This window comes from Enterobacter sp. AC1, from assembly GCF_050434705.1.
GTDB classification, from domain to species: Bacteria; Pseudomonadota; Gammaproteobacteria; order Enterobacterales; family Enterobacteriaceae; genus Enterobacter; species Enterobacter cloacae_L.
In genome coordinates this window covers 113,656-171,326 of sequence record NZ_JBNDIZ010000004.1, presented here as the reverse complement: position 1 = coordinate 171,326, position 57,671 = coordinate 113,656, and the positions used below count along the sequence as shown (strand labels likewise).

Here is a 57,671-nt window from a genome sequence, read left to right as displayed (position 1 = left end):
TAGCGAATGGACATACACGCTTGAAGATAATGGATGATAAATCTCAGTAACTCAATGCGTTGCAAAAATAGTGTATATCCGCCCCACCTCTTGATTAGGTGGTATTTTGCGAGCATCATCGCAATTATTTCCCTAACTATGAAATCTATGGATTCCAGCAAAAATCTGCAACAGGCAATTGCCAGCATCACGATCTGGCGCAAGGGTGAACAACGTGCACCACATAAGCCATTGCTACTGCTGTATGTACTGGCATGTTACCAGCAAGGCCACAGCCGCCTGTTCGATTACGGTTCAGAAATTCGGGATAACCTGCATAGCCTGCTGGAACGATTTGGGCCTCAACGCGCTCAGTATCGCCCTGATATGCCCTTCTGGCGTTTGCAGGGCGATGGATTCTGGGAGCTGAAAAATGCGGAACGCTGTTCCACAGCAGGTAGCAGTAAACAGCCTCCGGCAGGAGAGCTACTTGAATATAACGTTGCTGGTGGCTTCGACGAGCAGCATTATGCCATGCTGATAAAAAGCAGAAACCTGATTAATGTGCTGGCACAGCAAATCCTCGAAGCGAACTTTACCGAAAGCATTCAGGAGGAACTTGCTGACGAATTAGGTTTTGATATCCGACAAATTCGTAAACAACGCGACCCTCTTTTTCGCCAGCAGGTTCTACGCGCTTACAATTACGAATGCGCTATATGCGGATTCAACATGAGGCATGACAACACGTCTGTAGCCCTGGAAGCCGCGCATATCAAATGGAAACAATACGGTGGTCCTTGCGAGATCCCTAATGGGCTGGCGCTCTGTGCAATCCACCACAAAGCCTTTGATAAAGGCTCGATTGGGTTAGATGAAAATATGCGGGTTCAGATCTCTGAAGCTGTTAACGGGAGCGGTATCGTCGGCAGACTATTCTGGGATTTTCAGGGAAAGGTGATTTCATTGCCGCAGGTGAAAGCACACTATCCACAGGAGGGATTTGTAGATTGGCATCGGCGCGAAGTTTTTAAGGAATAGTTGCCTCTGCCATAGCTTCCCATCACTAGACGGAAGCCAAGGAGCTGCTCGTTGCTAGCCAGGATACCGTTTCTAATAGAGCTATGTACCCGGATCGGACGTAAGAACTAAAACGTACCGCGAGGTATCTATGCCAGAGCGAGTAGCGCTGAGGTCGTCCCCGTGAAGAAGGCGTTGCTGACACATACCAGCTCTGAACGGCCTCATCACCTAGCCAGAAAGTGATGTCGCTACGGTTAATCAGGGCTCTGTTGTTGATACGCCATTTGGCGATTTTTGAAAATTCTGCTTTGCTGATGCAAGTTACCAAATTGATAGCTGTACGGTCGATAGTCTACGGCAGTTCAAACAAATTGTTGAATCATGTGGAGGAAAAATCCAAGTTCATGTTGAACTACCAGACGGCTCAAGCCACGGTTTCAAGCTGTGACATTCCTACTTTCACATGTGAAAGCTCATCCTCGACCAGTTCCTGTCTAAAAATCATCCTTAACAATAAAAATTCAAGGTTAAATTGAATTTTTATTGTTAATAAGGCTAAAATTAGTTTAAACAGGGCCAACCCAGAGCATAGAAATGATACGTTGCCATCTCGCCCGCCTAATGGGGGAGCGGAAAATGAAGATCTCAGACGTTTTACGAGAAACAGGGCTTAGCCGCAATACAGTGACCCTAATGTACAGGGAAACAGCTCAAAAAATAGACATTGAGGCATTGGATAAGCTCTGTCAGCTCTTTGCTTGCGAAGTGGCGGATATACTTGAATTCACGGATAAATAGCGTAACACGTGTAGAGACACCCTATGCCAGCGACGTGTCAAAATCATTAGGCGTAACCCATGACTAAAGAACAACAAATTGAGCAAGATTTAATCGCCAGACTACAAGACCTCAAATACACCCACCGCAGCGACCTTCGCGACAAGGCCAGCCTGGAGCAGAACTTCCGTAAGAAGTTCGAAGCTTTGAACCGAGTCAACCTATCCGATGCAGAATTTAACCGCCTCCGTGAAGAGATCATCACAGCGGATGTCTTTTTGGCAGCTCAAGCGCTGCGTGAAAAGGGGAAATTTACCCGTGAAGATGGCACTCCGTTGGAATACATGCTGGTTAATCTTAAAGACTGGTGTAAAAACGACTTTGAAGTAATTAGCCAACTTCGTATCAACACAGATAACAGTCACCATCGCTATGACGTAATTCTATTACTCAATGGCCTACCATTGGTACAGATTGAGCTGAAGTCCTTAAAGATCAGTCCTCGCAGAGCGATGGAGCAAATTGTTGAGTATAAAAACGACATTGGCAACGGGTATACCAATACTCTACTCTGCTTTATGCAGTTATTTATCGTCAGTAATGGTAACGATACGCGCTATTTCGCCAATAATCGCAAAGAGCACTTCAGCTTTAATGCCGATGAGCGTTTTCTGCCGATTTATCAGCACGCAGATAAGAGCAACAAGAAAATTGCTCATTTGCATGAGTTTGCTGATGACTTCTTGTCAAAGTGTACCTTGGGTCAATTGATCAGCCGCTATATGGTACTAGTGCAGAGTGAGCAAAAAATGCTCATCATGCGCCCGTATCAAATCTATGCCGTTAAAGCTATTGTGGATGCTATTCACCAGAACCGTGGTAATGGCTATATCTGGCATACCACAGGCTCTGGTAAAACACTCACATCATTCAAAGCTTCTACGCTATTGAAAGATAACCCCGATATTGAAAAATGTTTATTTGTGGTCGATCGCAAAGATCTCGATCGCCAAACGCGGGAGGAATTCAACAAATTCCAAGAAGGATGTGTAGAACAAAACACCAACACCGAAACGCTTGTACGCCGCATGTTATCGGAAGACTATGCCGATAAAGTGATTGTCACTACCATTCAAAAGCTTGGTCTAGCCTTGGATGAAAATAGCAAACGCAACAAGGCTCAGCAGAAAAATGGCAAACAGACCTATAAAGAGCGTTTGGAGCCGCTGCGTGATAAGCGCGTGGTATTTATCTTCGACGAATGTCACCGCTCTCAATTTGGTGAGAACCATAAAGCCATTAAAGAATTTTTCCCCAAAGCTCAGTTATTTGGCTTTACCGGCACACCTATCTTTGACGAAAATTCAAGCTATCAGCAAGTAGATGGCAACTTGGCCTCTTTCAAAACCACGGAAGATATTTTCGAAAAAGAGCTACACGCCTATACCATCACCCACGCCATTGAGGACAAAAACGTACTGAGTTTCCACATTGACTATTACGGGAAAGACGATGGTAAAGATGGTCAAACCAAGCCTAAGAAAAAAGAACTACCACCACCTGAAGCGGTAATAAAAGCCATTCTCGATAAACACGATAGCGCCACAAATCAGCGCCGCTTTAATGCCGTGTTAGCAACAGCATCGATCAATCACGCCATCGAGTACTTTGAGCAATTTAAAACGCTTCAAGCACAAAAGCAGTCTGAAGACGAAAATTTCGAGCCATTAAATATCGCCTGTGTATTCTCACCACCGGCCCAGATCGCTAAAGAGAACGATGGTAACGGCAATGGTAGTGTAAACAGCAACAAGAATGCTGCAGACATTAAGCAGCTTCAGGAAGACCTGCCCCAAGAAAGTGCCGACAACCAGGTAGAGCCCGAAAAGAAAAAGGCAGCCCTGAAGGCGATTATTGCCGACTATAACGCGCAATACGGCACCAATCACACCATTAACGAATTTGACCTTTACTATCAGGATGTGCAGCAGCGCATTAAAGACCAAAAGTACAGCAATACTGATTACCCTCGTAAAAACAAAATCGACATCACCATTGTGGTGGACATGCTGTTAACCGGTTTTGACTCAAAATACCTCAATACTCTTTATGTGGATAAAAACCTGAAGCATCACGGCCTTATCCAGGCATTCTCGCGTACCAATCGTGTGCTCAACGACACAAAACCGTGGGGCAACATTCTGGACTTCCGTTATCAGGGAAACGAAGTCAACGCAGCAATTGAATTATTTTCTGGCGGGGCGAAAGATAAAGCCAGAGAAATCTGGCTGGTCGATCCCGCGCCAAAAGTGATTGAGGCATTCCAGAAAAAAGTGGACGAATTGCAAACCTTTATGGAGTCCAAAGGCTTAACCTGCGAGCCATCGGAGGTGCACAACCTGAAAGGAGATACGGCCAAGGCCGAGTTTATCAACCATTTTAAAGAAGTGCAGAAGCTGAAAACCCAGCTAGAGCAATACACTGATCTTGACGAAGAAAGTAAAGCGATCATCGAACAAAAACTGCCGACGGATACCCTGCGGGGCTTTAAAGCTATTTATCTCGACACAGCTATGGAGCTAAAGCACAAGCAAGGTAAAAGTGATGACAACGAAGAATCAGTTGAGCAGCTTGAGTTTGATCTGGTACTTTTTGCCTCCAGCATTATTGATTATGACTACATCATGGGGCTGATTGCCAAATCCACGCAAAAAACTGGCAAGCAAAAGATGACGCGCCAGGAGCTGATCGACCTGATCAGTGCCAATGCTAACTTGATGGAAGAACGTGAAGATATTATTGCCTACATCAATAGCCTCAAGGTGGGTGAAGCACTTAATGAAAAGCAAATCCGCGAAGGCTATCAAACTTTTAAAGCGCAGAAAGCCGCGCTGGTATTAACACAAATTGCCGAAAAGCATGGCTTGCAAACGCAATCACTTCAGGCGTTTGTGGACAGCATTTTAGATCGCATGATCTTCGATGGCGAACAACTAACAGATCTGCTCGCACCGTTGGAGTTCGGTTGGAAAGCGCGCCGAGTGGCAGAGCTGGCTTTGATGGAAGATTTGGTGCCTTACCTGCAAAAGCAGGCTGAGGGTCGAGAGATTTCGGGGTTAGATGCGTATGAGTAAACAGAGAAAAGGTCTGGTTCCGGAATTACGCTTTTCTGGATTTTCAGAACAATGGGAAGTCAAGGCATTAGCCCCTTACTTAAAACAGCACAGTATAAAGGTTCCTTCATCAACTGAGTTGGATGTCTTCAGCTCAACTCGCGAAGGCTTGAAGTCACAAAATGAATATTTTGATGGCAGTAATCTTACTAATAAAGGTGAGTACGGTGTGGTCCCTGAGGGATACTTTGTATATCGTCATATGAGTGATGACAATATATTTAAGTTTAATATTAATAAGTTAGGGAAGCAGATTGCAGTAAGTAAGGAATACCCGGTGTTCAAGACGCAAAACCTTGATCCCGGCTTTCTTCTAAATGTCTTAAATGAAGGCCGCGCGTTTAAGGCATTTGCTGCTAGCCAAAAAAAAGGGGGGACACGAACAAGACTCTATTTTAAAACGCTAGGCACATTTGAGTTGCCGCTGCCATCACCTAAAGAGCAACAAAAAATCGCCGATTGCCTTGCCTCCATCGACGAGCTAATCACACTACACACCAAAAAGCTCGGTGCTCTCAAAGCCCATACAAAAGGCCTGATGCAACAGCTTTTCCCTACCGCTAGAGAAAACGTGCCCAAGCTTCGGTTTCCTGAGTTTAGAGGTAAGGAAGATTGGATAGACACAGTTCTCGCGGATCTATGTGAAATGCAGGCAGGCAAGTTTGTAAAGGCTTCTGAAATATGCGAACTCAGAACGGAAGGATTGTATCCCTGTTATGGGGGAAATGGGCTGCGAGGATTCACGAAAACTTATACTCATGATGGAACTTATTCATTAATTGGTCGACAGGGAGCTCTATGCGGTAACGTAACTCTTGTTGGAAATAAATTCCATGCAACTGAACATGCTGTCGTCGTAACCCCAAAAGAAGGGGTCAGGACGGATTGGTTGTATTTCCTGCTGATTTATCTTGAATTAAACCGATACGCTACTGGGCAAGCTCAACCTGGGCTATCTGTTGAAAACCTCAATAAGGTTGAGCTTAAATTTACTTCCCTAGAAGAAGAGCAGCGTAAAATTGCATCCTTGCTAAGTACGAGCCAAGAGTTAATTGACAATCAAATTCTGAAGATTGAACAACTTAGGACGCATAAAAAAGGCCTGATGCAGAAACTTTTCCCAGCCATGGATGAGGTAAATTGATGAGTTTTGATGCCGTAGCGCAAGAGCTGAAAGAAATAGATGAGAATATAGTTCTAATATACGCCTTTAATGGTACAGGAAAGACTCAACTATCTGTGGCTTATAAGAACCTTACTAAAGCTGAAAACAATGATGAGCATGCGGGTGTTTATTACAACGCCTACAGTGAAGACTTATTTGTTTGGGATAATGATGAGGAAAATGATGGTGAAAATATCAGACTAAAAATTCTACCGAGTAGTCTGAACCGCTTTCATAGTTTTCTATACGAAGATGGACTATCCGTTGTCAATGCAATGGCTCCGTACAATCCAAAGTTTAGCTTTCGACTTAACCCTTATGATGATCCCGAAGAAGGCTTAGAGTCTGTAACTTTCTATAACGAAGGTGAAGAAGATAAGGCTATTAAAATATCAAGAGGAGAAGAAAGGATTTTTGTCTGGAGCTTCTTTCTTGCATTACTGGAAGTCGATGGCTGGGCAAATGCTCAGAATGCACACATATTTATAGACGATCCAGTCTCTAGCCTAGATGAGCATAATATTTTTATCACAGCTGACACTTTGTTTCGGCAGGTTGAACAACACTATGACAAGAAGCGAATAATTATTACTACGCACCACATCGGATTGTTCTCAATTTTGGCAAATAGGCTTACCAAAGGAGAGAAAAGTGGTCGTTATAAAAATTTAACTGCTATACGAATATTGAAGCGCAGTAACGATCAACGTCATCTGGTGACGCCGAATAAAAACGTATTCTTACATCACCTCCACCTTTTACAGGTGTTGGACGAGGCAATTAAAAGCCAGCTTTATACTTATCATTTTGCATTGCTAAGACGGTTACTTGAGACTATCGCATCATTTTTGGGTTCTGGCAGTGCTGGTTACACCCTCAGTGAAATTGGTATTCAGAATACTGAAGAAGTTATGCATGTAGTGAACACTCAATCGCATAGAAGCATTTATTACGATCAGACAGAAATGATGAGTCAAGCAGATCAAACCCTCTTTATGGACATTTTTATTAAACTGGTTGAAAAATACCATTTTCATTTTTTTGCAGGTAGATCATGACAAAAGAACAACTTAATCAGCTTGGTAAAACCCTCTGGGATATTGCTGATCAATTACGCGGCGCAATGAATGCCGATGACTTCCGTGATTACATGCTGTCTTTTCTTTTCTTGCGTTATCTGTCTGATAACTACGAACAGGCGGCCAAAAAAGAGTTAGGGCATGATTACCCCGAACCGGGCAATGATGATCGTCGCGCACCGCTAGCCATCTGGTATCAGGACAACCAAGCTGATATTGCCGATTTTGAAAAGCAGATGCGTCTTAAAACACATTATGTTATTGAGCCTGCTTTTTTATGGAGCAGTGTGGCAGAAATGGCACGTACTCAGCATACGGATTTGCTGGATACACTATGGAAGGGGTTCAAATATATTGAAGAGAAGTCCTTCAACAGCACGTTTCAGGGCTTGTTCTCGGAAATCAATCTGCACTCTGAAAAGCTAGGCAAAAAGCCTGCTGATCGTAATGCTAAGCTCTGTACTATTATTCAAAAAATCGCCGAAGGTATTTCTGGCTTTAGCAATGCCAGGGACGATCTGGGTGATGCCTATGAATACTTGATTGGCCAGTTTGCAGCAGGTTCAGGAAAAAAAGCTGGTGAGTTTTATACACCTCAACAAGTTTCTACCATCTTGTCAGAAATCGTCACATTAGATAGCCAAGACCCGACGACAGGCCCAAAGAAAAAAATTAAACAGGTGATGGACTTCGCCTGCGGCTCAGGTTCGTTGCTATTGAATGTACGAAACAGGTTAAGTGATGAAGGAGGCTCTATAGGTAAAATATTTGGTCAAGAGAAAAATATCACTACCTATAACCTTGCGCGCATGAATATGCTATTGCATGGGGTAAAAGATACCGAGTTTGAAATTCATCACGGTGATACGTTAGAGAATGACTGGGATATTCTTAATGAGATGAATCCTGCGAAGAAAATGCAGTTCGACGCCATCGTCGCTAACCCACCTTTCAGTTTGCGTTGGGAACCGACCGAGGCATTAGGTGAAGATTTCCGCTTCAAGAACTATGGTCTTGCTCCTAAATCAGCGGCTGATTTTGCCTTCCTTCTGCACGGTTTCCACTTCCTTAGTGATGACGGGGTTATGGCGATTATTCTCCCACACGGTGTTTTATTTCGTGGTGGTGCTGAAGAGCGTATTCGTACCAAGTTATTAAAAGATGGACATATAGATACCATCATTGGCCTTCCTGCAAACCTGTTTTTCTCAACAGGCATACCTGTTTGCATTCTGGTGCTCAAACGCTGTAAGAAGTCAGATGATGTGTTGTTCATCAACGCCGCAGAACACTATGAGAAAGGAAAGCGTCAGAATTACCTTCGAAGAACTAATGAAATGCCTAATGGAGAGTTGGGCGATATAGAAAAAATTATCGACACCTACCAATTCCGAAAGGAAGAAGAGCGATATTCCCGTCGAGTATCTATGGAAGAGATTGAGAAAAACGGCTTCAACCTGAATATCTCACGTTATGTCAGTACAGCACAGACTGAAAAAAGAATAGATCTAAAAGATGTCCAAAGTGAGTTGGTATTATTGGAAGAAAGAATTAAGAGAGCAACGCTCTCTCATAATGCATTCCTCGAAGAACTAGGACTACCACCACTTCCCTTAGCCGAAAAAGGCTAATCTGGAGTGATGTAACTTATAGATGAAATATAGAGCCCCAATAATCAGTAGTCGGGCTCTATATTTATCAATTTAGCCTTCAGTAAGGTCATCTTATTGATCGATACAAGAAGGGCACTGCCAAGATTATGTAAAGAATAGACTGCCCCCCCACGCCCGTAGACAAATTCTGTCCTCACGACGAAGCCTGTTCAAAGGCCTCTGGACTAACGCCATTCGCTAGCAGCTTACGCGCTTCTTCACGACATGCTCTGGCATCCGCCAGTGTGATTTCAGGATAAACCCCAAGTGCCAGCATCTTTTGCTTGCCGTCAAAACGGTACTGCAAACGCCAATACTTAGACCATTAGGATAAACAAGCAGATGCATACCACTGCATTAGTCAGCTTGTATTGCTATCCGTTGGCTTGGCTGTTCTGACTTTGATATCTGTTAGAGCAATGCTTATTTCCTCCCTGTTGGTACAAGCATTATCGAACCTGAAATACCATCATCTGTACCAAGATCTGTCAGTACATGTAGGTTGAAGCCGGTTGACCTTGGGAGAGTTAATATAGCGGGGATGATGGGTACATACAGGATTTCAGACACAAAAAAAGCCGCCCTTAAGCGACTTTGATTTGCATCTTTTGGTGCCGAAGGCCGGACTCGAACCGGCACGTATTTCTACGGTTGATTTTGAATCAACTGCGTCTACCGATTTCGCCACTTCGGCACTGAAGGGGATGCGGAAACGTTGTGGATTATACCTGTCGCGCGCCGCCATGCAAGCGACGACGCGCTAAACCTGCGCTAAGTGCCCAAAAAACCAGCGTCCTTCGTCACTCCAGCTCAGACACCGCCAGACGAATCACCCCCGCCGCCTTCTGCTCCGGCAGCGCCAGCACCTTCGCCCACATCTCCTGCACCATATCGCAGGAGAGCTTTTCTTTGCCCGCTGCCTTCTCCGGCATCTGCAGCAGCTGGATGTCCTCGCCGTACTTATCGGCAAGCGCCTTCATAATCGGCCGCACGTCCTCAACAGCCGCCTCGCGTTCTGCCTGCGTCACGGTGTGGCGGTTTTTGCCGTAGGCCGCGCGCATCATGTCGGCGTCGGCCTGCATGCGCCGCGCCATCAGGTCTTTATCCAGCATGCGCATCGGGTTCACGCCGCCCTTCACCATCGGGTAGAGGAAGCGGAAGCAGGCGTCGTCGCTCACCTTCTGGATGGCGGCGGTCTGCTCCATGTTGATGGTCATGTAGTTCACCACGTCGGCGTCCGGGGCGTTTTGCAGGCGCGTCATCTGCAAATGCAGGATCTGCGGCTGGATGGTGTCGATAATCTGCTGCTCCGGCTCGCCCGCTTTTTGCAGGGCGGCCATCTGGTCGAGGATGCGCTGATGCAGCGCGGGCTCCTGCTCCTTAATCACCTGCCAGGCGGGCATCGCGTTGAGGGCGTTATCCATCTGCCGTTCCGGGTCGCGCTGCCTGTCGAAAAACACCCAGAACGCCACGGCGGCAGCCGCAAAGACGACAATCACAATACGGGTCCACGTTTTATTCATCTCGCATCCTTATCCTTGAGTTATGCCGGTTTACACCGGCACGCCGCTGTGGAAGCGAAACTCGGTGTCCGGTGTCGAGATAAGTGTGGCTTCAATTTCGCCAAAAAGCTGTATGCGCGGTGAGATATCGTCGTCGCTCACCTGCTGGGCCAGCGTCAGGTAGTCCTGATAATGGCGCGCTTCCGAGCGCAGCAGCGAGAGATAGAACTTCTGCAGGTCGTCGTCGAGGAATGGGGCCAGCGCGGCGAAGCGTTCGCAGGAGCGGGCTTCGATGTAGGCACCACAGATGAGCTTGTCGATCAGCGTCAGCGGTTCGTGGGTGCGCACTTCTTTCAGCATCCCTTTGGCGTAGCGGCTGGCGGTGATTTTGACGTAGGGAATGTCGCGGGCCAGCATCGCCTCGCGCACCTGCCAGAAATGGTGCAGCTCCTCTTTAATCAGCAGCACCATGCTGTCGATGAGCGCCTGGCCCCACGGGTCGTCGGTTTTGGGCATCACGCTTTTGCCAATCTGCTTGTGCAGGGCGATGAAGTCCGGCTCCGGGCCGTCGCGGAAGGTGAACTGTTCGTAGGGTTTGAGCCAGTCGAGCAGCGCGTCGGCACCGCTTTCGTCGGCGACGTATTTACGCACCAGCAGCAGCGCGGTCTGGGCGGCCTTGAGCTCGCACACCATGTGGTCGGTGAGCAGCAGCGGCAGGTTTGCCGGGTCGCGGGCTTTATCAATCCATGCTTGCGGGGTCGGGCACTGGAGGAAGTTGAGTACGGGGGCGAGTATCTGCGGGTAATCCATGGTTCTGCCTTGAAAAAGCGGTGGCGTGCGCCACCGCCTGAAACGCTTAGTGACGCACGCCGTCGTCGTCTTCGTCGACGTAATCTTCGTCGTCGCCTTCTTCGCCGTCTTCACCGTTCGGATCTTCGAAGTAGGTTCCCCAGCCGTCGTATTCCACTTCAAACTTCTCGGCCAGATTCATCAGCTGTTCGACCTGCGCGTCGATCAGCTCCGCCTTCAGCGCGCCTTCGCTCAGGATGTCGCAGCAGATGACGGTGTCGCCCTCTTCCACTTCCAGCTCTTCCGGCTCGGTCACTTCGTAACCCAGCTTGAAGGCTTCTACCGCCAGTTTTTCCAGCGCGTCGAAATCATCCGCAGAGAAATGGTGCTCGATGGTGTACAGCGCGTCCGGATCGCTACCGTCTTCCAGCAGTTCTTCAATAATCAGACGCGTCTCTTCGCGTTGCTCTTCCAGGTGTTCCGGGTTTGCCATGGCTCAATCCTCTTTAAAGTGCGGCAGATACTTCTATTTTCACACACGGACGGGTTTGCCTCCACCTTTGTTGGAAAGATTTGTGAAACGGGGTTGCAAATGAATAATTACACATATAAAGTGAATTTTAATTCAATAAGTGGCGTTCGCCATGTGAGGATAAAATGTCTGATCTGTATAAGAAACACTTTCTGAAATTGCTCGACTTTACCCCTGCACAGTTCACTTCTCTGCTGACCCTTGCCGCACAGCTCAAAGCCGATAAAAAAAATGGCAAGGAAGTACAGAAGCTTACCGGCAAAAACATCGCGCTCATCTTCGAAAAAGACTCAACCCGTACACGATGCTCTTTCGAAGTTGCCGCATTTGACCAGGGCGCACGCGTTACCTATTTAGGGCCGAGCGGCAGCCAGATTGGGCATAAAGAGTCAATTAAGGACACCGCGCGCGTGCTCGGGCGGATGTACGACGGCATTCAGTATCGCGGCCACGGCCAGGAAGTGGTCGAGACGCTGGCGCAGTACGCGGGCGTGCCGGTGTGGAACGGGCTGACCAACGAGTTCCACCCGACGCAGCTGCTGGCGGACCTGCTGACCATGCAGGAGCACCTGCCGGGCAAGGCGTTTAACGAAATGACGCTGGTCTACGCGGGTGACGCGCGCAACAACATGGGCAACTCGATGCTGGAAGCGGCGGCGCTGACCGGGCTGGATCTGCGCCTGGTGGCCCCGAAAGCCTGCTGGCCGGAAGAGAGCCTGGTGGCGGAGTGCAGCGCGCTGGCGGAGAAGCACGGCGGGAAAATCACGCTGACGGAAGACGTGGCGGCAGGCGTGAAGGGCGCGGACTTTATCTATACCGACGTGTGGGTGTCGATGGGCGAAGCCAAAGAGAAGTGGGCGGAGCGGATCGCGCTGCTGCGCGGGTATCAGGTGAACGCGCAGATGATGGCACTGACCGGCAACCCGGAAGTCAAGTTCCTGCACTGTCTGCCGGCGTTCCATGACGACCAGACCACGCTTGGGAAGCAGATGGCGAAGGAGTTCGACCTGCACGGCGGGATGGAAGTGACGGACGAGGTGTTTGAGTCAGCGGCGAGCATCGTGTTCGACCAGGCGGAAAACCGGATGCATACGATTAAGGCGGTGATGGTGGCGACGCTTGGGGAGTGATTGACTCCTCTGCGGTCTGGTGCCCTCACCCCGGCCCTCTCCCACAGGGAGAGGGAGAAAACACTAAAAATGACAACAGCGTTATCGTCAGGCAGAAAAATTCATTTTACTGACGCTTTCTCAGATACGCATTAACCATAATAGGTATTTATCTTTTTATTAACCATTATTTACTGAGTAGATAATGGTTAATATCAGGTCATTATCAATTACAAAACACCTTATATTATCGGCGTAATATTTCCTTATTGCTGCATTTCATTAATAAGGATTGTTTATGTCATGGAATAAACATGAAGCTGTGTCATACGCCCGTAGCCACGCACTAACCCATACTGGACACTATTGCGCTCGAGCAATCGCCGCCGCCATTCGAGCCGGAGGGCTTAAAATCGAAGGGGCAAACGCTAAGGATTTCTGGCGTTCTCTTGAAAAAGCAGGGTTCTCAAAAGTCTATGGCACCCCCATAGAGGGGGATATCGCGGTGATTGATGCCTTGCCCGGCCCGAATCAGTACGGGCATGTCTGTATTTACGATGGCGCTGGAACCTGGTATTCAGATTTTAAACAGAGAACACTTTACCCGGGGCCAACCTATCGCCAACTTCAGCCAGCTATAACCTTATACAGGCATTATTAATATGAATAAGCTCATCTTAATTGTGTTATTCAGCACAGCCGCATTGGGGGCCGAAGATTTTCAGATACCGATGCAGCGCGCCCTTGAATTCAATCGCTGGTACGTCAAACAGGTGAACAACGATCGTTATCCCATCCAACAGGGAAATGAAATCGATAAGTTCGTTACGGCCAGCACCATGAAAAAATTACGTCATGCAGACGATCCCCGTTATGCCGACGCTGAATTTTACGAGGCTGATTTTTTTATGAAATCGCAGTATATCGGCGAGGACTGGGCTGAGAATGTGGCTATTGATTCGTATGATTCAGACCCGGTCTGTGTAAACGTGAATATTACGTTTGGCAAAAAGACCCAGCACACAGTCATTGATTGCATGGTTAAAGAAGATGGGGTCTGGAAAATCCAGTCTGTCGCCGCTCGGGATAATAATTGATGTCCCCCGCTAACAATAATGTAGCCGCCTTTGTTGCCGGGTGGCGCTGCGCTTACCCGGCCTACACAACCCGTAGGCCCGTGCAAGCGAAGCGCCGCCGGGCGAATCAGGCGACGATGCGGCCTGATGCCCTCACCCCAGCCCTCTCCCACGGGGAGAGGGAGAACACCGGCTCCATTTCATTGATTTTTCACCCCGAAAAAGGTACGTTTTCGCCTTAATTCCAGCGTGGACATGCCAGCATTATGCCGATTATTCAGTCTGTTGAACGTGCGTTGCAGATCCTCGACCTGTTCAACGAGCAGGCCACCGAGCTTAAGATCACCGACATCAGCAAACTGATGGGGCTGAGCAAGAGTACCCTCCACTCGCTGCTGAAAACCCTGCAGCTTCACGGCTATATCGATCAGAACCCGGAGAACGGTAAGTATCGCCTCGGCATGAAGCTGGTCGAGCGCGGTCATTTCGTCGTGGGCTCCATCGATATTCGTCAAAAGGCGAAAGGCTGGCTGACGGAGCTGTCCCAGCGGACCGGGCAGACCACCCATCTGGGGATCCTGGACGGGCGTGAAGGGGTCTATATCGAGAAGATTGAAGGCAAGCTGGCCGCCATCGCCTATTCGCGCATCGGCCGCCGCCTGCCGGTTCACGCCACCGCCATCGGTAAGGTGTTGATTGCCTGGCTGGGCGAGCCCGAGCTGAACGCCCTGCTGGAGGGCTATCAGTACACCACCTATACCCCTTCCACCCTCGCCTCTCGCGAAGCCTTAATGAGCGCCCTGGCGCAGACCCGCGAGCAGGGTTACGCCCTGGATAGCGAAGAGAACGAGCAGGGCGTGCGCTGCGTGGCGGTACCGGTGTGGAACCACGAGTCCCGCGTCATTGCCGCCCTGAGCCTGTCGACGCTGACCTCCCGCGTGGACGACGCTGAGCTGGCTAATTTCCGCGAGCAGCTTCAGCAGGCCGGGCTCCAGCTTTCACGCGCGCTGGGCTACCCGGCCTGAGCCGTCAGGCCGGCTCGTAGGTGAAGTAGTCGAAGTCCGCGTGGCAACCGTCGCCGCTGATGTCCTCGCAGTGCAGCCCCACAAACGCGCCGGTGAAGAAGCCGCGCCCGCCGATGTAGTCGTCCGACAGTTTCCACGCCTCATACGTTACCGGCACGGCGTGCCACGTCTCGCCGTCGAACGAGTAGCTGTAGCGGTAGACCAGCGTATCCACGTCCACGCGCAGCCAGACGCTCTCCGCACTCTCCGGCACCGGAATGGGCTGCTCGTGCAGCGGCCATGACGGCACGTCGTGGTCGAGCTGAATAACCTTGATGGTTCTCCCCTGCCCCTCCTCGTAGTCTACAAAGCAGTAGCTCCAGTTTTTGCTGTTGTAGTAGCAGGTCAGCCCCGCGCTCTGCTGGAAGTGGACCGGCGAGAACTGCATCCGCGTTTCTGAGCGGAAAGCGAAGTGCTGCCAGCGGCGCGCTACGGTCGACTGGGTAAAGGTCGAATTGAGCGAGTCGTTGCCGTAGAGCCGTAAGTAGCCCGGGCGCGCGGTGAGCGAGCCGAGGGTGTCGTCGAACGGAATGCGCAGGGTCTGCAGCTCCGGGTCAAGCGAACTGGCGTCGAAATCGTCCCGCCAGATGCCCGGAACGGTAGCGGGCTGCTCGGCCACCTGCGGGCCTTTCACGGTCAGCTGCGCGTGCTTGCCGCCTTCCACGTACGGCCAGCCGTCGCGCCACTCAATGCGGGCGATGCCGGTCTCGCGCCCCAGCGGGCAGTAGCCGCGTCCGCCGGAGGCCAGCAGTGGCACGCCAGGCAGGCGCAGCGGGCGGCTGGTGAGGTAGGCCATATACCATTCCCCGGTGTGGGTCTGCAGCAGCGAGCCGTGCCCGCTCTTCTGCAGCGGGTTCTCCGGCAGGTGCCAGCTGGTCATTATCGTCACGTCCGGGTGCAGCTCGTACGGCCCGTCGATATTTTTGGAACGCAGCACCACAACCGCGTGCTCGTAGCTGGTGCCGCCCTCGGCCACCATCAGGTAGTACCATCCCGCGTGGCGATACAGGTGAGCGCCCTCGGTGTAGCAGAGCGGCGTGCCGGTAAACAGGGTTTTGCGCTCGCGCGCGAGGGTGCCGGTCTGCGGGTCAAACTCCTGCAACACGATGGTGTTGTGCGGGTTGCTGTGGTGGCGCGGCCCCCACGGGCGGTAGATATAGTATTTGCGGCCATCGTCGTCGTGGAACAGGGACGGGTCAAACCCGCCGTTGCCCATCGGGATCGGCTCGCTCCACGGGCCCTCGATGGATGGCGCGGTGACGAGAAAGTTGCGGCCGTTTTTCCACGGCGAATCAACAATCTTCACGTCGGTATAGAGCAGCCAGAATGTGCCGTCGGCGTAGCTCAGGCACGGCGCCCAGATGCCGCCGGAGTCCGGGTTGCCCTTCATGTCCAGCATCGACACGCGGTCCAGCGGGGTGCTGACCAGCGACCAGTTTTTCAGGTCACGGGAGTGGTAGATGCGCACGCCCGGGAACCACTCGAAGGTCGAAGTGGCGATGTAGTAGTCCTCGCCCTGACGGCACAGGGACGGGTCCGGGTTGAAGCCGGTGAGTATCGGGTTAGTGATTTGCATAGTGCCTCCGGTTAATGGGATGCGGCTGTCGCAGCGTCGGGAACGACCTCGCCCTGCGCCGCGCGGTGCTTAATCAGCTGCTGGCTGATGGCCTCCACGCGGGCGTCGGTGAGCTTGTAGAACGACAGCATGATGAACATGCCCGCGTAGAGCACGACCGGCACCACGCAGAACAGAATTTTGATGGTGGTCAGCACCTCTACCGGCTGCACGCTGCTGCTGGCGGAGTAGTTCACGTACGCCAGGATCCAGCCCACCACCGCCCCGCCAATTGCCAGGCCAATCTTCAGGCTGAACAGGTAGGTGGAGAACACCAGGCCGTCGAGGCGGCGCCCGCTGCGGCTCTCCTCGTAGTCCACCACGTCAGAGGCCATCAGCCACTGCAGCGGCGTGGTGGTGTTAAAGACGAACAGGAACAGGATGTTGAGGGCGAAGATCAGCGCGATATGCTCGGCCGGGGTGACGAAAATCAGCAGGCTGATCAGCGAGTAGGCGACGATGATCCACTTGAAGGCGGTGACGCGGTCGAAGCGCCCCAGCAGGCGGGAGGAGCAGAGCGAGCCGAACATGGTGGCGAGGCTGCCGTAAAGTAAAAACTGGGTCGCCATCTCCGGGTGATCCATCACGTATTTGACGAAGTAGAGCGTCGCCCCGCCGCGCACCACGTTGGAACAGGTCGCCATCATCTTGAACGCGCACATGATCCGCCACTGGCCGTTGCCGAGCAGCAGCTTGAGATCTTTCGCCACCGACGAGCCCGGCTGCACCTCAAAGGTGTAGCGCTCTTTGGTGGTGAAGAAGCAGACGTAGAGCAGCACCACGCCGGTCAGGCCCAGCACGCACATGGCGCCGAAATAGCCCACCTGCTCGTCCCCTTTGCCGATGATGCTCACCAGCGGCAGGGCAATGCCGCTGATGGCGAGCGATCCCGCCGCAGCCAGGAAGAAGCGCCAGGACTGCAGGGCGTGACGCTCTTTCGGGTCGGCGGTGATGACGCCGGGCATGGCGCAGTAGGGCACGTTAACGAAGGTATAGACCAGGGTCAGGAGAATGTAGGTCACGCAGGCGTAGATGATTTTGCCCTGCGCGGAGAAGTCCGGCGTGTAGAAGGTCAGCACGCAGACGATGCCAAACGGGATGGCGCCCCACAGCAGGAACGGGCGGAACTGGCCATGCCGCGTGCGGGTGCGGTCTACCAGCAGCCCCATCAGCGGGTCGGTCACGGCGTCGAGCACGCGGGAGACCAAAAACAGCGTGCCCATAATCCCCGCCGACAGGCCGAAGACGTCGGTGTAGAAATAGGCCAGCAGGAACATCGTGGCCTGCCAGACGAAGCCGCAGGCGGTGTCACCCAGCCCGTAGCCAATTTTATCTTTCATGGTTAATTGCGTCATCAGAATTACACCCTTATGTAGTGTGCTGAATTACAACATCGTGTTAATGGAGTGTAATGAGCTGTTCAATTAACCAGCAATGGTCATATCTTATTTCCGAATTATGTTATTTTGCTTTTGTGACGCCAACGATACATTGCAACTCATTGTTTATATTATTAAATAACAAAAATAACAAAGCCGTCCGCGGAATATTTCCCGCAGACGGTTTTATCTCAGAAAATAATTAAATGCCGAGCGCTTTTTTACCGGCGTTAATTACCTCGATAATTTTATCGGTGTCATAAATACAGCCTTTCCAGGTGCCGCCGCTCACCGACTGCAGCGCCGCCCACAGCCGGGTATCGTCCGGCAAAAAGTCGTGGGCGTGCAGGTCCGGGTGCGTCTGCCGTACTGCCAGCTCGCGTGCGCCCTCTTCCGGCGTCAGTGGGTTTTCTGCGGTACCGATAAAGTTGACGCTGCCAGTTAACGTCAGACGATCCACGGAAATCTCGATGATGTCGTTATCGCGCAGCTTACCAATCGGCCCGCCCGCCAGCGCCTCCGGCGACACGTGGCCGAAGCAGGCGCCCGTCGACACGCCCGAGAAGCGCGCATCGGTAATTAACGATACCGTTTTGCCCCACGAGATATGCTTGAGCGCGGAGGTGAGCTGGTAGGTCTCTTCCATGCCGGTGCCGGACGGCCCGCCGCCGATCACCACCATGATATCGCCCTGCTTAATCTCTTCCCGCTTGATGGCCTTGATCGCCTGCGCTTCCGAGACAAACACCCGCACCCGGCCGGTGTGGCGGTACACGCCATCGTCATCCACCACCGACGGGTCGATCGCCGTGGCCTTGATCACCGACCCTTCCGGCGCGATGTTGCCCGTCGGGAAGCAGACCGTCGAGGTCAGCCCTTTCGCTTTTGCCTTCTCCGGCGGCAGGATCACGTCATCCGGATCCACGCCGTCCTGCTCGCGCAGGCACTGGCGGAAGCGCGCCCGGCGCTCGGACGCCTGCCACCAGTCGAGGTTCTCGCCGACCGTCTGGCCGGTCACGGTCATGGCATCAAGATGCAGCAGGCCGAGATCGCGCAGGTGGAGCATCACCTCCGGCACGCCGCCCGCGAGGAAGGCGCGCACGGTCGGGTGATAGTCCGGGCCGTTGGGCAGCACGCTTACCAGGCGCGGCACCCTGCGGTTAACGCGCGTCCAGTGTTCAACGTCCGGGATCGTGCAACCCGCCGCGTGGGCGATGGCCGGGATGTGCAGGAGTAGATTGGTGGAGCCGCCGAACGCCGCGTGGATCACCATCGCGTTTTCGATGGCTTTGTCGGTGAGGATATCGCGCGTGGTGATGCTGCGGTTATCCAGCTCGCTCACCGCCCGCGCCGACTGGCGGGCGATCTCCAGCCACACCGCCTGCCCGGACGGCGCCAGCGCGGAGTGCGGCAGCGCCAGGCCCAGCGCTTCCGCGACCACCTGCGAGGTGCCCGCCGTGCCGAGGAACTGACACCCGCCGCCCGGCGACGCGCAGGCGCGACAGCCCAGCTCGGCGGCCTCCTGCAATGAGAGTTCGTGGTTGGCGAAGCGCGCGCCGATGGTCTGCACCTTGCCCGCGTCTTCCCCCACGGTCGGCGGCAGCGTCGCCCCGCCCGGCACCAGAATGGTCGGCAGGTCGTGCATTGCGGCCAGCGCAATCATGGTGGCGGGCAGCCCTTTATCGCAGGTGGCGACGCCGATCACCGCCCGACGCGTCGGCAGGGAGCGGATCAGGCGGCGAAAGACGATCGCCGCGTCGTTACGGTACGGCAGGGAATCAAACATGCCGTGCGTGCCCTGCGAGCGTCCGTCGCACGGATCGCTGACGAAGGCCGCGAACGGGATCCCGCCGTTACGCGTGATCTCCTTCGCCGCCGCCTGCATCTGCATGCCAATTTCCCAGTGCCCGGTGTGGTAGCCCAGCGCAACCGGGCGTCCGTCTCCGGCGCGGATCCCGCCCTGGGTACCGATAATCAGCACCTCTTTGCCGGTGAGCTTGTTGGCGTCCCAGCCCATCCCGGCGTTCTGCGTCATGCCGAACAGGTTGCCGCTGGGGGATTCCATCAGCATTTGCGGAGTCAGCGGCAGCGCGCCCTGCGGCCCCGCCGCGTGGGTGATCACCGCATAAAAAGCGTCGTCCTGTGGGGTGAAAATGTTCTCGATGGTCATGGTTATCGTCCGGCTCAACAGAGCTTGAGCTGTTGCAGCAGGGTTTTCAGCTGCGCCTTGCGCGGCTCGTCCAGCGCAGAGGCGGGCGGCAGCACGTGCGTGGAAATTGGGCGGCCGCAGAGAACAATCGCCTCTTTAATGACGTTCACAAACGGCGTATCCAGCTGATACATCTGCGGTATTTGCAGTAAGGTCTGATGATACTCAGCTGCCTTCGCCACGTCTTTATCCCGCCAGGCTTTCAGAAGATTCACCGACACCTGCGGGGCAAAGTTGCCGCTCGCCGAAATCGCCCCGTCGCCGCCGAGCAGCAGGGTATTAAACAGATGATCGTCGTAGCCGCACAGCACGGTGAAGTGCGGATGGGCGGCTTTGACGGTGTGGATCATGCTGCGCAGGTGGGCGACGGAGTCAATGGTGTCTTTGATGCCGATAATGTTGCTGCGCGAGTCGGCGAGGGTTTTCACCAGCGCCGGGGTCAGATCCTGCCCGGTCAGCGCCGGGAAGTTATAGAGCATCACCGGCAGCGTGACGCTGTCGGCCACCTGCTCGAAATAGCGGATCAGGTTCGCTTCCGACACTTTCCAGTAGTAGGGGTTAATCACCACGATGCCGTCCGCGCCCGCCTGCTGCGCGTGCTGGCTGAGCGCAATGGTTTCCCGGGCGTTGGTGCCGCCGGTGCCGATCAGCACCGGCACGCGACGATCGACGTGATCGATAGCAAAGCGGGCAATGGTTTTACGCTCTTCGGCGCTGAGCTGGGAGAACTCGCCGCCGCTGCCCAGGAAGAACAGGCCGTCAACGCCTGCCTTGATCAGATCGTCGATCAGCGCGGCGGTGCCCGGCTTATCGAGCTGGCCATCGGCGGTAAAGATGGTGGAGATAGGGGGAATGATTCCCGTGAACAACGCGGACTGCGGCATGAGATCTCCTTGTTGAATCATTTTGTTCTACATTATAGAACAGCGTTCATTAATTTAACGATCATACTATGACGCAGAAAAAGCACAGGTAAATGAGAAGGGAAGAAGGAGTGTGGGAAATTTAAGCTGGATCACATATTGCCCCTCACCCCGGCCCTCTCCCCAAAGGGGCGAGGGGGAAAAGATGGCTCGGTGCAGTCCCCTCTCCCCTGTGGGGAGAGGGTTAGGGTGAGGGGTAAGGGTTACTCCACCAGCATTTTAACGACCACTTTCCTGACCTTAGCAGGCGCTCCCACCGCGCACAGCGGCTTATGCACTTCGTCCGGCCAGAACACCACGAAATCCCCTTCGCTCAGCACCACGGTTTTCTCCTGCTCGCCTTCCGGCAGGAACGCGATGTCTTTCTCCGCCAGCCAGTCAGTGTCCGGCGTGCCGGGCGGCAGGGTGCTGAAGGTCATTCCTTCCTGGCCTTTCATAATTATCTGGGTGTCCAGATAACGCGCGTGGAACTCGGCGCGGCGCTCGGCGAACGGTTGGGTCATGTCTTCCGAGACCAGATAAAACAGGCTGTTGCCGTTGATGTCGTGTTTCCCGAGCGGCGTGCCGTCGGTGACGTGCGCTTTGACGTGCTCAATGGCCTGACGCAGATCGTCAGGCAGCCAGGACTGCAGATGGTGGATGTTGCCGATAATCATGAGAAAACCCTCAATATAAAACAACGTTTCATTTTTATCTTTTATACGAGAATTCTCACTGCCATACCACCGCTTTCTCGAGGGGTTTTGCGCCAGCGCATGTTTATCGGGAATGGTGTTAATTTGCTGTTAAACCATCGCAGGCATTTATGCAGTCATTATGCATATCTTCATTTCCTTATCATTTCTCCTGCGCGCTAACCCACTGATCGCCAGGCCATAACAATAAAACTCGCTGCAGCCTCACACTTTATCACTTTGATAATTTGCGATTAAATTCCATAACTATTTAATGATTTTCCTTAAGCCAAAAATAATTAAGTAGCAATACTGCATAGCCATTCCCGATTGATTTTTTATTCATTTAAAATCAATAAGATAATCAAATATGTCAAAGCGTGAAATTCTACAAAACAATAACAACCTCAAATAATGTCAGCGGATCCTGCTTAGCTATTCACCTTATCAAAATAACCAATTAATCATTATCTGATGCGAATCATGCAAATGAAAACAAACCCCTTAATATCCGGTTTCGCGTGAGCAATATCACATTACGGATTATTTAACTGCCTAGTATGAATCACGAAATCAATTGAGCTTAGCCGCCATGCAATTAAATACATCACATGGCGCATGCCCTTTTTATTCTGAAAAACAGTTAAAGGAATAATTATGGAAAAGCATTACGTCGGTTCTGAAATAGGTCAATTGCGTAGCGTTATGCTGCACCGCCCTAATTTAAGTCTGAAGCGTTTAACGCCATCAAACTGTCAGGAGCTACTTTTCGATGACGTGCTCTCGGTTGAGCGGGCGGGTGAGGAGCATGACATTTTCGCAAACACGCTGCGCGAGCAGGGTGTGGAAGTCCTGCTGTTGACCGACCTTCTGACACAAACCCTTGATATTGCAGAGGCGAAGGCCTGGCTGCTGGATACGCAAATCTCCGACTACCGCCTCGGCCCTACCTTTGCCGGGGACGTGCGCGGCTGGCTGGCGGACATGCCGCACCGCGAACTGGCGCGCAGATTAAGCGGCGGATTAACCTACGGTGAAATTCCGGCAGCCATTAAAAATATGGTCGTCGATACCCACACGGCAAATGATTTTATTATGAAGCCGCTGCCGAACCATTTATTTACCCGCGACACTTCATGCTGGATTTATAACGGCGTGTCCATTAACCCGATGGCCAAACCGGCCCGTCAGCGCGAAACGAATAACCTGCGGGCAATATATCGCTGGCACCCGGCGTTTGCCGACGGCGATTTTATTAAGTATTTCGGCGACGAAAATATTAATTACGACCACGCCACCTTAGAAGGCGGCGACGTATTAGTGATTGGCCGCGGCGCGGTGCTGATCGGCATGTCAGAACGCACGACGCCGCAGGGCGTAGAGTTCCTCGCCAACAGCCTGTTCAAACACCGCCAGGCCGAGCGCGTGATCGCCGTTGAATTGCCAAAACACCGCTCCTGCATGCACCTCGACACCGTCATGACCCACATCGACGTGGACACCTTCTCCGTCTACCCGGAAGTGGTGCGCAAAGACGCCCAGTGCTGGACGCTCACCCCGGACGGACGCGGCGGCCTGCTGCGCACCCAGGAAACCGACCTGCTGCACGCCATCGAGAAGGCGCTCGGCATTAACCAGGTACGCCTGATCACCACCGGCGGCGACGCCTTTGAAGCCGAACGCGAGCAGTGGAACGACGCCAACAACGTGCTGACCATCCGCCCGGGCGTGGTGATTGGCTACGAGCGCAACGTCTGGACCAACGAGAAGTACGACAAGGCGGGTATCACCGTGCTGCCCATCCCGGGCGACGAGCTGGGACGCGGGCGCGGCGGCGCGCGCTGCATGAGCTGCCCGCTGGAACGCGACGGAATTTAAAGGAGCCATCATGGAACGAAAACCCACTCTGGTTGTGGCGCTGGGCGGCAACGCGCTGCTCAAGCGCGGCGAGCCGCTGGAAGCGGAGATCCAGCGTCAGAACATCGAGCAGGCCGCCCGCACCATCGCCGGGCTGACGGCGCAGTGGCGCGTGGTGCTGGTGCACGGCAACGGGCCGCAGGTTGGGCTGCTGGCGCTGCAGAACAGCGCCTACGACAAAGTGACGCCCTACCCGCTGGATGTTCTCGGCGCCGAAAGCCAGGGGATGATCGGCTACATGCTCCAGCAGGCGCTGAAAAACAATCTGCCCCAGCGCGAGGTGAGCGTCCTGCTCACGCAGGTGGAAGTGGACGCCGCCGACCCGGCCTTCCGCAACCCGACCAAGTACATCGGCCCGGTGTACAGCGAAGCCCAGGCAAAAGCGCTGGCCGCGGAAAAAGGCTGGGTGTTCAGGGCCGACGGCAGCTACGTCCGTCGCGTGGTGCCCTCTCCGCAGCCGAAGCGGATCGTCGAGCGCGACGCCATCACGGCGCTGATCCAGCGCGACCACCTGGTGATCTGCAACGGCGGCGGCGGTGTGCCGGTGGTGGAAAACGCCAACGGCTATCGCGGCATTGAGGCGGTGATCGACAAAGACCTCTCCGCCGCCCTGCTGGCGCGCCAGATTGAGGCCGATGCCCTGCTGATTTTGACCGATGCCGACGCGGTGTACTTCGACTGGGGCAAACCGACCCAGCGCCCGCTGGCGCAGGTCACGCCGGCGCTGCTCAGAGGCATGCAGTTCGACGCCGGATCGATGGGGCCGAAGGTCGCCGCCTGCCGCCAGTTCGTTGAAGCCTGCAACGGCATTGCAGGGATCGGCGCGCTGGCCGACGGCGCGGAGATCCTGGCGGGCGAGAAAGGCACGTTGATTCGTAATTGAATAACTTCACACCTCGCCCCTCACCCCAGCCCTCTCCCCATAGGGGAGAGGGAGCAAACCATCCCCTCGCCCCTTTGGGGAGAGGGTTAGGGTGAGGGGTAAGGTCTTAGACATTAATTTAAAAAGGATTTACCCATGACCATCAACCTGAAAAACCGCAACTTCCTCAAGCTGCTGGACTACACCCCGGCAGAGATCCAGTACCTGATCGACCTCGCCATTGAGCTGAAGGCGGCCAAAAAAGCCGGGCGCGAGAAGAAAACCCTGGTCGGTAAAAACATCGCCCTGATCTTTGAAAAAACCTCCACCCGCACCCGCTGCGCCTTCGAAGTGGGCGCGTTTGACCAGGGCGCGCAGGTGACCTACCTCGGCCCAAGCGGATCGCAGATCGGCCATAAAGAGTCGATGAAAGACACCGCCCGCGTGCTGGGCCGCATGTATGACGGCATCGAATACCGCGGCTACGGCCAGGCCATCGTCGAAGAGCTGGGCGAATATGCGGGCGTACCGGTGTGGAACGGCCTGACCGACGAGTTCCACCCCACCCAAATCCTCGCCGACCTGATGACCATGCTGGAGCACGCGCCGGGAAAAACCCTGCCGGAGCTGAGCTTTGCCTACCTCGGCGACGCGCGAAACAACATGGGCAACTCGCTGATGGTCGGCGCGGCCAAGATGGGGATGGATATCCGCCTCGTCGCGCCGAAATCCTTCTGGCCGGAAGCGGGTCTGGTTGAGCAGTGCCGCGCCATCGCCAAAGAGACGGGCGCGCGCATCACCCTCACCGACGACGTGGAAGAAGGCGTGCGGGGGACCGATTTCCTCTACACCGACGTGTGGGTCTCCATGGGCGAGCCGAAGGAGGCCTGGGCCGAGCGCGTCAGCCTGATGAAGCCGTATCAGATTAACGCGCAGGTGATGAAAGCCACCGGCAACCCGAACGTCAAGTTCATGCACTGCCTGCCCGCGTTCCACAACGAGCACACCAAAGTGGGCCGCGAGATCGAGATGGCTTACGGCCTGAAGGGGCTGGAGGTGACGGAAGAGGTCTTTGAATCACCGAACTCCATCGTCTTCGACGAAGCAGAAAACCGCATGCACACCATTAAAGCGGTCATGGTGGCGACACTCGGCGACTAATCACCGCCCGGCGCGCCGCGGGGTGCGCCGGGTTCAGGAGAACATCATGGGCAAGTTCAAGTTTCCCTCCGCTTACACCATCCTCTTTTTTCTGATTGCCGTTGTAGCCGTGCTGACGTGGGTTGTCCCGGCCGGGCAGTACCATATGGCAATGAACGAGGCGCTCGGCAAGGAAGTACCGGTTGCCGGAACCTACGCGCACGTGGCGGCGCATCCGCAGGGGCTGGTTTCGGTGCTGATGGCGCCGATTGCCGGGCTGTACGATCCGGAATCCGGCCAGGCCGGGGCGATCGACGTGGCGCTGTTTATCCTGATCATCGGGGGATTTCTCGGGATCGTCACCAAAACCGGGGCAATTGACGCCGGGATCGAGCGCGTCACCACCCGGCTGCGCGGCCGCGAGGAGTGGATGATCCCGATCCTGATGGCGCTGTTTGCCGCAGGCGGCACGATTTACGGTATGGCCGAAGAGTCGCTGCCGTTCTACACCCTGCTGGTGCCGGTAATGCTGGCCGCGCGTTTCGATCCGGTTGTCGCCGCCTCCACCGTGCTGCTTGGCGCGGGGATCGGCACCCTCGGCTCCACCATCAACCCGTTTGCCACGGTGATCGCCGCCAACGCCGCCGGGATCCCCTTCACCAACGGCATCGCCCTGCGCGTGGCGCTGCTGGTCATCGGCTGGGTCATCTGCGTGGCGTGGGTGATGCGTTATGCCCGTAAGGTGCGTCAGGATCCGTCGCTGTCGATCGTGGCGGATAAGCAGGAAGAGAACCGCGCCCACTTCCTCGGCGACAGGGGCGAGCAGACGCTGGAATTTACCCCGGTGCGCAAAATCATTCTGGTGATTTTTGCCCTCGCCTTCGCGGTGATGATCTACGGCGTGGCGGTGCTGGGCTGGTGGATGGCGGAGATCTCGGCGGTGTTTCTCGCCAGCGCGATTATCGTCGGCCTGATTGCCCGCATGAGCGAAGAAGAGCTGACGTCGACGTTTATCAACGGCGCGCGAGATTTGCTGGGCGTCGCGCTGATTATCGGCATCGCGCGCGGTATCGTAGTCATCATGGATAAGGGCATGATTACCCACACCATTTTGCACAGCGCCGAGGGGATGGTTACCGGGTTGTCGACGGTGGCGTTCATCAACGTGATGTACTGGCTGGAAGTGGTGCTGTCGTTTCTTGTGCCTTCTTCGTCCGGCCTTGCCGTTCTGACGATGCCGATCATGGCACCCCTTGCCGATTTCGCTAACGTCAACCGCGACCTGGTGGTCACGGCTTACCAGTCGGCGTCCGGCATCGTTAACCTGGTCACTCCCACCTCAGCCGTCGTGATGGGCGGTCTGGCTATCGCCCGCGTGCCTTACGTGCGTTATCTGAAATGGGTGGCGCCGCTGCTGGGGATATTAACGGTGGTGATCATGGTGGCGTTAAGCCTGGGTGCCATGTTGTGATTTGCCGGATGGCGCTGCGCTTATCCGGCCTACGGATCGGTGCGGTGTCACCGGTTATTTCGGGAACTGATATGGGAAACATGATGGATTACGAAGAGTACTCTCCCAAAGAACAGCTGCAGCTCACGGTGTGCAAGCGTCTGATCGCCGAAAAGGGGTATCTTTCGCAGGAAGAGATTCGCCGCGACCTGCAGGAGAGAGGGTTTGACAGCATCAGCCAGTCGACCGTTTCGCGTCTGCTGAAGTTGCTCGGAGTCATAAAAATTCGAAATGCCAAAGGGCTAAAGATTTATTCGTTGAATCCTCAACTGCGCCCAGCCCCCGACGCCGCGCGCACCGTTTCGGAAATGGTGGTGAGCGTCGAGCATAATAGCGAGTTTATCCTTATCCATACCGTTGCCGGATATGGCCGCGCGGTGGCGCGTATTCTGGATTATCACCAGTTACCGGAAATTTTAGGCGTGGTGGCCGGAAGCAGTATTGTCTGGGTCGCTCCCCGGGTGGTGAAGCGTACCGCGCTGGTGCATAAGCAAATTAATTATTTACTCAGAACGAATTAATATTCACAAAGAACCGTTTGCATTGAGTAAAGCGTGCATTAAATCGCTTGATCCGCAAAACGAGCTGCGTATAATGCCCGACAATTTGCCGGGAGGAAGCATGGTCAAGCGTGTACGACATATCGTCTTACCGCGTCTGAAATCAGACGCTGGCCTGCCGTTTTTCTTCCCGTTGCTAAACCTATTCCCAGAGCCCCTCATTTGAGGGGCTTTTTTTTGCCCGGCGTCAGGAGATAAACATGAATCCGCTTTATCAAAAACACATCATTTCCATAAACGACCTCAGCCGCGAAGAGCTGGAACTGGTTCTGGAAACCGCGGCAAAACTGAAGGCCAATCCGCAACCGGAGCTGCTGAAGCACAAGGTGATTGCGAGCTGCTTCTTCGAAGCCTCGACCCGCACGCGTCTCTCCTTTGAAACCTCCATGCACCGCCTGGGCGCGAGCGTGGTGGGCTTCTCGGACAGCAGCAATACGTCGCTGGGTAAAAAAGGCGAAACCCTGGCGGATACCATTTCAGTCATCAGCACCTACGTCGACGCGATTGTGATGCGCCACCCGCAGGAGGGGGCGGCGCGCCTGGCAACCGAGTTTTCCGGCGGCATTCCGGTACTGAACGCCGGCGACGGTGCCAACCAGCACCCGACGCAGACCCTGCTGGATCTGTTCACCATTCAGGAAACCCAGGGCACGCTCGAGAACCTGAGCATTGCCATGGTCGGTGACCTGAAGTACGGCCGTACCGTCCACTCTCTGACCCAGGCGCTGGCGAAATTTAACGGCAACCGCTTCTTCTTCATCGCGCCTGACGCGCTGGCGATGCCGCAGTACATTCTCGACATGCTGGACGAGAAAGGCATTCAGTGGAGCCTGCACGCCAGCATAGAAGAAGTGATGGGCAACGTGGATATTCTCTACATGACCCGCGTGCAGAAAGAACGTCTGGACCCGTCCGAATACGCCAACGTGAAGGCGCAGTTCGTGCTGCGCGCCAGCGACCTCGAGGGCGCACGTGACAATATGAAGGTGCTGCACCCGCTGCCGCGCATCGATGAGATCACAACAGACGTGGATAAAACGCCGCACGCCTGGTACTTCCAGCAGGCCGGAAACGGCATCTTCGCCCGCCAGGCGTTACTGGCACTGGTTCTGAATCGCGAATTGGCACTGTAAGGGGAAACGACAATGACACACGATAACAAACTCCAGGTTGAAGCCATCAAGCGTGGCACCGTGATTGACCACATCCCTGCGCAGGTGGGCTTTAAGCTGCTGACGCTGTTCAAACTGACTGAAACCGACCAGCGCATCACCATCGGCCTGAACCTGCCGTCAGGTGAGATGGGCCGCAAGGACCTGATCAAAATAGAGAACACCTTCCTGACCGACGAGCAGGTCAACCAGCTGTCGCTGTACGCGCCGAACGCCACCGTCAACCGCATCGACGAGTATGAAGTGGTCGGCAAATCCCGTCCGAGCCTGCCGGAGCGCATTGAGAGCGTGCTGGTCTGCCCGAACAGCAACTGCATCAGCCACGCTGAGCCGGTCTCCTCCAGCTTTGCAGTGAAAAAACGCGCCGATGACATCGCGCTCAAATGCAAATACTGCGAAAAAGAGTTTTCTCATTATGTGGTGCTGGCCAACTAATTGAGGTTGGTAATGAAATCCCGGCTGTTATAATGGCCGGGAACATTCTTAACGCTGTAATTCTGGAGAAAACATGAGCAAAGTACTCGCGACGGAAAATGCACCTGCGGCTATCGGCCCCTACGTTCAGGGCGTTGATCTGGGCAGCATGATCATCACTTCAGGCCAGATCCCGGTGAACCCGAAAACCGGTGAAGTGCCAGCAGACGTGGCGGCACAGGCGCGTCAGTCGCTGGAAAACGTGCAGGCTATCGTGGAATCCGCGGGCCTGAAAGTGGGCGATATCGTGAAAACCACCGTTTTCGTGAAAGATCTGAACGACTTCGCCACCGTTAACGCCACGTATGAAGCTTTCTTCACCGAGCACAACGCCACCTTCCCGGCGCGCTCCTGTGTGGAGGTAGCCCGTCTGCCAAAAGACGTGAAAATTGAAATTGAAGCGATTGCCGTACGTCGCTAATTCGCTTTGTCGACGATAAGGCAGCCTGGGGCTGCCTTTTTTTATGGCCCGCTACTGATTCCGCGTGGCGCGAAGTAGCGTCTCCAGCGGATACACCGCCGCAATGACCACCTCGTCCTGCACCTTCGCCGCGTTATCCAGCTCGCCCTGAATCGACGCGATCTCTTTATCATCCAGCGTGCCCTGACGCGCCACCAGGTCGGTGAGCCGCAGGCCAATCGAGGCCAGCTTATCCACTTCCTGAATCACCGGCTTCATCGCCTTCAGTTGATAGCTGTTTTCGCTTAGCGCCAGCGCGTCGCTGGTGTTGCTCTGCCAGCGGTTAAAGACGTGGCGCAGCGCGTCGGCGCTTTCCGTGTCTTCCGCGTCGCTCACCAGACGGTCGGCCCATTTGTTCATCTGCCGCACCGTGGCGCTTTCGGCGTTCAGCGCATCCGCGAAGCGGTTGAGCGGTTCGAACTGATGATAATTTCCCGCCTGGAACTTGAGGTGCTGACGGGTGTAATACTGCGCGGGCTCCACCGCCTGCGCGAGGATCTGCAGCGGCAGGGTATCGGCATTGTTCGCCAACCGCGTGAACTGCACCTGCTGCTGGGTATGCTGCTGCAGCCCGACCGACACCGTCGACCAGCTGTCCATCGCCTGCAGGCGGGTGTACATGTTGTCGACATCGTTGACGTCCTGCGCGGACCACAGGCGCTCCGCCACCGCAAAAGCGCGCGGCCACAGGCGGATATCCAGCACCGGTGCCACCACGTTTTCCGCCCACAGCGCGGCCTCACCGCCGAGCAGGTTCGCCTGATTCGCGGTATCCGGCACTACCGGCGGGGTGCCTTTAGGGACCTCGTCCAGACGCGTGCCGCTAATCGGATAGCGAACGTTCCCCACAAGGAAGTAGCCGGTGAGGGTATCGTTATTCACCGACACCACCGGGCGCGTTTCGCCCATCCAGGTGTCGACGGTAAACGTGACCTGATTGTCGTCACGCCATTCAATATCCTGCACCGCGCGGCGAGATTTCCCGGCAAAATCAATAAATCCACGCCAGCCGGCATACCCTTTTACCAGCGTGAAGCTCCCCTCAACCGGCTTGCCCTTCAGGCGCGGCATGGTGAAGGCCCAGCTCTGGACGCTGTCGGTGTCTGCAATCACATCCACGCCGTTTAAGCCCTGCGGCACGATTTCATTCCGGTAGTGGTAAGCGGTAGATTGCGGTTGGTCGAGATAGAAGCCCGTCGACAGAATGCCCTTGTAGCCGTTCTGCGCCACCTGCCCCAGCGCATCCTGCCCCTGCCAGGACTGGATCAGAATGCTTTTCGGCAGATCGGGATGGTAGATCTCGTCCCAGCCGACCATCTGCCGGTGGTGTTTCTCAAGGATCGTCTCCAGCTTGCGGTTGAAATACGCCTGCAGCGCGTGGCTGTCCGAGAGCTTGTTATCGCGCATGAATTTTTGGATCGCCGCATTATCTTTCCACTGGCTGTCGTCGACCTCATCGCCGCCGATATGCAGATACGGATCGGGGAAAATCGCCGCCAGTTCGCTGACCATCGCCTCGGCAAACGCATAGGTTGCGTCTTTTGTCGGATCCAGCACCGGCTTCAGCACGCCCCAGTGGCGCTCCATTTCATAAGGCCCCGGGGCGCTCATTAGCTCCGGATAGGCCACCGCAATCGCCGAGGCGTGGCCCGGCATGTCGATCTCCGGCACCACGCGAATGCCGCGATCGGTGGCGTAACGCACGACCTCGCGCATCTGTTCCGGCGTGTAGAACAGCCCGTCGCTGGCAAGCTGCGTCAGCTTAGGGTAACGCTTCGAGCTGAAGCGCCAGCCCTGATCGTCTGTCAGGTGCCAGTGCAGGACGTTGAGCTTCGCCGCGGCCATGCCGTCGATCTGGCGTTTGATATCCGGCAGCGGAATAAAGTGACGGGCCGAGTCCAGCAGCAGCCCGCGCCACGGGAAGCGCGGTGAATCTTCAATGGTGACCCACGGCAGCGAGGTGTTTTCCGCGCCGTTCTGCATCAGCTGGAGCAGGGTTTCCATGGCGCGCAGCGCGCCGAAGCGGGTGTTGGCGGAGATATCGACGCCGTTGGCGTCCACCGTCAGCTTATAGCTTTCATCGCTGTCCGGCAGCGGCTGCGGCTTGACCTTTTTGGCAATGGCAATGCGAATGGTCGGTTTTTCCGGCTTGTCGACCTGAGGCTGGAGCGTCCAGCCGGTTTGCAGAGCAATGCGCTGGCGCAGGCGGTTGACCGCGTCACCCAGATCGTCGCCGCTGACGCTAACGGAAATTTTATCGTTAAGCACCAGTGCGCCCTGGGTGGTTGGGCGTTCAACCTTCGCAGGCCAGGGCATTAAAGGGAGATCGCCTGCCGGAGCGGCAAACGCCGACGCGCCGAGCATCAGCCCGGCGGTTAAGAGACTGTACCGTAACATGAATGTTCCTTATCTGACGGGCCAAATAAAGGCAAAACATTCTGTTAACATGCGCTCAATTTGTCGTCAAGCGATTGCGCCGACGGAGATCACAGGTTGTTGAATTTGAGAGGAAAGCCAGTCCCCTCACCCCGGCCCACTCCCCAAAGGGGCGAGGGTGTAATCATCCCCTCTCCCTTCCAGGGAGAGGGGATGTTTTTACTGCCACCCATACCGACGCGCATAGAACCCTTTCACCATCTGGGTCAGCACCATATAACCGGCGAGGATCGCTACCAGCCACGGGAAGTAGCTCAGCGGCAGCGCCTGCAGCTGCAGGTAGCTCGCCAGCGGTGAGAACGGCAGCGCGATGCCGAGCGCCATCACAATCCCCGTCATCACAATCAGCGGCCACGCGGCACGGCTCTGGATGAACGGAATGCGGCGCGTACGGATCATGTGCACAATCAGCGTCTGCGACAGCAGACCTACCACGAACCAGCCGGACTGGAACAGGGTCTGGTGTTCCGGGGTGTTGGCGTGGAACACAAACCACATCAGGCAGAAGGTCAGAATGTCGAAGATGGAGCTGATCGGCCCGAAGAACAGCATAAAGCGACCAAGATCCGCCGGGTTCCAGCGCTGCGGCTTCTGGATCTGCTCGTCGTCCACGTTATCAAACGGGATCGCCACCTGAGACACGTCGTACATCAGGTTCTGGATCAGCAGGTGCAGCGGCAGCATCGGCAGGAACGGCAGAAACGCGCTCGCCACCAGCACGCTGAAGACGTTACCGAAGTTGGAGCTGGCGGTCATTTTGATGTACTTGAGCATGTTGGCGAAGGTGCGGCGGCCTTCGATCACGCCCTCCTCCAGCACCATCAGGCTCTTTTCCAGCAGGATGATATCCGCCGCCTCGCGGGCGATGTCCACCGCGCCGTCGACGGAGATACCAATGTCCGCCGCACGCAGCGCGGGCGCATCGTTGATGCCGTCGCCCATAAAGCCCACCACGTGCCCTTCGCGACGCAGCAGCGTGACGATGCGCTCTTTGTGCATCGGCGTCAGGCGGGCAAACAGCGTGGTGCGCTGGGCAAGCTGCGCCAGCTCGTCATCGGAGAGATGTTCAATATCGCTTCCCACCACCACGTCACCCGCGTCCAGCCCCACCTCATGGCACACTTTGGCCGCCACCAGCTCGCTGTCTCCGGTGAGAATTTTGACGGTAATACCGCTCGCCTTCAGCGCCTTCAGCGCCGGTGCGGTGGTCTCTTTCGGCGGATCGAGGAAGGCGATGTAACCCTCGAGGATCAGATCGGATTCGTCGATACGCTGATAGTCCCCTTCACGCGCGGGCAGGAATTTACTCGCCACCGCCACCACGCGCAGCCCCTGACGGTTCAGGTTGTCGGTGACGCGCTTGATGCGGCGAAGCATGGTGTCGTCCAGCGGCACGATGTCGCCGTTATAGCGGACCTGCGTCGACACGTTGAGGATCTCCTGCAGCGCCCCTTTGCAGATCAGCTGGTGGACGTCCTGCTGCTCGCTCACCACCACCGACATGCGGCGGCGCTCGAAGTCGAACGGGATCTCGTCCACCTTCTGCCAGCGGCCGGAGAGCGTGCGGGCGGACTCTTCATCCACCCCTTCCAGCACCGCAACGTCGAGCAGGTTTTTCAGCCCGGTCTGGTAGTGGCTGTTCAGCCACGCGCTGTGCAGCACACGCTCGCTGGTTTTGCCGGAAATGTCGGTGTGGTTCTCCAGCACGATTTTGTCCTGCGTCAGGGTGCCGGTTTTATCGGTGCAGAGGATGTCCATCGCGCCAAAGTTCTGGATGGCATCGAGGTGTTTAACGATCACTTTCTGCTTAGAGAGCTTCACCGCCCCGCGCGCCAGCGTGGAGGTGACGATCATCGGCAGCATTTCAGGCGTAAGGCCGACGGCCACGGAGAGCGCAAACAGCGCCGCTTCCCACCAGTCGCCTTTGGTGTAGCCGTTGATCAGCAGCACGATCGGCGTCATTACCATCATAAAGCGGATCAGCAGCATGCTGACGCGGCCAATCCCTTTCTGGAAGGCGTTTGGCTCGCTCTCCTGCTCGCTGACGCGCCCGGCAAGCTGTCCAAACCAGGTGTTGCCCCCGGTGGCGGTGACAATCGCCTGCGCGGTGCCGCTGACGACCGTGGTGCCCATAAAGCACAGGGTGTCGCACTCGAGCGGATTCATCTGCTGCGGGTCGCGGCTGCGCGCCACCTTTTCAACCGGCAGGGATTCCCCGGTGAGAGAGGCCTGGGCCACGAACAGATCGCGCGCCTGAATGATGCGCAAATCCGCCGGGATCATGTCCCCCGCCGCCAACTTCACCAGATCGCCCGGTACCAGCTGGTCAATCGGCAGTTCGACCCACGCGTTTTCACCGAGATCGTTGATCACGCGCGAGACGGTTGCGGTGTTGCTGACCATCGCCTTCAGGGCGTCCGCCGCTTTGGTGGAGCGGGCCTCCTGAATAAAGTTCAGCAGCGTGGAAATGCCCACCATCAGGGCAATCACCCCTGCGGCAAACAGATCTTCCGTCGCGTAGGAGATGAGGCCGAGCACGGTCAGCAGCAGGTTGAACGGGTTACGGTAGCAGAGCCAGAGATGCACCCACCACGGAGACGGCTTTTGCGCCGGGATCTGGTTATCGCCGTGCACGGCGCGGATTTTTTCCACTTCTGAAGCGTTCAGCCCTTCCGGGTGTCCGCCAAACGCGCGCCAGACTTCGTTTTCATCCATCGCCGCCACGTTAAGGCAGCGCTCGGTCAGAGACGCGGGGATCGCGGTGCCCGCCACGTTTTTGCCATTGGGCAGCGGGTCGCGTTGAACAAGACGATGTGGCAGGTGGCGGCTCAGCAGCGCCTGCAGCTGCCGGGTGATATTTTTAAACATAGTCATTCCTCCGCATCCGCAAGCGCGGACGCAGCATTTCCTTCAGGCGTGGCAAGGCCGTACCTGAGAGGCACTCAATTTTTCAAGCAGGAACGTTTATGACGTTGCTGCCTCACATCACCGGTGAGTCAGCAACAGGCTGGCTTACCGGAAAGAACGCATTCTCCCGTTCAGGAGAGGTGTGGGATCGGGATCCATAAAGCCTCCGGTAAGTAAAAATCAGGGTGTCGCCGCGCAGTATAAGGATTTAAGCGTACCCTTTGTGGCGATTCGGGCGGTATTATACCCCCCTGCAAATAAACCGAACGTAAACCAGACTTTGCCCATAGCGAAATCGCGCTATAGCATTAGGCTCAATTCACTACATCGTCGTTGTTACAGGGAATACAGCATGCAGAACCGCCTAACGATTAAAGACATCGCGCGTTTAAGCGGCGTGGGGAAATCGACCGTCTCACGCGTGCTGAACAACGAAAGCGGCGTCAGCGAACGCACCCGCGAACGCGTCGAGGCGGTCATGAACCAGCACGGCTTTTCCCCTTCCCGCTCCGCGCGCGCTATGCGCGGGCAGAGCGACAAAGTGGTCGCGATCATCGTCTCGCGTCTGGATTCCCTCTCCGAGAATCTCGCCGTCCAGACCATGCTGCCCGCCTTCTACGAGCAGGGCTATGATCCGATCATGATGGAGAGCCAGTTCTCTGTGCAGCTGGTTGAAGAGCATCTGGGTATGCTCAAGCGGCGCAACATTGACGGCGTGGTGCTGTTTGGCTTTACCGGCATCAAAGAAGAGATGCTCAAACCCTGGCAGCCCTCGCTGGTGCTGCTGGCGCGCGATGCCAGCGGGTTTGCGTCTGTCTGCTACGACGATGAAGGCGCCATTATTACCCTGATGCAGCGCCTGTACGAGCAAGGCCATCGCCACATCAGCTATCTGGGCGTGCCGCACGCGGACGTCACCACCGGCAAGCGCCGCCATGAAGCCTATCTGGCGTTTTGCAAACAGCACAACCTCTCCGCCGTAGCCTCCCTGCCGGGGCTGGGCATGAAGCAGGGCTACGAGCAGGTCGCCAGCGTTCTGACGCCGCAGACCACCGCGCTGGTGTGCGCCACGGATACCCTGGCGCTGGGTGCCAGCAAATATCTGCAGGAGCAGCGCATCGATAACCTGCAGGTGGCGAGCGTCGGCAGCACGCCGCTGATGAAGTTCCTGCACCCGGAAATTATCACCGTCGACCCGGGCTACGCCGAGTCCGGCAGACAGGCCGCCGCGCAGCTGATAGAGCAGATCAACGGGCGCGCTGAGCCGCGTCAGATCGTTATTCCCGCAATCCTCTCTGAAGCATAATGTGGCTAGATTCAGGTCTTACCGTATCATCTCAGATCATCGCATTTTCGATGATATTATTCGCCGGCTACACGTCGCGAACAGGAAATAGCTCAATTACTTGAGCGGACTATTCTCTACACAGCGGAACTCTGAACCCCATTCGCTATCAGGCTTGAGGCTGCTGCGTTCAATACTTAGAGTATGTCCTGATCCTGTGCTGCCTCGCACTGACTTTTTCTTTCCTGACTCTGGACCTTGTGGATCTTTTTCTGGCGAATGAAGGTAGTAATCTGCCGCATACCAGTCTTTTACCCAGTCCGCTCCGTTCCCCATCATGTCGTAGAGACCAAGCGGATTAGCAGGAAAACTACCGACAGGTTTTTTTTTGCTGGATGACGCATAGTTACGGTTTTTGTCGTTCCAGACGTAATTTTTGTTATCGCCGTTAGCGAAAATAAATAACCGCCCCCTACTGCGGGCTGCGTACTCCCACTGCGCTTCAGTGGGGAGATCCATATTGCGATGGCTATTTTTACCCAGCCACTGGCAATAGTCGCGGACGTCTTGCCAGCTTGCCGTTGCAGGATATGTTTCGCCCAGCGCCTCTTTGTCCTGCTTACTGAAATATTTACCCTGAGAAATCGTCTGGTAGATGGTGTTTTTATCCCGTCCCTGAATAACGAGCCAGCGATTAAACTCTCCCCAGGTGACGCGATATTTTCCGATCCGAAAGTCGGACAGTGTGACGGAATGAAGGGGCGTATCTTGGTCTGGATTGAAAGGAAGATGTTCATCAACCAGTCGGCCAAAATCTCCCATCTGAAAACTGCCGCCTTTTACCGTCACCAGATTTTCCAGAGAGGTACGAACCAGCGCATCCGAGTCGGCTTTTATATTTTGCTCATCACGACAGCCGGTGATGGCCACCGGTACCAGTGCTGTCAGGGTTAAGTATGAAAGAATCTGTCCGGTCATGGTTTATCGTCCGTGCTGGGTGGTTATGTAGGTGGTGCAGCTGTGCAGTAATGACGGCAACACAGGTGTGAGTGGAAGCATGAATTCGTTCGGGTGACCCGGTGACACGGCGGGTGCATCAGGCAAATGGGCGTAAATGGCATGCAGATTTTCCGCATAGTGGCTGGGGGTGATGATGACCTTCTGTGCGCCCGGAATGAAGCTGGCATCGTATCCGTATTCGCGCGGCTGCTCACCTTCAGCCAGAAACGCGATGACGCGGGCCTCATTGGCTTTCCAGTCGCCTTTTTCACCGATGATGGTGGACAGGTGCTGCATGATATTCTGATACTCACGCTTTGACTGTATCCAGCTCAGGACAGCGAGAATGGCGCGTTTACAGCTGGCAAAGGTGGTGCCACCCTCGCAAGCCTCCCCCTGATGACTGGCAGGGCTGGCGACCTCATCCCAGAAATTTTTCTCTATTAGGGCAGCGATGGCAGCACCTTTACTTTCCGGCGGGGCGTATTTCAGATACTCATCATTATCGAGTATTTTTTCCATCAGTCTTACGCGAGCTTCCTTATCGTTCCAGCCGACTTTCAGGGTAGTTCCGATAGCGCTCGCTGCATCAATGGCTCGGTTCAGGTTGTACATGCCAGCTAGCAGGGGGATGGCACAAAAAGCACCATAATCATCTTCTTTCATAATGTCCATCAGGCGGGTGTAGTCGGCGTTTCGCAGCATATAGGCGAGGCAGGGCATAAACTCGGTCATGATGGCCTTGCCATCCACCTCCAGAGTGACTGAGCCTTTTGCGCCTAGGCCGGAACAGACACCACCCTTGACGCGAATACGGACTTTTCCATCTTTCCAACTGAGTTCCATGCAACCACTGCCCCCCCAGCCTGCTTGCCCTGTTACACCAACAGCCACTTTTGCCAGGGAGGTAAATTTTTCGCTACCCTTACCAGCCTGGTCCGGATTGAGCCAGACCATTTTCCCGGCAAGATTGGCCCCGGCTTCCGCACCGGCAAACAGGCTTAGTTCTGCGCCAGGCTTTACTTCTTCAACGGTTTTTGAAATGTCAACATTGCGCCACTGTCCGGGTGTGCCTGTTGGTGTGGTTTTAACGGGAAGGCCTTTCACCACATCCCCGGAAAAGCTGATGCCAGCTTCAATACCCAGACTGGCACCTATACTGCCGGACAGGGCCAGCTCGAAATCAAAGCGCAGAACGCCGAGCAGCCCCATGCCGCCGCCGGGGATGCGTATCGGATCCAGCGGGTAGCAGATACGGACTCCAGCATGGTCAGGCCAGTAAACTTTTGCGGTGCTTTTCGCTTCGGCCAGTGCCAGGCTGGCGTAGGCGCTCAGCTTCCCGCTGGCCGTGGCGGTTGGTTTTATCTTACCGGTGCGGATGTCGTATTCAAAAGGGTTCAGAGTGCCTTTGAGACCTGCGCCGTAAGTCCAGCGCATCAGTTGGGCCTGTCCGTCAAAGACGATGTTGCCACTTTCCGATTCACTGTGTTTTTTCAGACTGTCATTCAGTTCTCTGGCCCAGTTTGTCAGGACGTCCAAATGGTCATCAATCAGCTTCTGCTCCCAGAGGGTCATGGAGGGTTTTACTTTTGCCAGCTGTGATTTCAGCTTCTGTGTATCGATTTCCTGCCGCGTGCGAGTGACGCCATCTTCGCCGGTATGACTGACTGTTTTAATAAAACCCTTTGTCGCCGGCTGTTTTTCGCCGTCGTTCAGGCGATAGCGTCGCCAGTGGCTGAGGATTTTATCGGAGCGGACATAAGTGTAACGGCCACCACGGTATCCACCTCCCTGGATTTCAATCATCTCCATAATGCCGATAGCGCTTTTTTTGGCGTTATCGTCCAGCAGTGTGGCCTTTGGAAGCTGACTGGCTGGAGTCAGATCCTGAAGCTCGCCTCGCAGCGCCCCGATAGCGTCATCAAGCTGCTGGTATTCCTTTTTTAGCAGTGATTCGAGGCGGTTCCGCTCGGCAACCTGATGCCAGTCGAGAGCGGTCATCTGCTTTGTCAGGTTGTCAATGCGCAACTGTGCATCGATACGGGTTGCCAGCAGCTTTTCCAGCCGGCAATGCTCTCGTTCAATAGCATCGTTATCACAGGCATCAACGGCAATCAAGGTTTCACTGTCAGGATGGAAATAAAGCGCAGGTCCAAAGGTACAGTAGGCTGTGACTCCCGTAGAGCGAAGTTTCAGGCGGGTGGACGTGGTATTGTCGGCTGGCGTGTTTTGATTTGTCATCTACATTAATCCCTCAATATAAATGTGGTTATAATCATCGGTATCATACAACAATCGCGACATAAAACGTTCATGGTCAGGCATTAATAAAACATCCAGATCATCCCCCGCTCAACAGATTATTGTGATCTTCGCCTGATTTCGGGAACGTTCCCATTTTCGCCGTCACGCTGAAGGAGTAGGCTTGCGCTCAGGTCATTACACCCCTCCCATCTGTCATGAGGTTTCATGATGAGTAAAGTCAAACAAGCAGATATCGATCGGCTGATCGTCCTGGTCGGCGGCCGCGAAAACATCGCCACCGTCAGCCATTGCATTACCCGCCTGCGCTTCGTGCTGAACGACCCGGCCAAAGCCAACCCGAAGGCCATTGAAGAACTTTCCATGGTAAAAGGCTGCTTCACCAACGCCGGCCAGTTCCAGGTCGTTATTGGTACCGAAGTGGGCGATTACTATCAGGCTCTGCTGGCGACAACCGGGTACTCTTCCGCCGATAAAGAGCAGGCGAAGAAGGCCGCGCGCCAGAATATGAAGTGGCACGAGCAGCTGATCTCCCACTTCGCGGAGATCTTCTTCCCGCTGCTGCCGGCGCTGATCAGCGGAGGCTTAATCTTAGGCTTCCGCAACGTCATCGGCGATGTGCCGATGAGCGACGGCAAAACCCTGGCGCAGATGTACCCGGCGCTGCAAAGCATCTATGACTTCCTGTGGCTGATTGGCGAAGCGATCTTCTTCTACCTGCCGGTGGGCATTTGCTGGTCGGCGGTGCGCAAAATGGGCGGCACGCCGATTCTGGGTATCGTGCTGGGCGTCACGCTGGTCTCTCCACAGTTAATGAACGCTTACTTACTTGGGCAGCAGGTGCCGGAGGTGTGGAACTTCGGGCTGTTTACCATCGCTAAAGTGGGCTACCAGGCGCAGGTGATCCCGGCACTGCTGGCCGGTCTGGCGCTGGGCTTTATTGAAACGCGCCTCAAGCGCATCGTGCCGGATTACCTCTATCTGGTGGTGGTGCCGGTCTGCTCGCTGATCCTGGCGGTGTTCCTGGCGCACGCCTTTATCGGTCCGTTTGGCCGCATGATTGGCGACGGCGTGGCCTTCGCGGTGCGTCACCTGATGACCGGCAGCTTCGCGCCGATTGGTGCCGCGCTGTTTGGCTTCCTGTACGCCCCGCTGGTGATCACCGGCGTGCACCAGACCACGCTGGCGATAGATATGCAGATGATCCAGAGCCTCGGCGGCACGCCGGTCTGGCCGATTATCGCGCTGTCTAACATTGCACAGGCCTCTGCGGTGACCGGCATCATCATCGTCAGCCGCAAGCATAACGAGCGTGAAATCTCCGTACCGGCAGCTATCTCTGCCTACCTCGGCGTCACCGAACCGGCAATGTACGGCATCAACCTGAAATACCGCTTCCCGATGCTCTGCGCGATGATCGGTTCCGGTCTGGCGGGCCTGCTCTGCGGCCTGAACGGCGTGATGGCAAACGGGATTGGCGTCGGCGGGCTGCCGGGCATCCTCTCCATCCAGCCCGCGTTCTGGCAGGTGTTTGCCCTGGCCATGGCGGTAGCGATTATCGTCCCAATGGCGCTCACCACCGTGGTTTACCAGCGTAAGTTCCGTCAGGGCACGCTGCAGATTGTTTAACGTCTTCTTTCGGGGCGCAGTTGCGCCCCTTCGCATTTGCAGGAACGCACTATGAATACTCTTCCTCACTGGTGGCAGAACGGCGTCATCTATCAGATTTACCCAAAAAGTTTCCAGGACACTACCGGCAGCGGCACTGGTGATTTACGCGGCGTGACGCAGCGTCTGGACTACCTGAAAACCCTCGGCATTGACGCCATCTGGCTGACGCCGTTTTATATCTCCCCGCAGGTGGATAACGGCTACGACGTGGCGAATTACACCGCCATTGACCCGGCTTACGGCACCCTGGATGACTTCGACGAGCTGGTTGCGGAAGCGCACGCGCGCGGCATTCGCATCGTGCTGGATATGGTGTTTAACCACACCTCAACGCAGCACGCCTGGTTCCGCGAGTCGCTGAACAAAGCGAGCCCGTACCGCCAGTTCTACATCTGGCGCGACGGCACGCCGGAGCAGCTTCCCAACAACTGGCGCTCCAAGTTTGGCGGCAACGCCTGGCGCTGGCACGCCGAGAGCGAGCAGTATTACCTGCACCTCTTCGCCCCGGAGCAGGCGGATCTCAACTGGGAGAACCCGGCCGTGCGCGCCGAGCTGAAAAAAGTGTGCGAGTTCTGGGCCGATCGCGGCGTGGACGGCTTGCGTCTGGACGTGATTAACCTGATTTCGAAAGACCAGGATTTCCCGGACGACAACATCGGAGACGGCCGCCGCTTCTATACCGACGGGCCGCGCATCCACGAATATCTGCAGGAGATGAGCCGCGACGTCTTCACCCCGCGCAACCTGATGACGGTAGGCGAGATGTCCTCGACCTCGCTGGAGAACTGCCAGCAGTACGCGTCGCTCGACGGCAGCGAGCTGTCGATGACCTTCAACTTCCATCATCTGAAGGTGGACTACCCCGGCGGCGAAAAGTGGACGAAGGCGAAGCCGGACTTCGTCGCGCTGAAAACCCTCTTCCGCCACTGGCAGCAGGGGATGCACAACAAAGCCTGGAACGCGCTGTTCTGGTGTAACCACGACCAGCCGCGCATCGTGTCGCGCTTTGGTGACGAAGGCGAATACCGCGTACAGGCCGCGAAGATGCTCGGCATGGTGCTGCACGGGATGCAGGGCACGCCGTATATCTATCAGGGCGAAGAGCTGGGGATGACCAACCCGCACTTCAGCCGCATTACCGATTACCGCGACGTGGAAAGCCTGAACATGTTCGCGGAACTGCGGGCCAACGGCCGCGAGCCGGACGAACTGCTGGCGATTCTGGCGAGCAAGTCCCGCGACAACGGCCGCACGCCGATGCAGTGGGACGCGTCGCACAATGCGGGTTTTAGCGAGGGCGAGCCGTGGATTGGCGTCTGCGACAACTACGAAACCGTGAACGCCCGCGCGGCGCTCGATGACCCGGATTCGGTGTTCTACACCTACCAGTCGCTGATTAGCCTGCGCAAAACTCTGCCGGTGCTGACGTGGGGGGATTATGAGGATTTACTGCCTGAACATCCTTCCCTGTGGTGCTACCGTCGCCGGTGGCAGGGACAGACGCTGATAGTGATGGCGAACCTGAGCGATAAGCCTCATGAATGGACAAATGACCTCCTGAGCGGCGAGTGGCAGACGGTGATGAGCAACTATCCGTCGCCAACGAAAACGACGCTGCGTCCGTTTGAAGCCCTCTGGTGGCTAGAGGCGTAATACCTTCACCGGGCGCATCCGTTGCGCCCGGCTTACTTTACTGTTTTTGTTGAATAATTAATCAGATTTTTCCTTTCCGGATTTACAATCGCTGCAGCGCCCGCCGTTTGTACTCTCGTCTTTTTACTTTGTTCTGAATCAAATAAATCGCAAACATGTTTGATGCAAATCACTATATGTAGCACTTAAAATGCACGCCGACCCAACATCTTGTATTAATCGTCTACTATTCCAACAACAAGACCGCGACTCAGCTCTCCGGAATTGTGGATAACAAGGGTCGGGAACGAGGGAAGTCTCTCACCTGGCTGACAATACAGCCTTTGAATACTTCTCCGCCTCTGTGGATAACCTGTTTTTAAAAAATGGAGTGATCATGACACCGCATGTGATGAAACGTGATGGCTGTAAAGTGCCGTTTAAATCAGAGCGCATCCAGGAAGCCATTCTGCGTGCAGCTAAAGCAGCGGGAGTCGATGACGCAGATTACTGCGCCACCGTCGCAGAAATCGTTAGCAGCCAGATGAATGAACGCAGCCAGGTCGATATCAACGAGATCCAGACCGCGGTTGAGAACCAGCTGATGGCGGGGCCTTACAAGCAGCTGGCCCGCGCCTACATTGAGTACCGCCACGATCGTGACGTGCAGCGCGAGAAGCGCGGCCGCCTGAACCAGGAGATCCGTGGCCTGGTGGAGCAGACCAACTCCGCCCTGCTCAACGAAAACGCCAATAAAGACAGTAAAGTGATCCCGACCCAGCGCGACCTGCTGGCCGGTATCGTGGCTAAACACTATGCCCGCCAGCATCTGCTGCCGCGCGACGTGGTGTCGGCGCACGAGCGCGGCGAGATCCACTACCACGATCTCGACTACTCGCCGTTCTTCCCGATGTTCAACTGCATGCTGATCGACCTGAAGGGCATGCTGACCCACGGTTTTAAAATGGGTAACGCCGAGATTGAACCGCCTAAGTCCATCTCCACGGCCACCGCCGTCACGGCGCAGATTATCGCTCAGGTTGCCAGCCACATTTATGGCGGCACCACCATTAACCGCATTGATGAAGTGCTGGCTCCGTTCGTGACGGCAAGCTTCAACAAGCACCGTAAAACGGCCGAAGAGTGGCAGATCCCGGACGCGGACGGCTACGCCCACTCCCGCACCGAGAAAGAGTGCTATGACGCGTTTCAGTCGCTGGAGTATGAGGTAAACACCCTGCACACCGCCAACGGCCAGACGCCGTTTGTGACCTTCGGCTTCGGTCTGGGCACCAGCTGGGAATCGCGTCTGATCCAGCAGTCTATCCTGCGCAACCGCATCTCCGGGCTCGGCAAAAACCGCAAAACCGCCGTGTTCCCGAAACTGGTGTTCGCCATCCGCGACGGCCTGAACCACAAGTTTGGCGATCCGAACTACGACATCAAACAGCTGGCGCTGGAGTGCGCGAGCAAGCGCATGTATCCGGACATCCTGAACTACGATCAGGTCGTCAAAGTGACCGGTTCGTTTAAAACGCCAATGGGCTGCCGCAGCTTCCTCGGCGTGTACGAAGACGAAAACGGTGAGCAGATCCACGACGGTCGCAACAACCTGGGCGTCATCAGCCTGAACCTGCCGCGCATCGCGCTGGAAGCGAAAGGTAACGAAGACGCCTTCTGGACGCTGCTGGACGAGCGCCTGCAGCTGGCGCGTAAAGCGCTGATGACCCGCATCGCGCGTCTGGAAGGGGTGAAAGCCCGCGTGGCACCCATCCTCTATATGGAAGGTGCCTGCGGCGTGCGCCTGAAGGCGGACGATGACGTGTCCGAGATCTTCAAAAACGGTCGCGCGTCGATTTCGCTGGGCTATATCGGCATTCACGAAACCATCAACGCGCTGTTTGGCGACGCGCACATGTACGACAGCGCCGTGCTGCGTGAGAAAGGCATCGCCATCGTTCAGCGCCTGCGCGACGCGGTAGACCAGTGGAAAGAGGAAACCGGCTACGGGTTTAGCCTCTACAGCACGCCGAGCGAAAACCTGTGCGACCGCTTCTGCCGCCTGGACACCGCCGAGTTCGGCATTGTGGAAGGGGTGACGGATAAAGGGTATTACACCAACAGCTTCCACCTCGACGTGGAGAAAAAGGTGAACCCGTACGACAAGATCGACTTTGAAGCGGCGTACCCGCCGATCGCCAGCGGCGGCTTCATCTGCTACGGCGAGTACCCGAACATTCAGCACAACCTGAGGGCGCTGGAAGACGTGTGGGATTACAGCTACCAGCACGTGCCGTACTACGGCACCAACACGCCTATCGACGAGTGCTACGAGTGCGGCTTTACCGGTGAGTTTGAGTGCACCAGCAAAGGCTTTACCTGCCCGAAATGCGGCAACCACGACGCAGCTCGCGTCTCCGTCACCCGCCGCGTGTGCGGCTATCTCGGCAGCCCGGACGCGCGTCCGTTTAACGCCGGGAAGCAGGAAGAGGTGAAGCGCCGCGTGAAGCATTTAGGGAATGGGCAGATCGGGTAAGTTCTTCATCAAATTTTCCCCTCACCCCGCCCTCTCCCCATAGGGGAGAGGGGGAAAGGCCGCACCGAGTAGTCCCCTCTCCCCTATGGGGAGAGGGTTAGGGTGAGGGGTGAGGGCATCAGGTTAACGCTATGAACTATCACCAGTACTACCCCGTCGACATCGTTAACGGCCCCGGCACCCGCTGCACCCTGTTTGTTTCAGGCTGCGTGCACGAATGCCCCGGCTGCTACAACAAAAGCACCTGGCGCCTCAATTCCGGCATACCGTTTACCGCCGAGATGGAAGACAGGATCGTCAACGACCTGAACGACACCCGCATCAAACGTCAGGGGATCTCACTTTCCGGTGGCGATCCGCTGCATCCGCAAAACGTGCCGGATATCCTGAAGCTGGTGAAGCGCATTCGGGCAGAGTGTGAGGGAAAAGACATCTGGGTCTGGACAGGCTACAGGCTGGAAGAGCTGAACGCGCAGCAAATGGAAGTGGTGGATCTGATTAACGTGCTGGTCGACGGCAAGTTTATGCAGGATTTAAAAGACCCGTCGCTTATCTGGCGCGGCAGCAGTAACCAGGTTGTGCATCATCTGCGTTGAACAAAGGCGGATGTTATCCGTCCGCCCTTACCTCAAAATCGGCTCAAACTCTCCATCGCCACCGCCTTAAACTCGGCAAAATCGCCGCAGCTACAGAGGCGTGACATCGCGCGTTCGCGCAGGAAGGTGACGAAAATATCGTAAATCGCCATCGCCTCTTCGTATTCGCTTTTGCTGATGGCGAGCAGGAAGATGACGTGCGCGGTTTCGTCGCCCCACTGCACGCCGTGCGGGGCGAGCACGGTGTAGACCACCGTTTTATGCGCCAGCAGGCCGAGGGAGTGCGGCAGCGCGATGCCGTCGCCGAGCATGGTACTGACGATGGCTTCACGCTCAACGACGGAATCCAGAAACGCCTCCCCGACAAAGCCTTCTTCTTCAAGCTGTTCGCACAGCTCGCGGAACAGCGTTTGCTGGTCGACGGGCGTGTCAATAATGCGGAAATGGGCCGCGTCGAAGTATTTATCCAGCATCCACGGGCGGGTGCGGTCCACCAGCACCAGTTTGCCAATCTGCTCCAGCTGATAGTCGGTCGGGAACGGGGCGATCGTGACCACCGGTTTCGACTTTTCGCTGATGCGGGCGGTGGAAATAACAAAATCTTCGCTGATGGATTCGGTCAGCTCGTACTCGCGCAGGGTGAGGGTGCGCGTCATCTCAATTTGCGGGTATTTGCGCTGCAGCACCGCCTCGATCATGCGCACCATGGCGTTACCGGCGTCGCACACCAGCAACACGCGCGGCTGGCGATGGTAGCCGATGTTGTAGTGGCGCTCCAGCCCGACGCCGATGTGCAGCACCAGGAAGCCAATCTCGTTTTCGCTGATCACGTACGGCGTATATTTGCCCCAGCTCGACACCGCCGCCAGCGTCATGTCCCACGCCATCGGATAGTGCTGCTTGATGTTATCCAGCAGCGGGTTCGGGATCATGATTTGATACCGCACGCGGGTGATCATGGTCTTGATGTGCGTGAGCAGATCCGCGTGCAGCTGTTCGTCGCTGAGCAGGTTGTAGTTATAGTGGGTGTTGATGTAGCGCAGGATGTAGTTGACCAGCGCTTCGTCGTCATCGGCGTTAATGGCGCTGGGCGCGATCTCCTGAATCTGCCGCGCGGCGATGTGGACGCACAGCCAGCTCTCCTCCGAGGGTGAAAGCGCTTTGCCCGCCAGCTGCTGGATTGTCACGGCGATATCTTTCGCCGCCTCGCGCACGTTCTCTTCCACGTCTTCGGCATGGAACTCCGGCAGCGGGTAACCTTCGCTGATGCGGCGCACCGACACCGCGCAGTACAGGCGCAGGAACAGCTCGCCCTCGTCGGTCAGGCGAATGTGATGACGCGTCAGCGCGTCGTGCAGCACGGGCACCATCTGCTCCGCCACGCCCGCATTCAGCGCCACGTCGGTCACCAGCGGGTTCAGGCTGTCCTGCTGCGCCAGCTCCCAGAGCAGATCGGTCAGGCACGCGCGGGTCGACATCTCGCTGCCAAACAGCTTCATCCCGTGACGCGGACGGGTTTCCAGCGTCAGGTTATAGCGGTGGAACCACTCGCGCACCTCCGCCATGTCGCTTTGCAGCGTGGCGCGGCTGACGAACCACTCGTCCGCCAGATCCTCAAGCTTGAGGGAAAACGCCGAGGTGAGAAAACGCACCACCAGATAATGCACGCGTTCCGGCCCGGTCCGTGGGATACGCAGCGCGCGCGGGTGGGAGGCCTGCAGCTGCTGATAACGCTCGGCATCCTCAATTTTGAGCTGGTAGCCGTTGCCCCGGCTCAGGATGAACTGCGCGCCGTGGCCTGCCAGCAGCGCGTTAAGGGCGGTGATATCCGCACGGACGGTTCGCGTGGAGACCGACAGCCGCTGCGCCAGCTCGTCCTGCGGCAGCGTCTCGTTTTGCAACAGATCGAAAAGTTGCGCTAAACGTTGGTTCGGGAATCGCACGTCGTTGTCCTCTTACGGCTTAGGGTGAAATGACCATCTGGGATGGGCTGCCGACCGGGGTATAGTCTGGCTCAAAGCTTAGCTTGCCGTCCTGACCGACGCGGAAACGGGTAATGTTGTCGCTCCGCTGGTTCATGACGTACAGCCAGCGCCCCTGTTTATCGAGCGTCAGGGTGCGCGGGTAATCACCGCGCGTCCACACATCGTCCTGATGCGTCAGCGTGCCCTCCGCTGTTACGGTAAAGTGCCCGATGCTGTTATGCAAACGGTTAGCCACATACAGCTGCTTTCCGTCGGCGCTTAACGCCAGCCCGGCAGCAAAGCTGGTGCCTTTGTACCCTTCCGGCAGGGCGGAAACCGTTTTGCCCTCTTTCAGCGTACCGTTTGCCCCCACCGCATAGTGGGTGAGCGTAGAGGCCTCTTCGTTAATCAGCCACAGGGCATCGCCTTTCGGCGTAAAGACAAAGTGGCGCGGCCCGGCCCCTTTTGAGGAGGCGCTGACAAACGGCGGATCGTTCGGCGTCAGCTTGCCGCTTCGATCGTCAAAACGATACTGGTAGAGACGATCCAGCCCCAGATCGGTGGAAAATACGTACTTGCCGCTCGGATCGGCGGCGATCATGTGCGCGTGGGGGCCGTTGTGATCGCTGATGGCAAAGCTGCCCTCCGCAGCCGCTTCCGGTTTTGCCGTGCCCGGCTCACCCTCATCCTGGTGCCGATCCGTGGCGTCACCCAGGCTGCCGTCTGCCTTGACCGGTAAAACGGCAATCGACCCGCTGACGTAGTTCGCCACCAGTAGATGACGACCGTTCGGCGTCAGGGAAAGATACACCGGCCCCGCACCGCCGGACGCCACCTGATTGAGCTCGCTCAGCTCGCCGTTATCGGCCACGCGCAGCGCCTGCACCACGCCCTGCTCCACTTCGCTTGCCAGGTAGAGCGTTTTGCCGTCGTGCGAGACGGCCAGCTGCGCGGCGTTCGGCAGCCTGCTCACCAGCGTTTTATTGTCGAGCGCACCGGTTTGCGGGTCGACGGTGAAGCGGTACAGCCCTTCACCGTTGGGGTTGTAGGTGCCCACCCAGGCGTACTGCGTCTGGGCGACTGCGGCGGTCGCAAGTAAAGAGAGTGAAGCAACAAGCAGGTTACGGGTGTGCATGGTGGCTCCTTCAGGTGAGTGTGGTGCGTTTCCCCTCACCCCGGCCCTCTCCCCAAAGGGGCGAGGGAGTAATCGTCCCCTCTCCCCTTTGGGGAGAGGGTTAGGGTGAGGGGTGTTGTTTTTATTACTTCACCAGCTTCTTCGTCATCGCCAGCAGCGTACGCACATCTTCCGGGCGCGTGTCGCCGCTGGCTTTGTCGATAATCGAGCTGTAGATATGCGGGATGATTTTGCTCACGCCCGCGTCGAGGGCGATCTGCAGGATCTCCTCATAGTTTTCCAGATCGATTCCCCCGGTCGGCTCCAGCCAGAAGTCGTGACGGGCGCAGGCTTCCGCCACCGCTTTGTACTCGTCACGGCACTTGAGGCCGCCCATCGGGAAGTATTTGATTGAGCTGCCGCCGAAATCCTTCAGCAGGGCAATCGCGGTTTCAACCGGCACAATGCCGTCCGGCGCGTTGCTGCTCAGCGGGCCGGTGGAGATTTTCACCATGCCGACGGTGCCGGTCGGGGAGACCAGACCGTTGACCACGGAGTCGTTCTGCCCCAGCAGCGCGCGGCTGGTGGCGACGCCGGTAAAGACCTGGTTGACGTGCTGCGGCTGCACCTGACGGGAGATTTCGCTCACCATCGCCGACTGGTTCGGGTCGCCCGCGCCCAGGCCCACAGACAGCGCGTTATCAATCAGCGCGGCGTATTCACGCATATCGGCGACGGCGCTGTCCACGTCCGGGTAATTTTTGGAGAGCACGCCCACCAGCACATGACCTTCCGCCGCCTCGTAAATGGCGCTGGCGTTGGCTTTCGAGCCTGCCAGCACGTTCAGACAGACGCGGTCACGGTAAAATTTGGGGGTCAGTTTCATGCTTTTTTCTCCTGTCCTAACACTTCGCTAATGCGGCGGTACACGATGTTCAGCTGGTCTGCGTTTACGCTGCGCACGTCCGCTTCGATAATCCCTTCGTTGGCCTTGTAGCCGCGGAAATAAATGGCGTATTCGCCTTGCTTGAGCGCGTTCACCAGCTCGCCGGTGCCGACGCCGGTAGTAGCTTCGTCAAACTTAATCTCGGTGCGCGCGATGTCGCGTCCCGCGCTGTCCCAGACCACGCGCGCGGTGACGCCGTTCAGGGTGTTGAGCGCGTCGATAAACGGCGTCATCTTCGCCACCATCTCTGCACCGCTCTCTTTGGTCGCCGTCAGGTAGTGTTCGATGGCGCAGGTCAGGCCAAGAATGCCCTCTTTACCCACCTTCATCGCGCGGCCAATGCCCGCCGTCTGACGCTTCACCCACTCAACGTACTGGGTCTTGCCGATCACCAGCCCGCTGGTTGGCCCTTCAATCGCCTTCGCGCCGCTGTAGATCACCAGATCGGCGCCGGATCGGTAGTAGGTATGCAGATCTTCTTCCGCTGCCGCGTCGACGATCAGCGGGAGATCGTGCTTACGCGCAACCACCGCCGCCTGCTCGACGCTGAGCATGCTTTTCTGCACGCAGTGGTGAGATTTGATGTAGAGGATCGCCGCCGTACGCGGAGTGATCGCCGCCGCCAGCTGATCGGCGGAGCATTCGTTGGCGTAGCCCGCTTCCACCAGCTTACCGCCGCCCAGCGCCACCATGGTGCCCACCGGCGCGCCAAAGTTAACGTTATGGCCTTTCGGCAGGACGATTTCGTTGTTCTCAATCGGGGTAACGTGCAGGTTTTCCAGCAGCCAGTCGCTGTCTTTCACCAGTACAGCCGCCACGGACTGGGCAATGCCCGCCGACGCGCAGGAGACTACCGTTGCCCCTTCCACGTCCAGCAGCTTCGCGATGTATTCCCCGGTTTTATTAACCAGATCCTTCATCTCGAAGTACTCATTCATACCGTCCATTGCCGCCTGCACCACTTCCGGACGCGGCGTGGAGACGCCCAGCGCCGTCATGCGGCCGGAGGTGTTGATAACCTGCTTTAAGTTGTACTTCTCATAAATCGAAGGCATGTTCCGTGCTCCCTTGTTCGGTCATGTAGCCCTTGCCCGCGCGGATCGCGGCAAGCGGCACCAGAATGTGTTCAGCCTGCAGGCTGTCGTTTTCGGCATCCGTCAGCACCGTCGGCTGACGCTTAAGGGTGAACAGCGTCAGGTCGGCATCGAGACCCGGCTGAATGCGGCCTTTGCGCGTCAGGCGCAGGCCGTCGGCGGCGTTGGCGGTTACGCAGTCAATCACCTGCGGCAATGACATGCCGATGGCGAGAAACTTCGACATCACGCTTGCCAGCGAGCCGACCGGACCATTGATGCGGTTGCGGCAGTAGATATCCGAGCTGATGGTGTGCGGCAGAATGCCCATCGCGATGGCGCGTTTTGCCACCTCAAAGCTGAAGCTCGCCGTGCCGTGGCCGACGTCCAGACGCACGCCGCGCTTCAGCGCAGACGTGATGGAGGCGCGCAGCTCGCCGGAGGGCGTCAGAATGCGGTTGGGCTTGCCGTTGTAGCAGTGGGTGATGATGTCGCCCGAGCTCAGCAGCTCGGCAATTTCGTCGAGGTTCGGCGGGTTGTTGCCGATGTGCACCATCAGCGGCAGGTCGCCGTTCTCTTTCTGAATGGCTTTCGCGCGCTCCAGCGGCGTAATGCCGTTTTCGCCGACCACGCTGCTGCTCATGCGTGCTTTCAGCCCGACGATGAAATCCGGGTGACGTTTAACCGCCTGTTTGACCGCGTCAGCGTCGATGTTGGCCATATTGGCCAGCTCGTTCTGGGCAATCAGCCCCACGCGGGAGATGTTCAGCAGGGCAAAAACGTCGGTTGTCGCTTTACGGGTGATGACATAGAAATCGTCCACATCGTCGGCACCAGTGCTGCCCGCATCGACCACGGAGGTAACGCCAGTGGCAATGCCCACGCTGTCCGGTTCGTCGTGGTAGATCGGGGAGTTCGGATAGCAGTGGACGTGGGAGTCAATCCAGCCTGCGCTAACGAATACGTTGCCGTTCAGCTCAACCGTTTTACTGGCGGGAGCGTCAATGTCGCCCAGCGCCGCGATCTTCCCGTCCTGGATGGCGATATCGGTCAGGGTATCGTCGGCAAGGCGCGCGCGGCGCAGGAGTAAATCAAACATGAGGATCTCCTGATAAGTCGGGCGCCTGAGCGCCCGCGGGTATTAAAGGGCGACCGGGAACAGCCAGCCCAACAGCATGGCACCGAGGATCGCACCGCCGGTAATCGGCTTTTGCCAGATGTAGAACACCAGCGCACCCAGCAGAGAACCGACGCCAATCGGAATGGAGGCGGTCATGGCGCTGAGGATAATCAACGGCCCGAGGAAGCGGCCGGAGGCGTTACCCGCGCCCATCATCACGTCTGCACCGTAGGTGGAGTTGCTCTGGTTGATGGTGAACTTACGCGCCAGGATGATGACGTAGCCAATCGCCAGGCCAATCACCAGGCCGGTAATCAGCGCGGCAATGAAGTTGGTCACCGGAAACATGATCCCCGCGCCCAGCAGCAGCGCCGGAACGCCGAGGCCGACGCCGGTCTGAATAGCGCCGCCAATGTCGAGAATACCGACCAGCGAGCCTTCGATAATGCGGGCGAACAGGAAGCTTGCGCCGAACGCCGCGACAGCACCGTAGACGCCGGTATCAATCCCCGCTTTCAGCATCGCCACGAAGGCCACTTCGTTAAACGCGCCGATGCCGTAGAGGTAGTACATGTGCGTCCCGGCAAACACGCCGGAGGAGAGCAGGCCAACGAAGATCGGGAACGACCAGTCGGCATACCAAAAACCTTTATTCTGTTCCATGTAGAGGCTCCTGTTATTTACCGCTGAGCGAGTTGTGGATCATGTCGAGCCAGTTCGGCACGGTCAGATGGAAGGATTCGATCATCTTCATGTCGAAGCCGCGGAAGAAGCCGCTCAGCACGAACAGCAGGACGATAGCCGCCATCATCACTTTGGTGACGTGGTTCCAGCCGCTCTCTTCCACGCCTTTACCGATCAGGATCCCCAGCACCAGGCCCGGTACGGCGTTGCCCATAATCAGCTGCGCTGCGCCGCCGAAAATGGTCGCCCAGAAGCCCGATTTTTTACCCGCGTCGATGGCCGCCAGCCAGAAGATCACCGGCATCACGGTGTTGACCAGCAGGTTTGCCGCCGGCACCAGCACCTTCACGGCGGTGACCTGAAGCGCAGCCGGCACGGAGGAGGCGGTAAGGTTAAGGAAGGTCACGACAATCATGCCGATCAGGCCGCAGGCAATCGCCATTTTGCGCGGGTCGTGCAGCGTTTCGCCGACGTTACGGTTTTTGATCATCAGTGCAGCAGCACCCCAGTTCGGGATGATGCGGTGGTCAACGTCCTGTGTGAAAGCCCCTGCGGCCACAGAAGAGGCCCAGGCGTTAAAGAAGAAACCTAACCCAAAGGAGAAGTGAGACGCTGGGTCCCCTTCGCAGGAGTTCAGTTCCCCCAACGTACGAAACGCGCCCATACCCTGAGTGGTAGGCGCATGAAACATGCGTGCAGCCCCGGCTCCGACACCGACGCCTACCAGACCGCCGATGATGAGCGATTTTATTAATATAATTAAGAACATCAGTCTGCCCTTTTATGAATAATCAGCGTTGCGTGACGAAATCCACCTGGTCAAGATTGATAGCGGTCACGTTGACGGTCACATCCAGCTCCACGCTGTAGGTGCGTCTTTCCCGGCGCAAAAAGAAGAACAGAAAGGCTTCTTTTCGCACCGCTTCTTGCGCCTGAACGACCTGCACATCCTGTGGCTCAATACGCAGTAAGATATGCGGTGAGGCTTTCATCACCGCGGCCTGAACGTGGTTGAGCGCGTCGGCAAAAGCGCGCGCTTTGGCGTCGCCTTTGCCCTTCACTCTCACCGTGGTTGTGAACTGTTCTTTCATGCTTATGCGCCGTATTTTTTCTGCCACGCCTGCACCAGACGCTCGCCCAGCTCTTCTTTATCCATAAAGCCAAAGCCCAGCACGTTGCAGCCTTCGTTGATGGCGGTCACGCCCTCTTCCACGGAACGCATGCCGTATTTCGCTTTGTAGCCATATTTGGTTTGCGCGGTGATAGCGCCCGCACCGCCGCTGCCGCAGAAGGAGATGCCGAAGGTGGCGTTTTCCGCTTTCATCACGTCACCGAGCTTCATATCGGCAGCCATACCCGGTACGACAACCGCGCGTCCACCTGCTTTTTCCACACCAGCGGCCACTTTCTGACCTTTGCCCAGGCGATCGCCAATCACGACTGTAATCTGTTCCATGTGTTGCTCCTTAAAGGTTGTCTTTCGCGACTTCAAAGTGAACGGAGAGCAGCCAGGCCTCTTCATCAGGAAGGTTGCCAAACTGCGCTACCACTTCACGTGCCAGCCGCATTGAATCCGGTGAAATTTCGTCGAACAGTTCCGCTTCAACCTCCGGCAGCGGCTCGCCGGTCACGGACCGGTGCGCCATTGCGCGAACGTGGGAGGTCAGCATCTGTTCCTGTACTGCATTGGGGATGATGTCGTGCCGGGCCAGCAGGGCATAAACCTGCTGCAGCATAGTGTTCGCGAGCTGCTCTGTTTGCACTGCCTGTTCCCCAACGTCGTTCATTACCGCTCCGTTAATCACTGGTCTTACCCCGTTAATGGCTCTGGAATAAAACTAACGTTGAGGGGGAAGGGTTTGTAGCGAGTTGTTTTCCACTTCGAAGTGGAAAGGCGAGCCGCAGCAGTGATCTGTGCCACATAAATGCGCTGAATCTGGATAAACCGCTGTATTTACGTGATGAATGTCACGCTATTAAGCGGCAATAAACAGGCAAGCAAAGTGGAAAAGTTTCCGAGCGGGCTCGTAGAAATGTGATGTGGATAAGGTTTTCTTATGGGAATTCGCTAGAGTGGCGACGGGTGCTTGAGACTGACCGTCTCAGGCATGAGACGGAAAGTGGAAAGCCCCTACCTGAATGTAAATCAGGACGGGGCTGTAAACGACACGTCTAGCCACGTGATGTTTGCTACCTCGCCCGCTTTAAAGCAAGGAGGCATCCATGAAACGCAGAAACCCAAGTATCGGGGTTTTGATGATTATTTCTTTGACAATAATCATCTTAACGCTGGTGACGAGGAAAACACTGTGCGAGATCCGTTTTCGAAACGGCTCACTTGAAGTGACAGCGCGGATGGAGTGTCGCTCCGACAGGTAGGGAGCAAAGATGCGGGGGCGCGTAATGCGCCTCCGCATACGGAGAAAGGACGTACAGCTCAGGCACCCAATTAACGATACTTTTTATGATAGGTGTTGCGCGTAGTCACAAACTGCTCGGCCGCCACCTGGGCTTCTTTCACTTTGCCTTCGTTGGCGAGCTTCAGCGCACCGTCGATCTGGCCGACCAGCACGTCAAAGCCGTGGCGGTAGTCTTTCATTTCGGCGCTGTCTGCCGCTTTGCTTTCCAGCTTCGGCGGGGTTGCTTTTTGCGCATCCAGCGCCGCTTCACGCATTTTGGTCAAGGCGTCTTTCATGTCCGCCGCATTGTCCGTTTTCTGCACTACCTTCAGGTTTTCACTGAGGATGTCCATGTTGTCTTCAAGATCGGCGGCAAACGCAGACGAACCAAGAACCAGCGTTGAAGCCGCGACGATCGCTAACAGATGTTTACGCATTGCTCACTTCCTTTTTTATTATTAACAAAACGCTATCTTTATTGACCCGCAATTTTCATTTCGGGCAGAAGAACGGAACCACACTGTATATTGCTACGTGTTTCAATATCGTTACCGACCGTAACGATGTTGCGCCACATGTCCTTCAGGTTGCCGGCAATCGTAATTTCGCTCACCGGATACTGGATTTCACCGTTTTCGACCCAGAAGCCCGCCGCGCCGCGCGAGTAGTCGCCGGTGATGCCGCTTACGCCTTGGCCCATCAGTTCCGTGACGACCAGGCCGGTGCCCATCTCTTTCAGCATCTGCTCAAAGTTGAGGCCCTGACCGGCAATGCGCCAGTTGTGGATGCCCCCCGCGTGACCGGTGCTTTTCAGCCCCAGCTTGCGCGCGGAGTAATTGGTCAGCAGCCACTGGGTCAGCACGCCGTCTTTGATGATATCGCGACGCTCGGTGCGCACGCCTTCGCTGTCGAACGGCGTGGAGGCCAGCCCTTTCAGCAGGTGCGGATGCTCTTCAATGGTCAGCCATTCCGGCAGGATCTGCTTGCCCAGCGAGTCGAGCAGGAAGGTCGATTTACGGTACACCGCTCCGCCTGCGATAGCGCCCACCAGATGACCAAACAGGCCGGTTGCCACTTCGTTGGCAAAAATGACCGGGGCCTTCATGGTGGAGAGCTTGCGCGGCGACAGACGAGACAGCGTGCGTTCGGCACACTCTTTACCCACCCACTCCGGAGACTGTAAATCCCCCAGCGCGCGGCCAATCGTGTAGGCGTAGTCGCGCTCCATGTCGCCGTTCTCTTCGGCGATGACGCAGCTGGAGAGCGAGTGGCGGGTGGAACAGTAGCCCTGCAGCATGCCGTGGCTGTTGCCGAAAACTTTAATGCCGTAGTGGCTGTTAAAGCTGCCGCCTTCGGTATTGGTGATGCGCTTGTCAGCCTGCAAAGACGCCTGCTCTGCGCGGGCAGCCAGTTCAATCGCTTCGTCCGGCGTAACCTCTGCCGGGTGGAACAGATCGAGATCCGGCGCGTCAAACGCCAGCAGATCTTTATCCGCCACGCCTGCGTAAGGATCCGGCGAGGTATAACGGGCGATATCCAGCGCCGCCTGCACCGTACGGGCGATGGCATCCGGACTGAGATCGGTGGATGACGCACTGCCTTTGCGATTCTGGTGATAGACCGTGATCCCCAGCGCGCCATCGCTGTTGAATTCAACATTCTCCACTTCGCCATAGCGGGTACTCACGCTAATGCCGGTGGTTTTGCTGACCGCTACTTCAGCGCCATCTGATTTTTCTGAAGCAAGCATCAGCGCGGTGGAGACGGCTTCTTCCAGAATCTTACGCTGCGCTTCAACTTGTGAGGTTACTTTCATCGCAAATGCCATACTGTAAGAGAGAGTTATCTGAAGTCTAACAGAGAACCGTTTTTCAGTGCGCGTCTTAACTGGTAACATTAGCCTCTTTTTTTAAGGAGCCTGACATGACTAAGCAGCCCGAAGACTGGCTCGACGACGTTCCCGGTGATGACATCGAAGACGAAGATGATGAGATCATCTGGGTCAGTAAAAGTGAAATTAAACGTGACGCCGAAGAGTTAAAACAGCTTGGCGCGGAAATGGTAGAACTGGGTAAAAACGCACTGGATAAGATCCCGCTCGACCAGGATCTGCGTGATGCCATTGAACTGGCACAGAAAATCAAAAAAGAAGGCCGTCGTCGCCAGCTTCAGCTTATCGGGAAAATGCTGCGTCAGCGCGACGTCGATCCGATCCGCCAGGCGCTGGACAAG

General features: G+C 56.1%; 51 protein-coding genes, 1 tRNA gene and 3 pseudogenes (1 of these 55 running past the window's edge). 27 read left to right on the top strand and 28 right to left on the bottom strand.

Annotated features, from left to right (window positions below):
- The first annotated feature begins 147 nt into the window (after positions 1 to 147).
- Positions 148 to 1,020, top strand: a complete 873-nt coding sequence (locus M2433_RS13980; RefSeq protein ID WP_429054869.1) for a phosphorothioated DNA-binding restriction endonuclease — start codon at positions 148 to 150, stop codon at positions 1,018 to 1,020.
- A 139-nt stretch (positions 1,021 to 1,159) separates the two neighbouring features.
- Here M2433_RS13980 and M2433_RS13975 read toward each other — a convergent pair.
- A pseudogene (locus M2433_RS13975) lies at positions 1,160 to 1,336 on the bottom strand (hypothetical protein); the annotation flags it as partial.
- 260 nt (positions 1,337 to 1,596) lie between these two features.
- Here M2433_RS13975 and M2433_RS13970 point away from each other — a divergent pair.
- Genes M2433_RS13970 through M2433_RS13950 form a run of 5 tightly spaced genes read left to right on the top strand, consistent with a single transcriptional unit; the run spans position 1,597 to position 8,827 of the window.
- Positions 1,597 to 1,800, top strand: coding sequence for a helix-turn-helix domain-containing protein (locus tag M2433_RS13970; RefSeq protein ID WP_136072545.1), 204 nt, complete (start codon positions 1,597 to 1,599; stop codon positions 1,798 to 1,800).
- Between the two features lie 59 nt (positions 1,801 to 1,859).
- Complete coding sequence (locus M2433_RS13965) at positions 1,860 to 4,913, top strand: type I restriction endonuclease subunit R (protein ID WP_429054867.1); 3,054 nt, start codon at positions 1,860 to 1,862, stop codon at positions 4,911 to 4,913.
- Positions 4,906 to 6,096: a restriction endonuclease subunit S gene (locus M2433_RS13960; protein WP_429054865.1), complete on the top strand. Its 1,191-nt coding sequence runs from the start codon at positions 4,906 to 4,908 to the stop codon at positions 6,094 to 6,096. The genes M2433_RS13965 and M2433_RS13960 overlap by 8 nt, the downstream gene beginning before the upstream one ends.
- Positions 6,096 to 7,175: an AAA family ATPase gene (locus tag M2433_RS13955; RefSeq protein ID WP_429054863.1), complete on the top strand. Its 1,080-nt coding sequence runs from the start codon at positions 6,096 to 6,098 to the stop codon at positions 7,173 to 7,175. The genes M2433_RS13960 and M2433_RS13955 overlap by 1 nt, the downstream gene beginning before the upstream one ends.
- Complete coding sequence (locus tag M2433_RS13950) at positions 7,172 to 8,827, top strand: type I restriction-modification system subunit M (protein WP_429054861.1); 1,656 nt, start codon at positions 7,172 to 7,174, stop codon at positions 8,825 to 8,827. Before M2433_RS13955 ends, M2433_RS13950 begins: the two co-directional genes overlap by 4 nt.
- A 202-nt stretch (positions 8,828 to 9,029) precedes the next feature.
- Here the strand turns inward: M2433_RS13950 and M2433_RS13945 are convergent.
- The 5 genes and pseudogenes from M2433_RS13945 to rraB all read right to left on the bottom strand — a co-directional run.
- Positions 9,030 to 9,269, bottom strand: a pseudogene (locus tag M2433_RS13945) (Arm DNA-binding domain-containing protein); the annotation flags it as partial.
- A gap of 188 nt (positions 9,270 to 9,457) precedes the next feature.
- Positions 9,458 to 9,542 (bottom strand) — tRNA-Leu (locus M2433_RS13940).
- 106 nt (positions 9,543 to 9,648) lie between these two features.
- Entirely contained in the window at positions 9,649 to 10,371 is a 723-nt protein-coding gene (locus M2433_RS13935) for a topoisomerase II (protein WP_429054860.1), read from the bottom strand.
- A 30-nt stretch (positions 10,372 to 10,401) separates the two neighbouring features.
- Entirely contained in the window at positions 10,402 to 11,160 is a 759-nt protein-coding gene (gene miaE / locus M2433_RS13930; protein WP_252046960.1) for a tRNA isopentenyl-2-thiomethyl-A-37 hydroxylase MiaE, read from the bottom strand.
- A 46-nt stretch (positions 11,161 to 11,206) separates the two neighbouring features.
- Entirely contained in the window at positions 11,207 to 11,632 is a 426-nt protein-coding gene (gene rraB, locus M2433_RS13925) for a ribonuclease E inhibitor RraB (protein ID WP_029739283.1), read from the bottom strand.
- Between the two features lie 99 nt (positions 11,633 to 11,731).
- Between rraB and argL the strand changes: the two genes are divergently transcribed.
- From argL to xynR, 5 genes are all read left to right on the top strand, one after another.
- Entirely contained in the window at positions 11,732 to 11,827 is a 96-nt protein-coding gene (gene argL / locus M2433_RS13920; protein WP_214442935.1) for a putative translational regulatory protein ArgL, read from the top strand.
- Positions 11,797 to 12,801, top strand: coding sequence for an ornithine carbamoyltransferase (gene argF, locus M2433_RS13915; RefSeq protein WP_429054858.1), 1,005 nt, complete (start codon positions 11,797 to 11,799; stop codon positions 12,799 to 12,801). Before argL ends, argF (M2433_RS13915) begins: the two co-directional genes overlap by 31 nt.
- A 277-nt stretch (positions 12,802 to 13,078) precedes the next feature.
- Positions 13,079 to 13,441: a hypothetical protein gene (locus M2433_RS13910; protein ID WP_017383896.1), complete on the top strand. Its 363-nt coding sequence runs from the start codon at positions 13,079 to 13,081 to the stop codon at positions 13,439 to 13,441.
- A gap of 1 nt (position 13,442) precedes the next feature.
- A complete protein-coding gene (locus M2433_RS13905; protein ID WP_077580399.1) occupies positions 13,443 to 13,877 on the top strand; it encodes a DUF3828 domain-containing protein in 435 nt (144 codons plus the stop codon).
- 245 nt (positions 13,878 to 14,122) lie between these two features.
- Entirely contained in the window at positions 14,123 to 14,881 is a 759-nt protein-coding gene (xynR, locus tag M2433_RS13900) for a DNA-binding transcriptional repressor XynR (RefSeq protein WP_008501378.1), read from the top strand.
- 4 nt (positions 14,882 to 14,885) lie between these two features.
- Here the strand turns inward: xynR and M2433_RS13895 are convergent, their stop codons facing one another.
- The 5 genes from M2433_RS13895 to M2433_RS13875 all read right to left on the bottom strand — a co-directional run bounded on the left by M2433_RS13895 (position 14,886) and on the right by M2433_RS13875 (position 21,702).
- Positions 14,886 to 16,496: a glycoside hydrolase family 43 protein gene (locus M2433_RS13895; protein WP_429054856.1), complete on the bottom strand. Its 1,611-nt coding sequence runs from the start codon at positions 16,494 to 16,496 to the stop codon at positions 14,886 to 14,888.
- A gap of 11 nt (positions 16,497 to 16,507) precedes the next feature.
- Positions 16,508 to 17,890, bottom strand: coding sequence for an MFS transporter (locus M2433_RS13890; RefSeq protein WP_429054854.1), 1,383 nt, complete (start codon positions 17,888 to 17,890; stop codon positions 16,508 to 16,510).
- Between the two features lie 226 nt (positions 17,891 to 18,116).
- Positions 18,117 to 20,084, bottom strand: a complete 1,968-nt coding sequence (gene yagF / locus M2433_RS13885; protein ID WP_429054852.1) for a xylonate dehydratase YagF — start codon at positions 20,082 to 20,084, stop codon at positions 18,117 to 18,119.
- A 14-nt stretch (positions 20,085 to 20,098) separates the two neighbouring features.
- A complete protein-coding gene (gene yagE / locus M2433_RS13880) occupies positions 20,099 to 21,007 on the bottom strand; it encodes a 2-keto-3-deoxygluconate aldolase (protein WP_429054851.1) in 909 nt (302 codons plus the stop codon).
- A 242-nt stretch (positions 21,008 to 21,249) separates the two neighbouring features.
- Positions 21,250 to 21,702, bottom strand: coding sequence for a YhcH/YjgK/YiaL family protein (locus M2433_RS13875; protein ID WP_429054849.1), 453 nt, complete (start codon positions 21,700 to 21,702; stop codon positions 21,250 to 21,252).
- A 675-nt stretch (positions 21,703 to 22,377) separates the two neighbouring features.
- Here M2433_RS13875 and arcA point away from each other — a divergent pair.
- The 5 genes from arcA to M2433_RS13850 all read left to right on the top strand — a co-directional run bounded on the left by arcA (position 22,378) and on the right by M2433_RS13850 (position 27,670).
- Positions 22,378 to 23,598, top strand: coding sequence for an arginine deiminase (arcA, locus tag M2433_RS13870; RefSeq protein WP_029739276.1), 1,221 nt, complete (start codon positions 22,378 to 22,380; stop codon positions 23,596 to 23,598).
- A gap of 10 nt (positions 23,599 to 23,608) precedes the next feature.
- Positions 23,609 to 24,520 (top strand): carbamate kinase, encoded by a 912-nt coding sequence (gene arcC, locus M2433_RS13865; RefSeq protein ID WP_429054848.1) that lies wholly within the window; start codon positions 23,609 to 23,611, stop codon positions 24,518 to 24,520.
- Between the two features lie 135 nt (positions 24,521 to 24,655).
- Positions 24,656 to 25,660, top strand: coding sequence for an ornithine carbamoyltransferase (gene argF / locus M2433_RS13860; protein WP_063431753.1), 1,005 nt, complete (start codon positions 24,656 to 24,658; stop codon positions 25,658 to 25,660).
- Positions 25,661 to 25,706: 46 nt separating this feature from the next.
- Entirely contained in the window at positions 25,707 to 27,110 is a 1,404-nt protein-coding gene (locus tag M2433_RS13855; protein WP_429054847.1) for a YfcC family protein, read from the top strand.
- Positions 27,111 to 27,190: 80 nt separating this feature from the next.
- Positions 27,191 to 27,670: an arginine repressor gene (locus tag M2433_RS13850; protein WP_429055077.1), complete on the top strand. Its 480-nt coding sequence runs from the start codon at positions 27,191 to 27,193 to the stop codon at positions 27,668 to 27,670.
- A gap of 3 nt (positions 27,671 to 27,673) precedes the next feature.
- On the opposite strand, the pseudogene M2433_RS13845 reads toward M2433_RS13850, so the two are convergent.
- Positions 27,674 to 27,791 (bottom strand): annotated as a pseudogene (locus M2433_RS13845) (hypothetical protein).
- Here M2433_RS13845 and M2433_RS13840 point away from each other — a divergent pair.
- The 4 genes from M2433_RS13840 to ridA all read left to right on the top strand — a co-directional run bounded on the left by M2433_RS13840 (position 27,771) and on the right by ridA (position 29,776).
- Positions 27,771 to 27,875 carry a pyrBI operon leader peptide gene (locus M2433_RS13840; protein WP_071524139.1) on the top strand — a complete coding sequence of 35 codons (105 nt, stop codon included), beginning with the start codon at positions 27,771 to 27,773 and terminating at the stop codon, positions 27,873 to 27,875. The pseudogene M2433_RS13845 and the gene M2433_RS13840 sit on opposite strands and share 21 nt — an antisense overlap.
- Positions 27,876 to 27,909: 34 nt before the next feature.
- Positions 27,910 to 28,842: an aspartate carbamoyltransferase gene (pyrB, locus tag M2433_RS13835; RefSeq protein ID WP_429054844.1), complete on the top strand. Its 933-nt coding sequence runs from the start codon at positions 27,910 to 27,912 to the stop codon at positions 28,840 to 28,842.
- 12 nt (positions 28,843 to 28,854) lie between these two features.
- Positions 28,855 to 29,316 carry an aspartate carbamoyltransferase regulatory subunit gene (gene pyrI, locus M2433_RS13830; protein WP_429054842.1) on the top strand — a complete coding sequence of 154 codons (462 nt, stop codon included), beginning with the start codon at positions 28,855 to 28,857 and terminating at the stop codon, positions 29,314 to 29,316.
- Between the two features lie 73 nt (positions 29,317 to 29,389).
- Entirely contained in the window at positions 29,390 to 29,776 is a 387-nt protein-coding gene (gene ridA, locus M2433_RS13825; protein ID WP_003863373.1) for a 2-iminobutanoate/2-iminopropanoate deaminase, read from the top strand.
- 51 nt (positions 29,777 to 29,827) lie between these two features.
- Here ridA and M2433_RS13820 read toward each other — a convergent pair whose 3' ends face one another.
- Complete coding sequence (locus M2433_RS13820; RefSeq protein WP_429054840.1) at positions 29,828 to 32,212, bottom strand: beta-N-acetylhexosaminidase; 2,385 nt, start codon at positions 32,210 to 32,212, stop codon at positions 29,828 to 29,830.
- A 198-nt stretch (positions 32,213 to 32,410) separates the two neighbouring features.
- Positions 32,411 to 35,119: a magnesium-translocating P-type ATPase gene (gene mgtA / locus M2433_RS13815; RefSeq protein ID WP_429054838.1), complete on the bottom strand. Its 2,709-nt coding sequence runs from the start codon at positions 35,117 to 35,119 to the stop codon at positions 32,411 to 32,413.
- A gap of 391 nt (positions 35,120 to 35,510) precedes the next feature.
- Here mgtA and treR point away from each other — a divergent pair, with 391 nt between their 5' ends.
- A complete protein-coding gene (gene treR / locus M2433_RS13810) occupies positions 35,511 to 36,464 on the top strand; it encodes a trehalose operon repressor TreR (protein ID WP_429054837.1) in 954 nt (317 codons plus the stop codon).
- 96 nt (positions 36,465 to 36,560) lie between these two features.
- On the opposite strand, the gene M2433_RS13805 is transcribed toward treR, so the two are convergent.
- Both M2433_RS13805 and M2433_RS13800 read right to left on the bottom strand, forming a co-directional pair.
- A complete protein-coding gene (locus tag M2433_RS13805; RefSeq protein ID WP_429054836.1) occupies positions 36,561 to 37,421 on the bottom strand; it encodes a formylglycine-generating enzyme family protein in 861 nt (286 codons plus the stop codon).
- 3 nt (positions 37,422 to 37,424) lie between these two features.
- Positions 37,425 to 39,683 (bottom strand): hypothetical protein, encoded by a 2,259-nt coding sequence (locus M2433_RS13800; RefSeq protein WP_429054835.1) that lies wholly within the window; start codon positions 39,681 to 39,683, stop codon positions 37,425 to 37,427.
- A gap of 231 nt (positions 39,684 to 39,914) precedes the next feature.
- Here M2433_RS13800 and treB point away from each other — a divergent pair, with 231 nt between their 5' ends.
- The 4 genes from treB to nrdG all read left to right on the top strand — a co-directional run bounded on the left by treB (position 39,915) and on the right by nrdG (position 46,139).
- Positions 39,915 to 41,333: a PTS trehalose transporter subunit IIBC gene (treB, locus tag M2433_RS13795; protein WP_429055076.1), complete on the top strand. Its 1,419-nt coding sequence runs from the start codon at positions 39,915 to 39,917 to the stop codon at positions 41,331 to 41,333.
- Between the two features lie 51 nt (positions 41,334 to 41,384).
- On the top strand, positions 41,385 to 43,028 hold the full coding sequence (treC, locus tag M2433_RS13790) for an alpha,alpha-phosphotrehalase (protein ID WP_429054834.1): 1,644 nt from the start codon (positions 41,385 to 41,387) through the stop codon (positions 43,026 to 43,028).
- 376 nt (positions 43,029 to 43,404) lie between these two features.
- Positions 43,405 to 45,543: an anaerobic ribonucleoside-triphosphate reductase gene (gene nrdD, locus M2433_RS13785; protein WP_429054833.1), complete on the top strand. Its 2,139-nt coding sequence runs from the start codon at positions 43,405 to 43,407 to the stop codon at positions 45,541 to 45,543.
- Positions 45,544 to 45,674: 131 nt separating this feature from the next.
- A complete protein-coding gene (gene nrdG / locus M2433_RS13780; RefSeq protein WP_429054832.1) occupies positions 45,675 to 46,139 on the top strand; it encodes an anaerobic ribonucleoside-triphosphate reductase-activating protein in 465 nt (154 codons plus the stop codon).
- Positions 46,140 to 46,171: 32 nt separating this feature from the next.
- Here the strand turns inward: nrdG and M2433_RS13775 are convergent, their stop codons facing one another.
- From M2433_RS13775 to M2433_RS13730, 10 genes are all read right to left on the bottom strand, one after another.
- Positions 46,172 to 48,082: a BglG family transcription antiterminator gene (locus M2433_RS13775; protein WP_429054831.1), complete on the bottom strand. Its 1,911-nt coding sequence runs from the start codon at positions 48,080 to 48,082 to the stop codon at positions 46,172 to 46,174.
- Between the two features lie 19 nt (positions 48,083 to 48,101).
- Positions 48,102 to 49,238 carry a lactonase family protein gene (locus M2433_RS13770; protein ID WP_429054830.1) on the bottom strand — a complete coding sequence of 379 codons (1,137 nt, stop codon included), beginning with the start codon at positions 49,236 to 49,238 and terminating at the stop codon, positions 48,102 to 48,104.
- Between the two features lie 124 nt (positions 49,239 to 49,362).
- Positions 49,363 to 50,103 carry a 2-dehydro-3-deoxy-phosphogluconate aldolase gene (gene dagF, locus M2433_RS13765; protein ID WP_429054828.1) on the bottom strand — a complete coding sequence of 247 codons (741 nt, stop codon included), beginning with the start codon at positions 50,101 to 50,103 and terminating at the stop codon, positions 49,363 to 49,365.
- Positions 50,100 to 51,218: a DgaE family pyridoxal phosphate-dependent ammonia lyase gene (locus tag M2433_RS13760; RefSeq protein ID WP_429054826.1), complete on the bottom strand. Its 1,119-nt coding sequence runs from the start codon at positions 51,216 to 51,218 to the stop codon at positions 50,100 to 50,102. Before M2433_RS13760 ends, dagF begins: the two co-directional genes overlap by 4 nt.
- Positions 51,202 to 52,335, bottom strand: coding sequence for an amidohydrolase/deacetylase family metallohydrolase (locus M2433_RS13755; RefSeq protein ID WP_429054825.1), 1,134 nt, complete (start codon positions 52,333 to 52,335; stop codon positions 51,202 to 51,204). Before M2433_RS13755 ends, M2433_RS13760 begins: the two co-directional genes overlap by 17 nt.
- Positions 52,336 to 52,377: 42 nt before the next feature.
- Complete coding sequence (locus tag M2433_RS13750) at positions 52,378 to 53,019, bottom strand: DUF4310 family protein (RefSeq protein WP_023310183.1); 642 nt, start codon at positions 53,017 to 53,019, stop codon at positions 52,378 to 52,380.
- 13 nt (positions 53,020 to 53,032) lie between these two features.
- Complete coding sequence (locus tag M2433_RS13745) at positions 53,033 to 53,809, bottom strand: DUF4311 domain-containing protein (RefSeq protein WP_024907277.1); 777 nt, start codon at positions 53,807 to 53,809, stop codon at positions 53,033 to 53,035.
- Positions 53,810 to 53,831: 22 nt separating this feature from the next.
- Entirely contained in the window at positions 53,832 to 54,131 is a 300-nt protein-coding gene (locus M2433_RS13740) for a DUF4312 family protein (protein WP_006810338.1), read from the bottom strand.
- A gap of 2 nt (positions 54,132 to 54,133) precedes the next feature.
- Complete coding sequence (locus M2433_RS13735; protein WP_023293430.1) at positions 54,134 to 54,496, bottom strand: SFCGS family glycine-rich protein; 363 nt, start codon at positions 54,494 to 54,496, stop codon at positions 54,134 to 54,136.
- 10 nt (positions 54,497 to 54,506) lie between these two features.
- Positions 54,507 to 54,845, bottom strand: coding sequence for a glycine dehydrogenase (locus M2433_RS13730; RefSeq protein ID WP_088208733.1), 339 nt, complete (start codon positions 54,843 to 54,845; stop codon positions 54,507 to 54,509).
- A gap of 418 nt (positions 54,846 to 55,263) precedes the next feature.
- Here M2433_RS13730 and M2433_RS13725 point away from each other — a divergent pair, with 418 nt between their 5' ends.
- Positions 55,264 to 55,419, top strand: coding sequence for a Hok/Gef family protein (locus tag M2433_RS13725; protein ID WP_059311894.1), 156 nt, complete (start codon positions 55,264 to 55,266; stop codon positions 55,417 to 55,419).
- A 70-nt stretch (positions 55,420 to 55,489) separates the two neighbouring features.
- On the opposite strand, the gene cybC is transcribed toward M2433_RS13725, so the two are convergent.
- On the bottom strand, positions 55,490 to 55,876 hold the full coding sequence (gene cybC / locus M2433_RS13720) for a cytochrome b562 (RefSeq protein ID WP_429054822.1): 387 nt from the start codon (positions 55,874 to 55,876) through the stop codon (positions 55,490 to 55,492).
- Positions 55,877 to 55,914: 38 nt separating this feature from the next.
- Positions 55,915 to 57,267, bottom strand: coding sequence for a metalloprotease PmbA (pmbA, locus tag M2433_RS13715; RefSeq protein WP_429054821.1), 1,353 nt, complete (start codon positions 57,265 to 57,267; stop codon positions 55,915 to 55,917).
- A 95-nt stretch (positions 57,268 to 57,362) separates the two neighbouring features.
- Here pmbA and yjgA point away from each other — a divergent pair, with 95 nt between their 5' ends.
- Positions 57,363 to 57,671, top strand: partial view of a ribosome biogenesis factor YjgA gene (gene yjgA / locus M2433_RS13710; RefSeq protein ID WP_042713463.1) — the 5' portion only. The gene runs 243 nt beyond the window's last position; only the first 309 of its 552 coding nucleotides appear in the window; it begins with the start codon at positions 57,363 to 57,365; its stop codon lies off the right edge, out of view.

Bases quoted from the DNA above. Each gene is read 5' to 3' on its own strand.
- M2433_RS13980 (WP_429054869.1), top strand. From the start codon at position 148: ATGGATTCCAGCAAAAATCTGCAACAGGCAATTGCCAGCATCACGATC.
- M2433_RS13970 (WP_136072545.1), top strand. From the start codon at position 1,597: ATGATACGTTGCCATCTCGCCCGCCTAATGGGGGAGCGGAAAATGAAG.
- M2433_RS13965 (WP_429054867.1), top strand. From the start codon at position 1,860: ATGACTAAAGAACAACAAATTGAGCAAGATTTAATCGCCAGACTACAA.
- M2433_RS13960 (WP_429054865.1), top strand. From the start codon at position 4,906: ATGAGTAAACAGAGAAAAGGTCTGGTTCCGGAATTACGCTTTTCTGGA.
- M2433_RS13955 (WP_429054863.1), top strand. From the start codon at position 6,096: ATGAGTTTTGATGCCGTAGCGCAAGAGCTGAAAGAAATAGATGAGAAT.
- M2433_RS13950 (WP_429054861.1), top strand. From the start codon at position 7,172: ATGACAAAAGAACAACTTAATCAGCTTGGTAAAACCCTCTGGGATATT.
- M2433_RS13935 (WP_429054860.1), bottom strand. From the start codon at position 10,371: ATGAATAAAACGTGGACCCGTATTGTGATTGTCGTCTTTGCGGCTGCC.
- miaE (WP_252046960.1), bottom strand. From the start codon at position 11,160: ATGGATTACCCGCAGATACTCGCCCCCGTACTCAACTTCCTCCAGTGC.
- rraB (WP_029739283.1), bottom strand. From the start codon at position 11,632: ATGGCAAACCCGGAACACCTGGAAGAGCAACGCGAAGAGACGCGTCTG.
- argL (WP_214442935.1), top strand. From the start codon at position 11,732: ATGAATAATTACACATATAAAGTGAATTTTAATTCAATAAGTGGCGTT.
- argF (WP_429054858.1), top strand. From the start codon at position 11,797: ATGTCTGATCTGTATAAGAAACACTTTCTGAAATTGCTCGACTTTACC.
- M2433_RS13910 (WP_017383896.1), top strand. From the start codon at position 13,079: ATGTCATGGAATAAACATGAAGCTGTGTCATACGCCCGTAGCCACGCA.
- M2433_RS13905 (WP_077580399.1), top strand. From the start codon at position 13,443: ATGAATAAGCTCATCTTAATTGTGTTATTCAGCACAGCCGCATTGGGG.
- xynR (WP_008501378.1), top strand. From the start codon at position 14,123: ATGCCGATTATTCAGTCTGTTGAACGTGCGTTGCAGATCCTCGACCTG.
- M2433_RS13895 (WP_429054856.1), bottom strand. From the start codon at position 16,496: ATGCAAATCACTAACCCGATACTCACCGGCTTCAACCCGGACCCGTCC.
- M2433_RS13890 (WP_429054854.1), bottom strand. From the start codon at position 17,890: ATGACGCAATTAACCATGAAAGATAAAATTGGCTACGGGCTGGGTGAC.
- yagF (WP_429054852.1), bottom strand. From the start codon at position 20,084: ATGACCATCGAGAACATTTTCACCCCACAGGACGACGCTTTTTATGCG.
- yagE (WP_429054851.1), bottom strand. From the start codon at position 21,007: ATGCCGCAGTCCGCGTTGTTCACGGGAATCATTCCCCCTATCTCCACC.
- M2433_RS13875 (WP_429054849.1), bottom strand. From the start codon at position 21,702: ATGATTATCGGCAACATCCACCATCTGCAGTCCTGGCTGCCTGACGAT.
- arcA (WP_029739276.1), top strand. From the start codon at position 22,378: ATGGAAAAGCATTACGTCGGTTCTGAAATAGGTCAATTGCGTAGCGTT.
- arcC (WP_429054848.1), top strand. From the start codon at position 23,609: ATGGAACGAAAACCCACTCTGGTTGTGGCGCTGGGCGGCAACGCGCTG.
- argF (WP_063431753.1), top strand. From the start codon at position 24,656: ATGACCATCAACCTGAAAAACCGCAACTTCCTCAAGCTGCTGGACTAC.
- M2433_RS13855 (WP_429054847.1), top strand. From the start codon at position 25,707: ATGGGCAAGTTCAAGTTTCCCTCCGCTTACACCATCCTCTTTTTTCTG.
- M2433_RS13850 (WP_429055077.1), top strand. From the start codon at position 27,191: ATGATGGATTACGAAGAGTACTCTCCCAAAGAACAGCTGCAGCTCACG.
- M2433_RS13840 (WP_071524139.1), top strand. From the start codon at position 27,771: ATGGTCAAGCGTGTACGACATATCGTCTTACCGCGTCTGAAATCAGAC.
- pyrB (WP_429054844.1), top strand. From the start codon at position 27,910: ATGAATCCGCTTTATCAAAAACACATCATTTCCATAAACGACCTCAGC.
- pyrI (WP_429054842.1), top strand. From the start codon at position 28,855: ATGACACACGATAACAAACTCCAGGTTGAAGCCATCAAGCGTGGCACC.
- ridA (WP_003863373.1), top strand. From the start codon at position 29,390: ATGAGCAAAGTACTCGCGACGGAAAATGCACCTGCGGCTATCGGCCCC.
- M2433_RS13820 (WP_429054840.1), bottom strand. From the start codon at position 32,212: ATGTTACGGTACAGTCTCTTAACCGCCGGGCTGATGCTCGGCGCGTCG.
- mgtA (WP_429054838.1), bottom strand. From the start codon at position 35,119: ATGTTTAAAAATATCACCCGGCAGCTGCAGGCGCTGCTGAGCCGCCAC.
- treR (WP_429054837.1), top strand. From the start codon at position 35,511: ATGCAGAACCGCCTAACGATTAAAGACATCGCGCGTTTAAGCGGCGTG.
- M2433_RS13805 (WP_429054836.1), bottom strand. From the start codon at position 37,421: ATGACCGGACAGATTCTTTCATACTTAACCCTGACAGCACTGGTACCG.
- M2433_RS13800 (WP_429054835.1), bottom strand. From the start codon at position 39,683: ATGACAAATCAAAACACGCCAGCCGACAATACCACGTCCACCCGCCTG.
- treB (WP_429055076.1), top strand. From the start codon at position 39,915: ATGAGTAAAGTCAAACAAGCAGATATCGATCGGCTGATCGTCCTGGTC.
- treC (WP_429054834.1), top strand. From the start codon at position 41,385: ATGAATACTCTTCCTCACTGGTGGCAGAACGGCGTCATCTATCAGATT.
- nrdD (WP_429054833.1), top strand. From the start codon at position 43,405: ATGACACCGCATGTGATGAAACGTGATGGCTGTAAAGTGCCGTTTAAA.
- nrdG (WP_429054832.1), top strand. From the start codon at position 45,675: ATGAACTATCACCAGTACTACCCCGTCGACATCGTTAACGGCCCCGGC.
- M2433_RS13770 (WP_429054830.1), bottom strand. From the start codon at position 49,238: ATGCACACCCGTAACCTGCTTGTTGCTTCACTCTCTTTACTTGCGACC.
- dagF (WP_429054828.1), bottom strand. From the start codon at position 50,103: ATGAAACTGACCCCCAAATTTTACCGTGACCGCGTCTGTCTGAACGTG.
- M2433_RS13760 (WP_429054826.1), bottom strand. From the start codon at position 51,218: ATGCCTTCGATTTATGAGAAGTACAACTTAAAGCAGGTTATCAACACC.
- M2433_RS13755 (WP_429054825.1), bottom strand. From the start codon at position 52,335: ATGTTTGATTTACTCCTGCGCCGCGCGCGCCTTGCCGACGATACCCTG.
- M2433_RS13750 (WP_023310183.1), bottom strand. From the start codon at position 53,019: ATGGAACAGAATAAAGGTTTTTGGTATGCCGACTGGTCGTTCCCGATC.
- M2433_RS13745 (WP_024907277.1), bottom strand. From the start codon at position 53,809: ATGTTCTTAATTATATTAATAAAATCGCTCATCATCGGCGGTCTGGTA.
- M2433_RS13740 (WP_006810338.1), bottom strand. From the start codon at position 54,131: ATGAAAGAACAGTTCACAACCACGGTGAGAGTGAAGGGCAAAGGCGAC.
- M2433_RS13735 (WP_023293430.1), bottom strand. From the start codon at position 54,496: ATGGAACAGATTACAGTCGTGATTGGCGATCGCCTGGGCAAAGGTCAG.
- M2433_RS13725 (WP_059311894.1), top strand. From the start codon at position 55,264: ATGAAACGCAGAAACCCAAGTATCGGGGTTTTGATGATTATTTCTTTG.
- cybC (WP_429054822.1), bottom strand. From the start codon at position 55,876: ATGCGTAAACATCTGTTAGCGATCGTCGCGGCTTCAACGCTGGTTCTT.
- pmbA (WP_429054821.1), bottom strand. From the start codon at position 57,267: ATGGCATTTGCGATGAAAGTAACCTCACAAGTTGAAGCGCAGCGTAAG.